General features: G+C 61.6%; 51 protein-coding genes and 1 tRNA gene (2 of these 52 cut by a window edge). 18 read left to right on the forward strand and 34 right to left on the reverse strand.

What is annotated here, in order from left to right; all coding sequences use genetic code 11:
* From JMV54_RS04290 to JMV54_RS04325, 8 genes are all read right to left on the reverse strand, one after another.
* On the reverse strand, positions 1-1,602 hold the 5' portion of the coding sequence (locus JMV54_RS04290) for a DNA internalization-related competence protein ComEC/Rec2 (protein ID WP_201517710.1). The gene continues 768 nt to the left of window position 1, outside the view; 1,602 of the gene's 2,370 nt are visible here — the first part of the coding sequence; its start codon is at positions 1,600-1,602; its stop codon lies beyond the left edge, outside the window.
* A complete protein-coding gene (locus tag JMV54_RS04295) occupies positions 1,599-2,432 on the reverse strand; it encodes a ComEA family DNA-binding protein (protein ID WP_230972620.1) in 834 nt (277 codons plus the stop codon). Before JMV54_RS04295 ends, JMV54_RS04290 begins: the two co-directional genes overlap by 4 nt.
* Before the next feature lie 232 nt (positions 2,433-2,664).
* Entirely contained in the window at positions 2,665-5,199 is a 2,535-nt protein-coding gene (leuS, locus tag JMV54_RS04300; RefSeq protein WP_201517792.1) for a leucine--tRNA ligase, read from the reverse strand.
* 87 nt (positions 5,200-5,286) lie between these two features.
* Positions 5,287-6,975 carry a thiol reductant ABC exporter subunit CydC gene (cydC, locus tag JMV54_RS04305; protein ID WP_201517711.1) on the reverse strand — a complete coding sequence of 563 codons (1,689 nt, stop codon included), beginning with the start codon at positions 6,973-6,975 and terminating at the stop codon, positions 5,287-5,289.
* On the reverse strand, positions 6,972-8,618 hold the full coding sequence (gene cydD, locus JMV54_RS04310; RefSeq protein ID WP_201517712.1) for a thiol reductant ABC exporter subunit CydD: 1,647 nt from the start codon (positions 8,616-8,618) through the stop codon (positions 6,972-6,974). The genes cydC and cydD overlap by 4 nt, the downstream gene beginning before the upstream one ends.
* Before the next feature lie 138 nt (positions 8,619-8,756).
* Positions 8,757-9,854 carry a cytochrome d ubiquinol oxidase subunit II gene (cydB, locus tag JMV54_RS04315; RefSeq protein WP_201517713.1) on the reverse strand — a complete coding sequence of 366 codons (1,098 nt, stop codon included), beginning with the start codon at positions 9,852-9,854 and terminating at the stop codon, positions 8,757-8,759.
* Positions 9,854-11,275 carry a cytochrome ubiquinol oxidase subunit I gene (locus JMV54_RS04320; protein ID WP_201517714.1) on the reverse strand — a complete coding sequence of 474 codons (1,422 nt, stop codon included), beginning with the start codon at positions 11,273-11,275 and terminating at the stop codon, positions 9,854-9,856. The genes cydB and JMV54_RS04320 overlap by 1 nt, the downstream gene beginning before the upstream one ends.
* 309 nt (positions 11,276-11,584) lie before the next feature.
* Positions 11,585-12,220: a DedA family protein gene (locus tag JMV54_RS04325; protein WP_201517715.1), complete on the reverse strand. Its 636-nt coding sequence runs from the start codon at positions 12,218-12,220 to the stop codon at positions 11,585-11,587.
* A 49-nt stretch (positions 12,221-12,269) separates the two neighbouring features.
* Here JMV54_RS04325 and JMV54_RS04330 point away from each other — a divergent pair, with 49 nt between their 5' ends.
* From JMV54_RS04330 to JMV54_RS04345, 4 genes are all read left to right on the forward strand, one after another.
* Complete coding sequence (locus tag JMV54_RS04330) at positions 12,270-12,974, forward strand: SOS response-associated peptidase (RefSeq protein WP_201517716.1); 705 nt, start codon at positions 12,270-12,272, stop codon at positions 12,972-12,974.
* 61 nt (positions 12,975-13,035) lie between these two features.
* Complete coding sequence (locus tag JMV54_RS04335; RefSeq protein WP_230972813.1) at positions 13,036-14,247, forward strand: App1 family protein; 1,212 nt, start codon at positions 13,036-13,038, stop codon at positions 14,245-14,247.
* A 144-nt stretch (positions 14,248-14,391) separates the two neighbouring features.
* Positions 14,392-14,706, forward strand: coding sequence for a DUF6504 family protein (locus JMV54_RS04340; protein ID WP_201517717.1), 315 nt, complete (start codon positions 14,392-14,394; stop codon positions 14,704-14,706).
* A 1-nt stretch (position 14,707) separates the two neighbouring features.
* Complete coding sequence (locus JMV54_RS04345; RefSeq protein WP_201517718.1) at positions 14,708-18,184, forward strand: DNA polymerase III subunit alpha; 3,477 nt, start codon at positions 14,708-14,710, stop codon at positions 18,182-18,184.
* Here JMV54_RS04345 and JMV54_RS04350 read toward each other — a convergent pair.
* Both JMV54_RS04350 and JMV54_RS04355 read right to left on the reverse strand, forming a co-directional pair.
* A complete protein-coding gene (locus JMV54_RS04350) occupies positions 18,129-18,866 on the reverse strand; it encodes an esterase/lipase family protein (protein ID WP_201517719.1) in 738 nt (245 codons plus the stop codon). The two genes, JMV54_RS04345 and JMV54_RS04350, sit on opposite strands and share 56 nt — an antisense overlap.
* Positions 18,867-18,888: 22 nt before the next feature.
* Positions 18,889-19,386 (reverse strand): beta-class carbonic anhydrase, encoded by a 498-nt coding sequence (locus tag JMV54_RS04355; protein WP_201517720.1) that lies wholly within the window; start codon positions 19,384-19,386, stop codon positions 18,889-18,891.
* Between the two features lie 100 nt (positions 19,387-19,486).
* Here JMV54_RS04355 and JMV54_RS04360 point away from each other — a divergent pair, with 100 nt between their 5' ends.
* A complete protein-coding gene (locus JMV54_RS04360) occupies positions 19,487-21,364 on the forward strand; it encodes a heavy metal translocating P-type ATPase (protein WP_201517721.1) in 1,878 nt (625 codons plus the stop codon).
* Here the strand turns inward: JMV54_RS04360 and JMV54_RS04365 are convergent.
* Positions 21,336-22,040, reverse strand: coding sequence for a response regulator (locus JMV54_RS04365; protein ID WP_201517722.1), 705 nt, complete (start codon positions 22,038-22,040; stop codon positions 21,336-21,338). The two genes, JMV54_RS04360 and JMV54_RS04365, sit on opposite strands and share 29 nt — an antisense overlap.
* 63 nt (positions 22,041-22,103) lie before the next feature.
* The gene (locus tag JMV54_RS04370) at positions 22,104-23,330 is read right to left on the reverse strand and encodes a sensor histidine kinase (RefSeq protein ID WP_201517723.1); all 1,227 of its coding nucleotides are present in this window, start codon (positions 23,328-23,330) and stop codon (positions 22,104-22,106) included.
* Between the two features lie 96 nt (positions 23,331-23,426).
* Between JMV54_RS04370 and JMV54_RS04375 the strand changes: the two genes are divergently transcribed.
* Both JMV54_RS04375 and JMV54_RS04380 read left to right on the forward strand, forming a co-directional pair.
* Positions 23,427-24,320 carry an ABC transporter ATP-binding protein gene (locus JMV54_RS04375; RefSeq protein WP_230972814.1) on the forward strand — a complete coding sequence of 298 codons (894 nt, stop codon included), beginning with the start codon at positions 23,427-23,429 and terminating at the stop codon, positions 24,318-24,320.
* Positions 24,317-26,773 carry an ABC transporter permease gene (locus JMV54_RS04380; protein WP_201517724.1) on the forward strand — a complete coding sequence of 819 codons (2,457 nt, stop codon included), beginning with the start codon at positions 24,317-24,319 and terminating at the stop codon, positions 26,771-26,773. Before JMV54_RS04375 ends, JMV54_RS04380 begins: the two co-directional genes overlap by 4 nt.
* A gap of 52 nt (positions 26,774-26,825) precedes the next feature.
* Here the strand turns inward: JMV54_RS04380 and JMV54_RS04385 are convergent, their stop codons facing one another.
* Positions 26,826-27,806 carry an AraC-like ligand-binding domain-containing protein gene (locus tag JMV54_RS04385; protein WP_201517725.1) on the reverse strand — a complete coding sequence of 327 codons (981 nt, stop codon included), beginning with the start codon at positions 27,804-27,806 and terminating at the stop codon, positions 26,826-26,828.
* Positions 27,807-28,061: 255 nt separating this feature from the next.
* Here JMV54_RS04385 and JMV54_RS04390 point away from each other — a divergent pair, with 255 nt between their 5' ends.
* A complete protein-coding gene (locus JMV54_RS04390; RefSeq protein ID WP_201517726.1) occupies positions 28,062-28,418 on the forward strand; it encodes a histone-like nucleoid-structuring protein Lsr2 in 357 nt (118 codons plus the stop codon).
* A 149-nt stretch (positions 28,419-28,567) separates the two neighbouring features.
* Here JMV54_RS04390 and JMV54_RS04395 read toward each other — a convergent pair whose 3' ends face one another.
* On the reverse strand, positions 28,568-29,290 hold the full coding sequence (locus tag JMV54_RS04395) for a DsbA family protein (RefSeq protein ID WP_201517727.1): 723 nt from the start codon (positions 29,288-29,290) through the stop codon (positions 28,568-28,570).
* Positions 29,291-29,455: 165 nt separating this feature from the next.
* On the opposite strand from JMV54_RS04395, the gene JMV54_RS04400 reads away from it, so the two are divergent.
* On the forward strand, positions 29,456-30,286 hold the full coding sequence (locus tag JMV54_RS04400) for an NADPH-dependent oxidoreductase (protein WP_201517728.1): 831 nt from the start codon (positions 29,456-29,458) through the stop codon (positions 30,284-30,286).
* A gap of 72 nt (positions 30,287-30,358) precedes the next feature.
* The gene (locus JMV54_RS04405) at positions 30,359-30,856 is read left to right on the forward strand and encodes a DUF2087 domain-containing protein (protein WP_201517729.1); all 498 of its coding nucleotides are present in this window, start codon (positions 30,359-30,361) and stop codon (positions 30,854-30,856) included.
* A 27-nt stretch (positions 30,857-30,883) separates the two neighbouring features.
* Here JMV54_RS04405 and JMV54_RS04410 read toward each other — a convergent pair whose 3' ends face one another.
* Positions 30,884-31,405 carry an O-acetyl-ADP-ribose deacetylase gene (locus JMV54_RS04410; RefSeq protein WP_201517730.1) on the reverse strand — a complete coding sequence of 174 codons (522 nt, stop codon included), beginning with the start codon at positions 31,403-31,405 and terminating at the stop codon, positions 30,884-30,886.
* A gap of 188 nt (positions 31,406-31,593) precedes the next feature.
* Here JMV54_RS04410 and JMV54_RS04415 point away from each other — a divergent pair, with 188 nt between their 5' ends.
* From JMV54_RS04415 to JMV54_RS04425, 3 genes are all read left to right on the forward strand, one after another.
* Entirely contained in the window at positions 31,594-32,118 is a 525-nt protein-coding gene (locus JMV54_RS04415; RefSeq protein WP_201517731.1) for a lipoprotein LpqH, read from the forward strand.
* A gap of 141 nt (positions 32,119-32,259) precedes the next feature.
* Positions 32,260-32,733: a hypothetical protein gene (locus JMV54_RS04420; RefSeq protein WP_201517732.1), complete on the forward strand. Its 474-nt coding sequence runs from the start codon at positions 32,260-32,262 to the stop codon at positions 32,731-32,733.
* A gap of 19 nt (positions 32,734-32,752) precedes the next feature.
* On the forward strand, positions 32,753-33,184 hold the full coding sequence (locus JMV54_RS04425; RefSeq protein ID WP_201517733.1) for a hypothetical protein: 432 nt from the start codon (positions 32,753-32,755) through the stop codon (positions 33,182-33,184).
* 389 nt (positions 33,185-33,573) lie between these two features.
* Here the strand turns inward: JMV54_RS04425 and JMV54_RS04430 are convergent.
* The 19 genes from JMV54_RS04430 to ileS form a co-directional block, all read right to left on the reverse strand.
* Positions 33,574-33,649, reverse strand: a tRNA-Ala gene (locus JMV54_RS04430).
* Positions 33,650-33,706: 57 nt separating this feature from the next.
* Complete coding sequence (locus JMV54_RS04435) at positions 33,707-34,495, reverse strand: sulfite exporter TauE/SafE family protein (protein ID WP_230972815.1); 789 nt, start codon at positions 34,493-34,495, stop codon at positions 33,707-33,709.
* 63 nt (positions 34,496-34,558) lie between these two features.
* Complete coding sequence (gene rsfS / locus JMV54_RS04440) at positions 34,559-34,990, reverse strand: ribosome silencing factor (protein ID WP_201517734.1); 432 nt, start codon at positions 34,988-34,990, stop codon at positions 34,559-34,561.
* Positions 34,987-35,646 carry a nicotinate-nucleotide adenylyltransferase gene (nadD, locus tag JMV54_RS04445; protein WP_269144447.1) on the reverse strand — a complete coding sequence of 220 codons (660 nt, stop codon included), beginning with the start codon at positions 35,644-35,646 and terminating at the stop codon, positions 34,987-34,989. Before nadD ends, rsfS begins: the two co-directional genes overlap by 4 nt.
* A 10-nt stretch (positions 35,647-35,656) precedes the next feature.
* A complete protein-coding gene (locus tag JMV54_RS04450) occupies positions 35,657-35,893 on the reverse strand; it encodes a hypothetical protein (RefSeq protein ID WP_201517736.1) in 237 nt (78 codons plus the stop codon).
* 36 nt (positions 35,894-35,929) lie between these two features.
* A complete protein-coding gene (gene obgE / locus JMV54_RS04455; RefSeq protein WP_201517737.1) occupies positions 35,930-37,435 on the reverse strand; it encodes a GTPase ObgE in 1,506 nt (501 codons plus the stop codon).
* A 105-nt stretch (positions 37,436-37,540) separates the two neighbouring features.
* Positions 37,541-37,798 (reverse strand): 50S ribosomal protein L27, encoded by a 258-nt coding sequence (rpmA, locus tag JMV54_RS04460; protein ID WP_201517738.1) that lies wholly within the window; start codon positions 37,796-37,798, stop codon positions 37,541-37,543.
* A gap of 21 nt (positions 37,799-37,819) precedes the next feature.
* Complete coding sequence (gene rplU, locus JMV54_RS04465) at positions 37,820-38,128, reverse strand: 50S ribosomal protein L21 (protein ID WP_201517739.1); 309 nt, start codon at positions 38,126-38,128, stop codon at positions 37,820-37,822.
* Positions 38,129-38,329: 201 nt separating this feature from the next.
* Complete coding sequence (locus tag JMV54_RS04470) at positions 38,330-41,095, reverse strand: Rne/Rng family ribonuclease (protein ID WP_201517740.1); 2,766 nt, start codon at positions 41,093-41,095, stop codon at positions 38,330-38,332.
* A 268-nt stretch (positions 41,096-41,363) separates the two neighbouring features.
* Positions 41,364-41,996: a hypothetical protein gene (locus JMV54_RS04475; RefSeq protein WP_201517741.1), complete on the reverse strand. Its 633-nt coding sequence runs from the start codon at positions 41,994-41,996 to the stop codon at positions 41,364-41,366.
* Positions 41,997-42,010: 14 nt separating this feature from the next.
* A complete protein-coding gene (locus tag JMV54_RS04480) occupies positions 42,011-42,535 on the reverse strand; it encodes a hypothetical protein (RefSeq protein ID WP_201517742.1) in 525 nt (174 codons plus the stop codon).
* 148 nt (positions 42,536-42,683) lie between these two features.
* Entirely contained in the window at positions 42,684-43,247 is a 564-nt protein-coding gene (locus JMV54_RS04485) for a DUF4853 domain-containing protein (protein WP_201517743.1), read from the reverse strand.
* A 58-nt stretch (positions 43,248-43,305) separates the two neighbouring features.
* The gene (locus tag JMV54_RS04490) at positions 43,306-43,932 is read right to left on the reverse strand and encodes a hypothetical protein (protein ID WP_201517744.1); all 627 of its coding nucleotides are present in this window, start codon (positions 43,930-43,932) and stop codon (positions 43,306-43,308) included.
* Complete coding sequence (locus JMV54_RS04495; protein WP_201517745.1) at positions 43,932-45,518, reverse strand: alpha/beta hydrolase; 1,587 nt, start codon at positions 45,516-45,518, stop codon at positions 43,932-43,934. Before JMV54_RS04495 ends, JMV54_RS04490 begins: the two co-directional genes overlap by 1 nt.
* 133 nt (positions 45,519-45,651) lie before the next feature.
* Positions 45,652-46,017, reverse strand: a complete 366-nt coding sequence (locus JMV54_RS04500) for a hypothetical protein (protein ID WP_201517746.1) — start codon at positions 46,015-46,017, stop codon at positions 45,652-45,654.
* A gap of 114 nt (positions 46,018-46,131) precedes the next feature.
* The gene (ndk, locus tag JMV54_RS04505; RefSeq protein ID WP_201517747.1) at positions 46,132-46,563 is read right to left on the reverse strand and encodes a nucleoside-diphosphate kinase; all 432 of its coding nucleotides are present in this window, start codon (positions 46,561-46,563) and stop codon (positions 46,132-46,134) included.
* A 67-nt stretch (positions 46,564-46,630) separates the two neighbouring features.
* Complete coding sequence (locus tag JMV54_RS04510) at positions 46,631-47,002, reverse strand: DUF4233 domain-containing protein (protein ID WP_201517748.1); 372 nt, start codon at positions 47,000-47,002, stop codon at positions 46,631-46,633.
* Positions 46,999-48,435: a bifunctional folylpolyglutamate synthase/dihydrofolate synthase gene (locus tag JMV54_RS04515; protein ID WP_201517795.1), complete on the reverse strand. Its 1,437-nt coding sequence runs from the start codon at positions 48,433-48,435 to the stop codon at positions 46,999-47,001. The genes JMV54_RS04510 and JMV54_RS04515 overlap by 4 nt, the downstream gene beginning before the upstream one ends.
* A 269-nt stretch (positions 48,436-48,704) precedes the next feature.
* A complete protein-coding gene (ileS, locus tag JMV54_RS04520) occupies positions 48,705-51,935 on the reverse strand; it encodes an isoleucine--tRNA ligase (RefSeq protein ID WP_230972818.1) in 3,231 nt (1,076 codons plus the stop codon).
* A 457-nt stretch (positions 51,936-52,392) separates the two neighbouring features.
* Here ileS and JMV54_RS04525 point away from each other — a divergent pair, with 457 nt between their 5' ends.
* The 5 genes from JMV54_RS04525 to adhP all read left to right on the forward strand — a co-directional run.
* On the forward strand, positions 52,393-54,237 hold the full coding sequence (locus JMV54_RS04525) for a phosphoenolpyruvate carboxykinase (GTP) (RefSeq protein WP_201517750.1): 1,845 nt from the start codon (positions 52,393-52,395) through the stop codon (positions 54,235-54,237).
* A gap of 237 nt (positions 54,238-54,474) precedes the next feature.
* Positions 54,475-54,813: a hypothetical protein gene (locus JMV54_RS04530; protein ID WP_201517751.1), complete on the forward strand. Its 339-nt coding sequence runs from the start codon at positions 54,475-54,477 to the stop codon at positions 54,811-54,813.
* On the forward strand, positions 54,810-56,255 hold the full coding sequence (locus JMV54_RS04535) for a DNA/RNA non-specific endonuclease (RefSeq protein ID WP_201517752.1): 1,446 nt from the start codon (positions 54,810-54,812) through the stop codon (positions 56,253-56,255). The genes JMV54_RS04530 and JMV54_RS04535 overlap by 4 nt, the downstream gene beginning before the upstream one ends.
* 127 nt (positions 56,256-56,382) lie before the next feature.
* On the forward strand, positions 56,383-56,823 hold the full coding sequence (locus JMV54_RS04540) for a hypothetical protein (protein WP_201517753.1): 441 nt from the start codon (positions 56,383-56,385) through the stop codon (positions 56,821-56,823).
* A gap of 111 nt (positions 56,824-56,934) precedes the next feature.
* Positions 56,935-57,671: the 5' portion of an alcohol dehydrogenase AdhP gene (adhP, locus tag JMV54_RS04545; protein ID WP_201517754.1), read on the forward strand. 280 nt of this gene lie beyond the right edge of the window; the window shows 737 of its 1,017 coding nt (coding positions 1-737); the start codon lies at positions 56,935-56,937; its stop codon lies beyond the right edge, outside the window.

A 57,671-nucleotide genomic window follows, 5' to 3' on the forward strand; every position in this document is an offset into this window, starting at 1 on the left:
CGCAACCCGCCAATTTTGCGGTAGATCGCGCCGCAGCACCGCAACACCAAATGCCACGCTGGCGGCGGCGATCACAACGGCCGCGCTCAACCCGAATGCGACGAGCTGCCGCAACAGCCGTGCGCGTTTGCCTCCCGGTGGTTTGCACACGACGATCGCCACCGCCGCTATCAGCAGCACGAACAGCAGTGCCCCGGCCGCTCCCGGCAACCACGGCACAGTTGCCAGCGGAAACCGGGCCACCGCCTGTGCTACGAGCCCGATCCACTGCGCCGGTAGCCACGCCACCCAAAGCAGCGCCATCCCCAGTGGCGGCACGATCACGCCGATCAGACAGCCGAATAGTCCGGCAACGGTGGCAAGCGGCGCGGCAGGGGCTGCGAGCAGGTTCGCCAGCACCCCGTAGGTTTGCACCTGGGGATCGAGCAGCAACAGGATGGGCTGGCAGGCTAATTGCGCCACGAGCGGCACCGCTATCAACAGGGCAATCGACGGCGGTAACCAACGCTCCAGCAGACGCTGGGCGGGTCGGGTGCCGAGCAGCAGCCCGGCGGTGGCTGCGCTCGACAGCGCAAACCCGTAGTCGCGTGCCAGCCACGGATCGGCGGCCAGCAGCACGACGATCGCGAGCGCGAGCACCGGCACGCCGCTCACCGGTCGTGACGCGGCGTCAACCGCGAGCACGATGAGTCCCATCGCGGCAGCGCGAATAACCGAACCCTGCGGGGTGACGAGCAGCACAAACAGCGCCAGTGCCAGCGCGGCCACGCCGATGCGAACCGCTCGTGGCCACGCAGCCAACCGACCGAGCGCGAGCATCCCGGCCACAATGAGTGCAATATTTGAGCCGCTTACCGCGGTGAGATGGCTGAGGGATGCCACCCGCATATGGTCATCGAGCGCATCGTTCACGAGCCGTTCATCCCCCACCGCGAGCCCCGGCACGAGCATATTGCCGGGTCCCGGTAGCGGCTGTGCGGCCGCCAAAAATTGACCGCGCAGCAGATCACCTGCCTCCAGCAGCGGATGCGGGTGAGCGACTACTGCGGCCGGTTCGCGCGCGAACACCAGGGCGACAACGCGGTCGCCGGGGTCAACAAGCTGCAAATTGCCGCGAAGCGATATGAGCGCACCAATCGGCGGTGGTTCGTCATCGCCGGTGGGCACAAAAAGCAGCACGGGCGCATCCACCGCCTCGTCATTGAGTGTCACCAATTGCACTCGAAGCCGAACGGATGCACCGCTGGCTCGCGGCAGCGCGGTGACCGTGGCCGTGATCTGCGCCGGTTTTCCCAATGTCGCCGCCTCCTGTACCGCGTCAGGGAGCCGTTCCGCCCCGCGCACGGCTGCGGAGGTCGACACGAGTGCCGCGGCACTGAGCGCGAGCACGAGCATCGCGCCCGCTGCCCGCCATTGCGGCCGCCTCGCCGCAGCGCCGATCGCAACGGCGGCAAGTAGCGCGCTGCCAAGGCCCAGCGCGGCCGCCAGCTGCGGGTCGGTGACCGCCACCGCTGCGGCGATCCAGGCGATCACGGCAGCGGGAAGCAGCCGCAGATCGGGTCCGCCCGGCGCCGCGGCGGCAGATTCCGGGTGGCCGCTCATACCGTGACCAGCTCGCGCAGCCCCTCGAGCGTGGCCTCGCCAATACCGGGAACATCGGTGAGCTCATCAACCGAAGTGAAAGGCCCGTTGGCGGTGCGATAGTCGAGGATGCGTTGCGCCATTGCCGGCCCGATGCGCGGGAGCGTCTCAAGTTCGGCCGCCGTTGCGGTGTTGAGATTGACCAGACCGCCGCCGGAGCCACCGCTCGCCCCGCTACCGGCACCGGGACCACCGCCAACCGGCGCATCCGCGACAGGCGGGCGGGTCTCGCCCAACGCGGTCACGTACACCTGTTCGCCGTCGGTGAGTTTGCGGGCGAGATTCATGCTGCCGGTATCCGCCCGCTCGGTGAACCCACCGGCTGCCGAAACCGCATCCACCACGCGAGATTCGGCGGCGAGTTCGTACACGCCGGGCTGTTGCACCTCGCCGAGCACATGGACAAGCAGCCGCGGCGCCTCGGCGCCGGCGAAATCGCGATTCGGGGCGTCACCCGGTGCCGGGTCGGCGGTGGTTTCAAGCGTCGGCAGTCCCTCGGCGGCACGCGGCTGCAGCGCAACCATCAGCACCACGACCGCGGCCACCACCAGCGCGATCACAACGGTGCCGCCGAACGACACCCGCAATCGGGGCCGCTCGGGCGCTCCGAACAGCGCATCCAGGTCGACTGCGGCCACCGGGCTGGGGCGTTCGGCCCCTTCGTTATCGACGGTACTGCCGGTCTCAGCAGTGCCGCCACTCTCGACAGCGCTGCCACTCTCAGTAGGGCCACCGCTCTCAGTATTGCCGCTGTGGGTGCTGCGCGCTTTGGATGCATCGCCGGTGTTCATGGCCGTGAACCTAGCGTTTTCACCCCGCCGGCGATTGCCAATTGGAGGTCGCTGTGGATAAGCCCCCGCTCACAGCATCGCCGGGCGGGCGGCGGCCACGACACCGGTGCCGCCAGAACAGTGCCGCCACAAAAGCACTTCCGAAAAGCTCCTCAGCAAAGAGCCTCCGGAAAGCCGCCGAAAACGAGCGTGGGGCACAGCATCCGCTGCACCCCACACCCGCCGATCAGGTTTAGACGACGATGTTCACAAACTTCGGCGCCTTCACGATCACCTTGCGAATCTCCTGGTCACCAACCACCCGCTTAGCGCCGGCAGATTCGAGCGCGAGTTCTTGCAGCTCGGCGTCGCTGATCGATGGCGATACTTCGAGCCGGTCACGCAGTTTGCCGTTCACCTGCACCACCGCGGTCACCGACTCCTGCACGAGCAGTTCGGGGTCGGCTTCGGGCCAGATCGCCTTGGCAACCGACGGCTCGTGGCCGAGCGCCTCCCACATATCTTCTGCCGTGTAGGGCGCGAACATGTCGAGCACCATGGCGATTGCCTCGGCCGCTTCGCGCACGGCGGGATCGGCGGCACCGGGGCCCGAGTCGATCGCCTTGCGGGCCGTGTTGGTGAGCTCCATGATGCGGGCAATCACCACGTTGAATTTAAACGTCTCGGCAAGCTTCGGCACTTCGTCCCAAAAGCGTGCCACCGCGCGACGCAGCTCGCGGTCACCGGATGCAAAATCGCAGCCGGGTTCGCTGGCCACGTCCTGTGCCACCCGCCAGGCGCGTGCGAGGAACTTACCCGAACCGGCAACCGAAACGTCCTTCCAGTCGACGTCCTCTTCGGGAGGCGAGGCAAACAGCATCGTGGTGCGCACCGCATCCACACCGTGTGCCGCCAGCTCATCGCTCAACAGCACCGTGTTGCCCTTCGACTTCGACATTTTCGAGCCGTCGTAGATGACCATGCCCTGGTTCATCAGCGCCGAGAACGGTTCGTCAAAGTCGACATAGCCCAGATCGAACAGCACCTTGGTGATGAACCGGGCATACAGCAGGTGCAAAATTGCGTGCTCAATACCGCCGATGTACTGGTCGATCGGAGCCCAGCGTTTGGCGACTGCGGGATCGAACGCCTGCGTGTTGTCGTTCGGCGAGAGGAAGCGCAGGAAGTACCACGACGAGTCAACGAAGGTGTCCATCGTGTCGGTGTCGCGCACGGCCGGCTTACCGTCCGGGGTCTGCGTGGTCTTCCACTCGGTTGCGGCGCCCAGGGGCGAGGTGCCCTTGGGTTTCAGGTCGAGTCCTTCGCCATCGGGCAGCAGCACCGGCAGCTGGTCTTCAGGAACGAGCAGCTCGTTGCCGTCTTCGTCATACATCACCGGGATGGGCGTGCCCCAGTAGCGCTGACGCGAAATCAGCCAGTCGCGCAGGCGGAAATTTTTGGCGGCACGGCCGGTGCCCCGTTCGCCGAGCACCTCGATTGCCTTGGCGATCGCCTCGGTCTTGTGCAGACCGTTCAGCGGGCCCGAGTTGACGAGCACACCGTCGCCGGTGGTGGCGACACCGGTTACTGCCGGATCAACCTCGGCAAACGAAAGTGCGTTGCCGTCTGCATCCTTCGGTGCATCCTCGCCCTGGGTGATGTCGACGACCACCCGCACCGGCAGATCAAAAGCACGCGCGAACTCAAAGTCGCGGTCATCGTGCGCCGGCACCGCCATGATCGCACCGTGACCGTAGTCGGCGAGCACATAGTCGCTGGTCCAAATGGGCAGACGTTCGCCATTCAGCGGGTTAATGCCATAACGCTCGAGAAAAAGACCGGTCTTGGGTCGCTCGGTGCTCTGCCGGTCGATTGCGCCGAGCTTCTGGGTTTCGTCGAGGTAGGCCTCGAACTGTGCCTGCACCTCGGGCGAGGCACCGGCGGCGAGCTCGGCAGCCAGTTCGCTATCGGGGGCGACCACCATGAAGGTGGCACCGTAGAGCGTGTCGGGCCGGGTGGTGAACACGGTCACGGGTTCGTCGCGGCCCTCGATCACGAAGTCGACGTCAGCACCGTGCGAGCGACCGATCCAGTTGCGCTGCATGGTGAGCACTTTGGCGGGCCAGTGACCCTCGAGCTTGTCGAGGTCGTCGAGCAGCCGGTCGGCGTAGTCGGTGATGCGCAGGAACCACTGGGTGAGTTTTTTCTTCACCACGATTGCGCCCGAGCGCTCCGAGGTACCGTCGGCAAGCACCTGCTCATTCGCGAGCACAGTCTGGTCAACCGGGTCCCAGTTCACGAGCGATTCTTTTCGGTAGGCCAGGCCCTTGCGATACATCTGTTGGAACAACCACTGGTTCCAGCGGTAATACTCGGGGTCGGAGGTGTGGATCACCCGGTTCCAGTCGAAGCTGGCCGCGTAGCGGCGCATCGAGTCGCGCTGCTGGGCGATGTTGCCGTAGGTCCAATCGCGAGGTTCACCGCCGCGTTTGATGGCCGCGTTTTCGGCCGGCAGACCGAATGAGTCCCAGCCGATGGGGTGCAGCACGTTGCAGTCACGGTGGCGCCAGTAGCGTGCCACCGCATCGCCGAGCGCGTACTGTTCGGCGTGCCCCATGTGCAGATCGCCCGATGGGTAGGGGAACATGTCGAGCACGTATTTGCGCGGCCGGTCATCGTCCTCGTCATTCGCGGCGAACGGCTGCAGTTCGTCCCACACCGGAAGCCACTTGGCTTCGAGGTGCCGGAAGTCGTAGCTGTTGCGGTCGTCGTCACGCTCAGCGGTCACTGCACTCACTTCTTTCGTGATGGGGATGTTTGCCAACCTCCCTATCGTAGCGGCGCAGCGCGCGTGCGGGATGCGGATGCGGGCTCCCTACCCCAACCGGAGGCGCTGGGTGATGAGTGTCTCGTCGATCGGGGTGTGGCTGATGATGATCAGGGTCTGGTCTTCGCCGGCTGCTGCAACGAGGTCGGCCATGAGCTGATCGGCCCGGCCCGGATCAACATTGGCGGTGGGTTCATCAAGCACGAGCACCCGGAAATCGGCCAGCAGCCCGCGCGCAAGCGCGATGCGCTGCGCCTGACCGCCAGACACCAGCGAGCCACGCTCCCCAACCGCAGCATCGAGCCCGCCACGCGCGCGCATCCACTCGCCCAGCCCCACGCGCTCAAGCACCGCCTCGAGCTCGGCATCGGTGGCATCGTCACGTGCAAACAGCAGGTTTTGGCGGATCGACTCGTTAAAAATATGCGCCTGCTGTTCGATAAGCCCGACCCCTCGGCGCAGCTCGTCGACATCAATTTCGCGGGCTTCTACCCCGGCGATGCGGTAGCTGCCGGTGTAATCAATAAATCGCACGAGCAGGTTGGCGAGCGTGGTTTTACCGGCACCCGAATCACCCGACACGAGCATCCTCGCCCCGGCAGGAATCTCAACATCGAGGGCGGCAAAAGCCGAATCCGCCGCACCCGGCCAGCGACCCGCGACCCCGCGCAGCGAAATCGGTAGCGACCCCGCCGGCAGGGATGCACCGCCACTTCCCGGCTGCGGAATTTCGGCGGGGATCGTGTCCGGCGCCACCTCGGCGATGCGCTGCGCCGCCACGCGCACCTTGCGCCAGGCAGCAACCGCCTGCGGCACCTGCGCAAAGACCTCAAATAGCGCCATCGGTACCAGCGCGATCAGTGTCAAAAGTTCGGGGATGAGCGTTCCCTCGACCACCGGATTGACGCCCCAAAAAAGCGCCCCCACAACGGCCACGCCCGAAAACAGGGTCATGGCACCGGCAACGAGGCCCGACCCTGCGGCCGAGCGCTGCAGGGCCCGGCGCAGGTGTTCATCGGCCGCGCGCATCCGCGCCAGCTGCGGTTCGAGTGCGCCGTAGGCGCGCAGCACCTCGTGGTTGGCGATGGTGTCGTGCACCAGATCACCCAGGCGGGCGCGAAGCGGCGCAATTTCACGGTCTTGGCGGCCCGAGATGGCGAGCTGTGCCGATGTGGCCACCACAAATGACACCACCAGGCACACCAGCAGCGTCAGTCCAGCCGGCAGCGACACGAGCGATACCCCGATCACCGCCAATACCGAAACCAGCACCGAGGTGACGATGGGCTCGGCCACCCGCATCGGCAAAAACTGCAGCTCGTCAACATCGTCAACCAGCCGCGTGAGCAGATCGCCGCGGCGGGTTCGCCCGAGCCCCGCCGGAGCCAGCGGCAAAAGCCGCTCGTAGAGCCCAACCCGAATCGCCGCGAGCTGCCGCAGCGAAGCATCGTGTCCAAACAGCTGCTTCAGATAGCGAAAAACGGCGCGGCCGATCGCGAACATGCGCACCGCCACAATTGCGATGCCGAGCCACAAAATATGAATGATGAGCGAGGCGCGCGTAATCAGGTAGGCGCTCGTTGCCAGCAGCGCGACAACCGAAATCGCCCACAGCAGGCCCCAGGTGAGCGTGGGCCAAAACCGCCGCAGCGGTGGCATTGCGAGCCCGAGGACGCGCCGCTCATCCGGTTCAAGTTCGAGGATGCGGTCAAAAAGTGCCGACTGTTTGTTGCTCATGCGCGCTCCTCCACCGCGAGGGTCTGCAGCGTCAGCACCCGGTCGGCGGCATTGATTACGGCGCGGCGATGACTAATAACCGCCACGATCCGCCCCTCGCCAGCCAGGGCGCGCAGGGCCCGGATGACGGTCTGTTCGCGCTCGGTGTCGAGTGCGCTGGTGGGTTCGTCGCACAGCACCACCGCACAGTTTCGAGCGCGAGCACGGGCGATGGTGCGCGCGAGCGAGAGCCGCTGCGCCTGGCCGCCGGAAAGCCCGCTACCACCCACTCCGAGCTCTTGTTCGAGCGAGAGCCAGTCGAGGTCTGCCAGCCGCAGCGCTTCCCGCAGCTCGTCATCGCTCGCTACCGTTTCGCCAAGGGCGAGGTTTTCGCGCACTGTCCCCTGCAGCAGTCCGGCACGCTGTCCCATCCAGGCGATCTTGCTCGCCGCATCCCTGGCCGCGAGTGGCTGCCCATCAAGCAGGCGCTCGCCCTCGCCGTCGATCTGCCCCATGATGTAGCCAAACAGGGTCGATTTACCGGCACCCGATTCGCCGCTGAGCGCGGTTATTTCACCGCGGTTGAAGCTCGCGCTAAAGTCGCGCAACACCGTGTGCTCGCGGTAGGCAAAGTGCACATTGCGCAGCTGCAGCCCTGACGCATCCCCCGCGCCTGCTGCCGCAGCGACAGCGCGCGTATCGATTTGGTCTTGGGCTCCCGCTTCGAGCAGCGCAAACACCTGCTGGGCGGCTGCCACCCCCTCGGATGCATTGTGAAATTGCGCGCCCACCTGGCGTAGCGGCGCAAACACTTCGGGGGCGAGGATGAGCGCGAACAGTCCCACCAGCAGCGGCATTTCGTCGTCGATGAGCCGAATACCGATCTGCACCGCGACCAGCGCCACCGATAGTGAGGCAAAAAGTTCGAGCGCAAATCCCGACAAAAACGACACTCGCAGCACTTTGAGGGTGTCTTGGCGGTAATCGTCGGTGATGTGTTGCAGCCGCTCGCGCTGCCGATTGGCTCGACCAAAGATTTTGAGCGTCGAAAGCCCCTCAATCAGTTCGAGAAAAGCGTTCGCGAGTCCCGTGAGCGAGTCGAGCTGGCGGCGCTGCACGCGGGTGGTAACGAGCCCAATCAGGATCATGAACACGGGGATCACCGGCAGTGTCAGCACCTCGGTGATCGCCGAAACCGGGTCGTGAAACCAGGTCACGACAATCAATAGCGGGGTGGCGATCATGGTGAGCAGCAGCTGCGGCAAAAATTTCCCGAAATATGGGTCGAGCGCGTCAAGGCCGTGCGTGGTGAGCGTGGTGATTTCTGCACTCGAGCGCCCGCTGAGGATGCGCGGATGCTGCGTGATTGCGCTCATCACCTGGCCGCGCAGCTGCGTTTTGGCAGCGGCTGCGGCTCGAGCACCGGCGAGCTCAGTTCCCCACTGGGCGAGCGCTCGCACCGCAACACAGCCGATCCCTACCGCCAGCACCGAAAGCAGCTCGGGCATCCGATACCCGGCGATCGCCCGAGTTACCACCACCGCAATGCACCAGGCAAATCCGATCATGGCGGCGGTCTGCACGAGCCCGAGTACGGCCCCAATAACGAGGAACGAACGCGAAGCACTCGCGTAGCGCAGCAGTCGAGGATCAAGAGGTTTCACGATGCTCCCAGCCTATCTTCCGCGAGCTGTAGCCGCACGGCTCACAGCCGTCGCTCGAACCACTGGCAATAACCGCGCCGCAAAAGCGAACCGCCCGCGCATCCATTTGGACACGCGGGCGGTTTGCACTGTGGCAGATTAGGCCGTAGCCGGTTCGTGTTCGACCTCGGCAGCGTCCACCTTGCGTTCGAAATCGACGCGGCGCAGACGCTTGCTGAACACCCAGAACGACCAGGCCTGGTAGGCCAATACGAAGGGCATGATGACCAAGAACGCCCAGCTCATAATGCCGAGTGTCTTGTCGCTTGCCGCACCGTTGTAGATGGTCATGTCGAGGCCACCCTCGGTCAGGTTCTTCATGAGCAGGTGCTCACCATCGTGCGAGAAGAACAGGGTCGAGTACAGGGCGGCGACGGCACCGATCACGGTGACGACCGCGAGCCCGAATGCCCAGCCGTCCATCCCCTTCAGGTTGACAAGCCACGAGCCAACGAAAGCCACCACTGCCAGCAGGGCAAAGATGAGTGTCGGCACGCTGTAGTAGGCAACTACCGTCCAGCCCAGGAAGGCGATAGCCAGCACGGCAACCGCAAGGCCCACGTAGGTGGCGGCCTGCTTGGCACGGTCGCGCAGTTCGCCGTCGGTCTTGCGGGTGATGAACACCAGACCGTGGTAGAAGAACAGCGCCAGCGTGGTCAAACCACCCAGCAGGGCGTAGGGGTTGAGCAGGTCGAAGAACGTGCCCGTGTAGTTGAAGTTGAACAGCAGTTCGCCGGTGGTGTCGATACCGCCCGCAGTCATCTGCTCCATGGGCATACCGCGAACGATATTGGCGAAGGCGGCACCCCACAGCAGGGCCGGGATCGCCGAACCCCAGAAAATCATCCAGTCGAACCAGCGCGTCCACTGTTCGCCCTTGCCCTGGTGTCGGTATTCAAACGAGACACCGCGGACGATCAGTGCGAGCAGGATGACAAATAGGGCGAGGTAGGCGCCGGCGAAGATCGTGCCGTACCACTCGGGGTAGGCAGCGAACAGGCAGGCACCGGCGACGATGACCCAGGTTTCGTTGAGGTCCCAGATGGGGCCGATGGTGTTAATCAGGATGCGTCGGTCGGTGTCATCTTTACCGATGAACGGCAGCGCGATTCCCACACCGAAGTCGAATCCGTCGAGAACGAAGTATCCGATGAAGAGGAAACCGACAATCCAGAACCAGAGGATATTCAGATCCATTAGTAGACGCTCGCTTTCACCTTGACGTTTTCAACCGACTCAACGGTGCCGTCTGTGTGTTTTTCCACCTGCATGGGGTCAGACTTGGCGGCCTTGAGCAGCAGCTTCACTTCGACCACGGCGAGGATGCCGTACACGAGCGTGAAGCCGATCAGTGACAGCAGCACGGTGAGGCCGGTCACATTGGGCGAGACACCGTCTTCGGTCTTCATGAGACCGAACACGATCCACGGCTGGCGACCCATCTCGGTGAAAATCCAACCGATGATGATGCCCCACAGCGGCATGGTGGCGTTCGCAATCGCGACGTTCCACATCCACGGCTTGGTTTCGTAGCCCTTGCGGGTCACGATCAGGCCGATGAGGGCGACGAACATGGCCAGGAAGCCGAAGAACATCATCCAGCGGAACGACCAGTAGGTAATCCACACGGTCGGGTAGTAGGCGCCGGGGCCGAACATTTCGACGTACTGAGCCTGCAGGTCGTTAATACCTTCAACCGTGCCCGAGAAGGTGTTGGTGGCGAGGAAGCCGGCCAGGTACGGGATGCGCAGTGACCAGACTTCTTCGGAACCGTCGGGGGTACCGATTGAGAAGAGCGAGAAGGATGCGTCAGCGCCAGTCTTGCTGTCCCAGATCGCTTCGGCAGCGGCCATCTTCATGGGCTGGGTTTCGGTCATCGCGATACCGAGACCGTGGCCCGAGAGCATGATGCCAACGCCCGAGATGAGCACGGCCCACAGCCCGAACTTGAGCGCGGGACGGAAGGTCTCAATGTGCTGGCCGCGCTTGAGGTGCCAGGCGGCGGTGGCCACGATAATGGTGGCCGCCAGCATGACCGAGGCGGTCAGCGTGTGCGGCAGCTGCCAGAGCGCAACCGGGTTGAGCAGCACGGCACCGAAGTCAACGAGCTCGGCGCGGCCGTTGGCCGGGTTGAACTCGTAGCCAACGGGGTTTTGCATGAAGGCGTTTGCAACGAGGATGAAGTAGGCCGAAATCCAGGTACCGGCAACGGTCAGCCAGATGGTGGCGAGGTGCACGCGCGGCTTCAGCCGGTCCCAACCGAAGATCCACAGCCCGATGAAGGTGGCCTCCATAAAGAAGGCGAGCAGCCCCTCAAAGGCGAGCGGTGCGCCGAAGATGTCACCCACGAAGCGCGAGTAGTTTGACCAGTTCATCCCGAACTGGAACTCCTGCACGATACCGGTGACGATACCCATCGCGAAGTTGATGAGGAACATCTTGCCGAAGAAGCGGGTCAGCTGCAGATACACAACCTTCCCGGTGCGGGTCCACGCCGTCTGCCAGATCGCAACCGCGAGCACCATACCCAGCGTGATCGGCACAAACAGGAAGTGGTAGATAGTGGTGAGCCCGAATTGCCATCGAGACAATACAAGCGGGTCGAGTAGTGATTCCACAGAGACCTCCAGACTGCAAGTCGTACTGCCGCAGTGTTTTTCGCGCAAGTGGGTTACTCACAGCGAACTACAACAAATATTAGCCCAAATTCACAGCTTGCAAAGACAACCACTTGGCAATGAGGTTCATTTATCTGACCTGGGATTTATCGCAAAACAAGACACCAATCATCTCGATATCAAGATGAATCTGCACAAAAAATTTGGCACTTCACTCGATGTCAAGTGAAATGCCAAAAATTCACTAAGTAGAAATGCTGCGGTCAAAGTTAGCCCGGCGCCGGCCGGAGTTGCTGCGCACCAGCCGATTCACGTCTCCGACTCCACCGTGCGCTGCAATTTCCGCCGCACCAACCCAGAGACCAGTACGAACAACAAAATGACCCCGACAAACACCACGCCGGCCCATTTGAGCTGACTACCAATCGCCTCATAGCTCGCCGCCGCAACCGATCCGACCGACACATACACCAGTGCCCACAGCACACAGGCAGGAATCGTGGCCGTCATGAAGCGTCGGTACGGCATCCCCGCCATCCCCGCCGCGGCCGGCACCACCGAGTGCAGCACCGGCAAAAAACGCGAGACAAAAACCGCGAGCGCACCACGACGCTGCAGATAGCGTTCGGCCAGCTCCCAATTGCGTTCTCCAATCAGCCGCCCGGCTCGCGAGTTGCGCAGCGGCCCGCCGATCCAGCGGCCGAGCGCAAACCCGAGTGACTCACCCAAGAGTGCCCCGCAGATCGCGGCCGCCACCAGCGCACCCCAGCTCCCCCATCCAGTCACCCCGGTTGCAGCCAGCAACAGCACGCTATCGCCGGGAACGAGCAGCCCCACAAACAGGCTCGTCTCGAGCAAAATCGCCAGCCCAGCGATCGCAATGAGCCACCCCTGATCGATGGCCTGCACCGAGGTGATCAGCCAGTCAATGAGGTCGTTGAGCATCCAACCAGTTTCACACAGTTCGCTGCGAGCAGCTGCGTAGGCTGGCAATATGTGTGGTCGATTTGTAGTGGCACGAGCCAGCGCCGAGCTCGCAGCCGAACTGGATGCCGATATTGTCACCGAACATCCGGCACCGGTCTCATACAACATTGCACCCACCACCCAGATCCCGGTGGCGATCGACACAATGGCTGACGATGGCACGCGCCACCGGCGATTGGAATCGGCAAAGTGGGGACTCGTGCCCAGCTGGGCGAAGGACGAAACGGTCGCCGTGCGAGCTTTCAATGCCCGCAGCGAATCGGCAGCGGCAAAACCCACTTTCCGCGACTCGGTGCGCAAGCGCCGCGCAGTAATCCCGGCCGACGGTTACTACGAGTGGCGCACCGCCGCCGACGGCAGCAAACAGCCGCACTATATTCATCCCGCCGACGGGTCGCTGCTGCTATTTGCCGGGCTCTATGCCTGGTGGCAACGCCCCGACAATTCCTGGCTGCTCAGCGCCATAATTCTCACCCGCCAGTCACCAGCGGGCCCGCTCGCTGAACTACACGATCGCATCCCGGTGTTCCTCAATCACGATGACCTCACCCAGTGGCTCAACCCCGCGCATCCCGGTGACAGTGAACTCGTCGCAGAATTCGCCCACCGCGCACAAACGCGCGCCGCACAGCTGCAAATCGACCGCGTAGACCGCCGGGTGGGCAATGTCCGCGAAAATGATGCCCAGCTCATCGCCCCTATCTCCCAGTGATAGATCGCCGGTTTGACCGGCACAAAACCCACCGTTATTTACTGCATGCGAGGATGTTTGGGTGTTTTTTAAACCCCGCCGCTCAATCTCGCTGCGTGAACGATTGGCAGACCTGCCAGTGAGTCGCCTGCTGGTGAACAACGCCTTCAAAATCGAGGATGCAATTAAACGTGCCCGGATGGGCCACGCTCGTCGACGCGGACACGTTGCAGCAGTAGAGGCTTATCTCGGCTACGGCTCAACCGATTGGGTGCGAGTGCTTGGCCGCGTGCAAATGGTACCGGTCGCTGTGCGACGGGCTGGGCGCCGACGGTTCCCCTCACTGCGCTTTGGTAAGCGACGCAAAGAAAAGTCGGTGCGCGGCTGGCGGAGTTTTGTGAGGGTCGCCGTGCCCTATGGCGAGGTTCGCATCCGCATCAACGGTGTGGAACATCTAGTGGAGGCCGATCGCGGCGGCATTATTGACTGCAAGCTGCCCGCTCAGCTTGCACCGGGCTGGCAGGAGGTTGAACTCGTCAGCGCCGATGAAGAGGTCACCACCGCGCAGGTGTTCATCATTTCTCCGCAGCAGCGATACGGGCTGATCTCGGATGTGGATGACACGGTGATGGTCACGTCGTTGCCGCGACCGCTGCTGGCGGCCTGGAATACTTTTGTACTCGATGAGCACGCCCGCGCTGCGGTGCCAGGGATGAATGTGCTCTACCAGCGACTGATCGAAACTTTTGGCGGCGACTCGACCCCGATTATGTATCTGTCGACCGGGTCATGGAATGTGGCACCGACGCTCTCGCGCTTTCTTGCGCGGAATCTCTACCCGTTCGGACCGCTACTGCTCACCGATTGGGGGCCCACCACCAAGCGACTTTTTCGCTCGGGCACCGAACACAAGCGCACCAGTTTGCGCCGGTTGGCCGAGGAGTTCCCCCACATTCAGTGGCTGCTGATTGGCGATGATGGGCAGCACGATGAGGCGATCTATGGCGAGTTTGCCACTCAGTATCCTGAATCGGTGCTCGCGGTGGCGATTCGACAGCTGTCAAACACCGAATCGGTGCTCGCCGGTAGCACTGCTTCATCTTCGGCGCGTTGGCGGTCACGGCTGCCGATACCGTGGATCACCGGCCCGAACGGGGCCGATCTTACCTGGCAGCTCGCCCAGGCTGGACTGATCGACGACGACCAGGATGCGGCCGATCTGGCAGCACTCTCACGGACGCTCGGCGACCGACGGATCGCGCGCCCCAAATCACCCGAGATAACCGGCGAATAATCGTCGCGCACATAAGCCCCCCTGACGGGGCCGTTTTGCGCGCCCGCTGCGCGAGCATCGATTTCGCTCTAGCACCACCGCGAACAATGTCGTAGGCTCACCCTACGATTTTTTCGAACATATTTTCGAAAGATGGGGTGGGTCATGATCATCGAAGAACCGGTCAGCGTCGAGCTTTCACCGCGGGGAGCCCCGGTGCGGTTTATTTGGCGCGGGGTGAGCTACGGGGTGGTGACCGCGCCCGAACTGTGGTTTGACCGCGAGCGCTGGTGGCTCGAGGTGCGGCGCGCACCGCGCGGCCGGATGCGGTCGCTCGATCGTGAAACGTGGCGGGTGGATGCGGTGCCGATTGGTAGCGATCGGCAGCTTGACGGCACTTTTGACCTGGCGCACACCGCTGATGGTTGGCGACTGATGCAGGCATGGGATGACGAGCTCGAGCGAAGGTTGTTTGCCTGAGATGTCTGCGTTCACCCATCTTCATGTGGCGTCCGCGTTCTCGGCCCAATACGGCACCGCCGCACCCGAGCAATTTGTGCGGGCTGCCGCCGAAGCGGGAGCCGGAGCTGCCGCCATCACCGACCGTGACGGTCTATACGGGGCCGCGCGCCACATTCGCGCCTGTATCGAAGCGAACCTGGCTCCGATCGTGGGTGTTGACCTTCGGCTCAGCGCCGCCAAAGACGACACATCGGCGTCACGGCGTAATAGCGTTCGAGCCACCGTGCTCGCACACGGGCAGTTCGCGGGGCAGAGCTGGGCGGGAATGTGCCGGCTCATTTCAGCCGCGCACACTCCCCCGCGTGGCGCTGCCATCACCGCTCGACGCAATTGGCTACCGCAGCTGCCGGTGGGGAGGTTTGCCCCGTTTTTGCGCGACAGTGCCGGAGAACCGCTTGGCACCGTGCTGCTCGGCCCCGATTCTGATGTTGGGGTCGCGCTCGCTGCCGGCGACACCGACACCGCGGTCGAGCGGCTCAAAAACTGGCAGCGGCAGCTGCCGGGCGGCGTGGTCGTTGAAATCGTGTGTCACCTCACCCAGCCGGGCACACGAGCCTCGCTCGCGCACGCGGCCACCATGCTCGAGTTCGCGCATCGGCACCGGATTCCGGCCGTGCTCACCAACCAGGTGCGCTATCTCGTACCCGACGACGCGCTCACCGGTGATGTGCTCGACTCGGCTGTTGAGCTTCAACCGCTCGGGGCATTTGTGCCACAACCCAACGCCCAGGCCTGGTTCAAGCCACCCGCTCGAATGCGGGCGCTTGCCGAGCTGATCGTGGCCCGCACCGAACTGCGCACCGCAGCAGCCGACCGGTTGCTCGCCACCACCGAGCAGCTTGCCGAACGCTGCCAGCTTGATCCCGAAACCGATCTGCGCTGGCAGCAACCCAAGGTGCCCGAGCCCGAGGTGCTCGGCATCCGCGGTGACCCGGCACTGGTGCTCGAACAGCGCACCCGGGCCGCTATCACCGAGCGGTTTCCCGATGCGAGCAGCCACGAACGGCGCCTGATTGAGCACCGCCTGAGCGAAGAACTGGCCACTATCCGCCAGTTCGGTTTTGACACCTATTTTCTCGCCGTTGCCGATGTCACCGATGCCATCCATGAAATGGGCGTGCGCAACCAGGCGCGAGGTTCGGGAGCATCGAGTCTGGTCAACTATTTGCTGCGCATCTCGAATGTCAACCCGCTCGAACACCGACTGCTTTTTGAACGCTTTCTGGGGCGCCGCCGCTCAACTCTGCCCGATATTGATATCGACGTTGAATCGGCCCGCCGCCACGATGTGTATCGCATGATTTTTCAGCGCTACGGCCGCGAGCGCACCGCACTGCTTTCGATGCACTCCACCTATCGTGCGCGCGGCGCTGCTCGCGACGCCGGGCTTGCGCTCGGGATCGCACCCGAGCGCATCGACACGATTGCCAAATCGCTATGGCGTTTCGATGCGGGTGCCTTCCGGCAGGCGCTCCAAGAAAAACCCGAGCTGGCGAACCTCGCGATCCAGGCACAGCAAGACCGCGATATCGACCTGCTGATCGATCTGGCCGCGCGACTTGACCGTCTCCCCCGGCATCTGTCGATGCATCCGTGCGGGGTGCTGATTGGCAACGATTCACTACTGTCGACCACCCCGGTGCAGCCCAGTGGCGCCGAGTTTTCGGCCACCGCCACCTTCCCGATGAGCCAGTTCGATAAGGACGATATTGACGATATGGGGCTGCTCAAGCTCGATGTGCTGGGGGTGCGGATGCAGTCGGCAATCGCGTACGCGCTCAATGAGGTTGAGCGCATCCATGGTGCGCAGGCCGCGGTGCGGGGCGGTTTGCCGCCCGATGCGCGCTATGTGACCACCGGCGGTCGGCTGCTGATCGATGAAATTCCAAAAACTGACGAGGCCACTTTTGAGCAAATCCGTTCAACCAATACGCTCGGCATGTTTCAAATTGAGTCTCCCGGTCAGCGAGAGCTCATCGGCAAGATGCAGCCCGATCGATATGACGATCTCATCGCCGATATTTCGCTATTTCGCCCCGGACCCATGAAGGGCAATATGGTGGGCCCGTTTCTCGATGTGAAGCACGGGTTTGCGCAGCCCGAATGGTTGCACCCCAGTTTTCGGCCGTTCCTTGCCGAAACCTACGGGGTGGTGGTCTATCACGAGCAGGTGCTGCATATTTTGCACGAGTGCATGGGAATTGATCTTGCCGAGGCCGATGAGCTGCGCCGGTTGATGGAGAAGCGCGGAGCATCGATTGAGCAGCGCTTTCGCCGTGAGACGGCGGCGAATCGTGATGTTCACGGGCGTCAAAAATTCACTGATCGGCAAATTGACCGCATCTGGGAGGTGTTGCAGGGGTTCGGTTCGTTCGGGTTTTGTAAGGCGCATGCCGCCGCGTTTGCGCTGCCCACCTGGCAATCAGCGTGGCTCAAAACCCACTACCCCGCCGAGTTTTTTGCGGGGCTGCTCACTCACGATCCCGGGATGTATCCCAAGCGGCTCATCCTCGCGGATGCGCGCCGGATGGGTGTTCCGATTTTGCCGCTCGATGTGTCTCGCTCTACCGATCGGGTGGTGGTGGAGCGGGTACACGACACCCCGCCCGGGGCTGCGACCCGTTCGGGGGATCTAGGTCTGCGGCTATCGCTCAGTGATGTTCGCGGTATCACCCGGGCCGAGCTGGCGCGCATTCTCACCGAGCAGCCGTTCACTTCGCTCGGAGATTTTTTTGAGCGGGCCAGCCCCTCGCGGTCGCTTGCCGAAAATTTGGCGGTGGTGGGTGCGCTCGATTCGCTCGAACCGTCACGACCAACGCGGGGCGAGCTCATCACCGAGATTCGCACGCGCCGCCGGCGGCCACAGCGCAAGCGGCGCCCCGATGAGCTCGAGCTGCCGCTGCAATTCGCGGCCGAGCAGCCACCGGTTGTGGCCAGTGCTGGCGTGCCTGAGATGAGCAAGCGGGAGCGAGTTCGCGCCGAACTTGAGGTTTTGGCGCTTGATCTCAGCGAGCATGTGATCGATGGCTATCGTCCGCTACTTGACGAGCTCGGGGTTACTGCGGCGAGCGAGCTCGGGCAGCTGCGCGGCGGCACCGAAGTCACCGTTGCCGGGGTACGGGTTGCCACTCAAACACCGCCGATGCGCACCGGCAAGCGGGTGGTGTTTATCAGCGTCGATGACGGTAGCGGATGCGCCGACACCACGTTTTTTGAGGATGCCCAGCGGCGCTCTGGCGAGGTGCTGTTCGGAACGTCGCTGCTGCTGATTCGCGGTCGGGTTCGGCGCACTGGCGAGCGCGGAGTTTCGATCAACGCCGAGCAAGCCCTCGACCTCAAACAGCTCTGGGAGGCGTGGACCGCACTGCGCGCGAATGCCGTTAGTGACCCGACGACCCGGGGGCGTTCGCGCCTGCCGACCGATCCGGCCGCATGAGCCGGCGCGCCTCGCGAACCACCAGCTGCTGCACTCGCGACATCGCCAGCAGCCGATTGTGGCCAATCACGCTCACCGCAATATTGCGCGCCCCGGGCAGCGGGCCACGCTTCCCCACGATCTCGTCAATCAGCGGCGAAACCGTCACGATCCGCGAATTCGCTTCTGACCGCCCCGCCAATTCAAGCGTCGACGGGGTGCCAGGACGCAGCATCACCACATTCCGCAGCGAACGAAACTCGCCCCGCACCAGCTTCGCCGCCACCGCGCCCTGGAACGGCGCCGATAGCGTGATCGCGCCCGCCACCAGCTCACATTCGGAATCGCGCAGCAGCACGCGCTTGGCCACAAGCCCGCCCTTTGAATGGGTCACGAGCACTACCGGACGCTCCCGCCCACTCGCACGCAGCGCTCGCGTCACCTCAGTAGCAAGATCCGACACATCCGCGGTCATTCGACCCAGCTGTGGCAACACCTCCACCCTAAAACCGGCGTGCGCCAACACATCACCCAGCTGCCACATAAACCGCCAGTTTGTTGCCAGCCCAGGAATCAGCATCACGGTGTTATCACCGGTGCGCCACCGCTTTGGCACCGGCAACGGCAACAGCGACCGCAGCTGCCACAGCGCCCACAACGCGGAATCGACCACCACGCCGCGCGCAATGCGAACATGTGACACCAGCGAATCGCGCCGGGCGGGCTCACTCCGCAGGAAGAACCTCACGCAGCTGCCCCGTCTCAACATCCGCCACGAACCCGCGCACCGAATCCTTGTGCAGGATGAACGGCGACTGCAAAATCCGGCGGATCGACTCGCGCACCGACACATCAACATCACGGAACGACTCGGCCTTCCAGTGCGCTCGCGCACCGGTGCTCGCCATCAATTGCTCATCGAATTCGTCTTCAGTGAAGGTCGACAAACCACAATTGGTGTGGTGGATGAGCATGATCTCGCGGGTGCCGAGCATCCGCTGCGAAATAGTGAGCGAACGAATCATGTCATCAGTAATCACGCCACCGGCATTACGAATAATGTGCGCCTCACCCAGATCCAACCCGAGCATGGGGAAAATCTGCAGCCGCGAGTCCATACACGCCACCACCGCCACACGCTTCTGCGGCTCCAGCGGTTTCGGGCCCGGATAGGTGCGGGCGTAGTCAAGGTTGTGTGCGACAAAATCATCAATGACGGTCATAGCTCCAGCGTACGCCGCACCCAGACCGCAACCATTCACACCGGGTTAGGTTTGCCTTTCCTCGCTGGAAACTTGGCAATATACCCGAAATAATTGGCATATGCAAAAGATGGGGAATTTTTTTAAGCGGTACCCAATCGTCGCGGCAACGATCGTGGCGTTTGTTGTGGTGCTGTCCTGTCAGTTTGCGGGCGCAGCACAGGCCGCCAAATGGATCGCCACCGGCTATGTTGCGATCATCATCCTGATCACCGCGATCGATATGGTGCGCGATATTTTGCGTGGCCACTTCGGGCTCGACATCCTGGCACTCGTCGCGATGATCGCCGCCATCTCTGTGGGTGAATATCTCGCGGCGATGATCATCGTGCTCATGCTCTCGGGTGGTGAAGCCCTCGAAGACTACGCCGCACAGCGAGCCCAAAAAGACCTCAACGCGCTGCTTGATCGGGCACCGCACACGGCGCACCGGCTGCGCAGCGATGCATCCGACGCGGCCGTTGACGATATCGATATCAACGAGGTAGCGGCCGGCGATCTGCTGCTCATCAAGCCCGCCGAAGTGGTGCCGGTCGACTGTGAGCTGCTCAGCGACGAGGCCGAATTCGACGAATCTTCACTCACCGGCGAAAGCCTGCCCGTAACCCGCACTCGTGGCGACGCGGTGTACTCGGGATCGGTCAACGGCGAGCGAGTCATTCGCGTGCGCGCCACAGCAGACGCCGCATCATCGCAATACCAGCAGATCATCGCGCTGGTAAAAGCGGCCGACGAATCCAAAGCCCCCACAGTGCGGGTGGCCGACCGCTTCGCGGTGCCGTTCACCCTCGTCTCTCTGGCAATTGCTGGGTTTGCCTGGTGGCTATCGGGCGACCCGGTGCGATTTGCCGAAGTGCTCGTGCTGGCAACACCGTGTCCGCTGCTGATCGCCGCACCGGTTGCCTTCATGGGCGGCATGAGCGCCAGCGCCCGCAATGGTGTGATTGTGAAAGGTGGCGCCACAATCGAGGCGCTCTCACGCGCCAAATCAGCCGCGTTTGACAAGACCGGCACGCTTTCGCACGGTGAGCCCGAACTAGTTGAGGTGATTCCCGAACCCGGTTTCGAAGCTGATGAACTGCTGCAGCTGGCCGCATCGGCCGAACAGTATTCATCGCATGTGCTCGCCACCGGCGTGATCGATGCCGCAACACAGCGCGGTCTCACCCTCACCACCAGTGACGACGCCCATGAAATCGCCACCAACGGCGTCACCGCGGTAATCGATGGCCGCACCGTCGTGGTCGGCAAGCTCAGTTTTGTGCAAGAGTCGGCACCCGAAGCGCGTTCGCATCCCCTCACCGCGGGACAAACCTCGGTGGCCGTTGCGGTCGACCGCAAGTTTGCCGGCACGCTGCTTCTTGCCGACGCACTGCGCGATAACGCCGCGCAGACGGTCGCTGAACTGCGCGACCTCGGTATCACCGAAATTGCCATGCTCACCGGCGACAACCCCGATACTGCCAATGCGCTCGCCAGCCAGGCCGGCATCACCTCGGTGCATGCGGCGCTGCTGCCCGACGACAAGGTCAAACTGGTGGCGGAGATGCCCAATAAGCCAGTGATCATGGTCGGTGACGGGGTGAACGACGCACCGGTACTTGCCGCCGCCGACGTGGGTATCGCGATGGGAGCCCGCGGCTCAACCGCAGCCAGTGAATCGGCAGATGCGGTGATCATGACCGACGATATCGGTCGCGTTTCGCAGGCGGTGCGTACCAGCAAACACACCTACCGGGTCGCGCTCGAAGCCATCTGGATCGGCATCCTGCTGTCGCTCGGGTTGATGACTATCGCGGCGTTCGGGTACATCCCCGCCGTGTGGGGCGCGCTCACACAAGAGCTCGTCGACCTGGCAGCCATCCTGTACGCCCTGCGCGCGCTCACCGGCGCCAAACCCAGCAAACCACTTAAGAACGCCCCGCAGCTGGTGAAATAAATCCGGTTTCGTAGGCCCAAATCACCACGTGGATGCGGTCGGGCACGTCGAGTTTGTCGAGGATGCGGCCAACATGAGCCTTCACCGTCACCTCGGCCAAAAACAGGCTGGCAGCAATCGACGCGTTCGACTCGCCCTCCACGAGCAGCTCGAGCACCTCGCGCTCGCGGGCGGTGAGCTGCGCGAGCTGCGCGTCACGCTGCGACACCAGCGCTTCGGGAACGCTGGTGTCGGCGTCGGCGTGCGCTCGCGCTACGAGGGCACGGGTGATCTGCGGCTCCATAATGGCACTGCCGCCGGCCACGGTGCGGATGGCGTGCAGCAGCTGCTCGCCCGGCGCATCCTTCAATAAAAATCCCGAAGCCCCCGCCTCAAGCATCCGCAGCGCAAAATCTTCTGAATCGTAGGTGGTGAGCGCCAGCACCCGAATTTCATCCGCCTCCCCGGCATGAACCAGCAGCTTTTCGGTGGCTTCAATGCCGTCCATATTTGGCATCCGCACGTCCATTAACACCACATCCGGGCGCAGTCGCAGTGCCGATTCCACAGCATCCAGACCGTCAACCGCGTGGCCCACCACCTCAATATCGGGCGCCGACCCAGCGATTAACGCCAAGCCCTCCCGAACCAGCGCCTGATCGTCGGCAATAAGGACCCGTATCGTTGCGTCACTCATGACGGTGTCTTTCTCTCGTGGGTTTCGGATGCACATGCTGTCTGGCTGCTGATGCCGGTTTGGTTACGTGGCGGCTTCCGGTAGCGGCCACTCGGCGCGCACGGTAAAAAGCTTGCCCACCACTGCCGATTCGAAAGTACCGCCAAAGAGTTCGACCCGCTCACGCATCCCCTGTAATCCCCGACCGGATGGCGCCGCACCATTGAGTAATGAGCTGCCGGTGAGCTCGTTATCGCAGTGAAAAATCAGCTGCTCGTCGCGCCAATCGCAACGCAGCAGTGTGGCAGCTCCCTGCGCGTGTTTGAGCACATTGGTGAGCGATTCTTGCGCCACGCGATAAATCGCGAGCCCCAGCCCCGCTGGCACCGCGCGCGGTTCGCCGATAACCTCCAGCGAAATGGGTTGCCCGGCGAGCCTGGCCCGTTCGACCAGCTCGGCAATATCGGCCGGGCCGTGTGCCGGGGTCTGCTGCTGCGGCTCATCGACTGCCCGCAGCAGCCGCTTCACATCGGTGAGCGCATCCCGGCCGGTGGCGGCAACCTTGTCGAACAGTTCGGCGCTGAGTTCGGCATTGCCGCGCGCCGCGAACCGCCCACCCTCAGCAAGCGTCACGATCGAGGCGAGCGAGTGCGCGATGATGTCATGCATTTCGCGTGAAATCCGGGCGCGCTCATCGGCCACCGCAAGTTCAGTCAGTCGCATCGCATCCTGCTCAAGCATCCGCTGCCGCTCGCGTTCACGAGCTGCCACCTCGAGCCGGCCGCGCCTGGCGAGCCCCAGCCCAAACGCTGCGAGATACGCGACCAGCACCAGCCCCATAACCGGCAGCATTTCCCACAGTCCGGCCCGGGTTTCCTGGCCCGGCTGGCCCGGCAAAGCACCCCCGAACCACACGATGTGCCAAATCATCCAGAGCGCAAATGGCGCCGATGTGAAGCCCAAAAACCGCAGCTTGTGCGGAGCAAAAGCAGCCACCGAATAAACCCCGGCAAGCGCCACCAGGTCGCTGACGATGTCAAAGTATTGCCCCGCCGATTGCGACGCCCCGGCCACGACCGCGGCCAGATACGCGAACATCACCGGATGCGTCCGCCGGATCGTCAGCAGTAGTGGCACCAGCATCTCGAAGCACAGCAGCGCCAGCTTGTTTTCATAAGCCGGCGAGAACGAGGAGGCACCGCTCAGCAAAAACAGGATGCCGGCACACAGCGCTGCAATACCGGCGATAATCGCGTCGGCTCGCAACACACTCATCGGCTGCGGTTCAACCGCAATAAACCCGTCTTTCATGCCCCTCCTCACAGTAACCCTACGGCCCGAGCTGCTCGGGCGCTGCTACCGATAGCACTTGCCCACCCCATACCTGGGTATGGGATTCACCGGGTCGTGAAGGATGCCCCCGCGTGGCAACACTATGCCCGGGCAGGATGCGACCGCACCCCGCAGCGCAATTCAATGAACGTGACCAAAAAATCGCGGCGCTCAACCCTCGCGATCCAAGTCTCGGAAAAGAAAGCGGGCATCATGAACGAGTCTCCTGCATCTGCCTATCCGCAACCGGCCGCGGTGCAATGCCGCGGCCTCACCAAAGTTTTTGGCAATCCCCCGAACACGGTGACCGCAGTGAACCGGGTGTCTGCCGGTTTCAATATTGGCGAGTTCACCGCCATCATGGGCCCCTCCGGGTCGGGTAAGTCGACGCTCATGCACCTGCTCGCGGGCCTCGACTCGCCAACCGACGGGGAGGTTTGGGTTGCCGGTCAATCGATCAACCAGTTGGGCGACCGCGAACTCACCAAGCTTCGTCGCGATCAGCTGGGTTTTATTTTTCAATCGTTCAACCTGGTCCCCACCCTCACTGCCCGCGAAAATATTGTGCTGCCGCTGCAATTGGCGAACCGCAAGGTTGATCCAACAGAGCTGCAGGCCCTCACCACAAGCCTCGGCATTGCTGATCGCCTCGACCACCTGCCGCACGAGCTGTCGGGCGGTCAACAGCAGCGGGTGGCTGTTGCTCGCGCGCTCATCACCCGGCCCGCCGTGGTTTTTGCCGACGAACCAACCGGTGCGCTCGATCTGCGCACCGGCCGTGAACTTCTCGCATCGCTGCGCGACGCCGCGGCCACCCGCAACCAAACCATCATCATGGTGACGCACGATCCCGCAGCTGCCGCCTACGCGCACCGCGTGCTCGTGCTCGTTGATGGTGCGGTCGCCCATGAACTGCGTCGCCCCTCGTACGAGCAGATTGTGGCAACGATGGCAGGTGTTGGTGCATGAGCTCGTCATTTTTTCTTGCCACACGACAGGTTCGTCGCGCGCCCGGCCGAGTATTGGCGGTTTTTGTTGCCGCACTGTTGGCGGCGATGGCCGTCATGGCCACGGGCACTTTTGTCGACACGATGATGCAGGCCACCCGGCTCAGCATCGCGGCGCCGCTGTCAAAAGCAGACATCGTCGTCGAAACTCACACGGATGAGGTTGGCAGCGCCGAAATTGCCACGGTGCCGGGTGTGGAGTCGGCCGAGTCGATGATGCAGTCGATGGCCCAGTTCACGATCGACGGCGACGAACAAATGTTCCCGCTCGCATCCGCCTATAGCGACCCGCAATTGCAGTGGTTTTCGCTCAGCGAGGGGCATCTGCCAGAGTCAGCAACCGAGTTCGCACTCTCGGCCGAGACCGCTTCGCAGCTGCACCTGCAGCTTGGTGATTCGTTGCAGATGCGAAGCTGGGATGACACCGTCACCGAACTCGAGCTGGTTGGTTTATTGCAGCTGCCAGATGGCACCGAGCCGCAACCGCAGGTGTTTGTGCATCCAGCGTCGTACGAGACCAATGAGTTCGCATTTGCGGTAAAAACCGCTCCGGGTGCGGCAACCGACGATGTGGTAGCCGCAATCAACGCCGAATTTGCTGATGCAACGGCGTCGGACGCCAGCAACTATGTCAATGAGCTCGTCGATCAGGTGACCGGTAGCACCAACGTGCTCGCCACAATATTTGCCACCTTTGCCGCCATTGCCGTTATTGCCGCCGCAATGGTGATCCGCAACACTTTCCAGGTGCTACTCGCGCAGCGACTGCGTGAAATCGGGCTGCTTCGACTGGTGGGAGCCAGTGGCAAGCAGGTGCAGCGCACCGTGCTGTTCGAAGCGCTACTCACCGGTGCGGCCGGGGCTCTGGTTGGTATTGCGGCCGGTAGCGGCGTCGGTTATTTGGTGGCGACACTGGTGGGGATGAGCGGTGCCGGTCTGTCGGTTCCGGCAACCTGGGCTATCGCCGCGTTCACCGTCACCACTGTGATGACATTGGTTGCCGCGTGGGCGCCGGCGGTGAGCGTGCGGAAGCTGCCGCCGATTGCGGCGCTCAGCGCGTCAGCAACCACCGAGCGCGGCTCCGTACGGAGCAATCGTGCCGGTTGGATTGTCGGCACGATACTCACCGGCATCGGTGCTGCGGGGCTCACCGCGGCGGCGCTGCTGCACGATCTGCTCATTGCGCTCGTAGCCGGAGTCGTCGCGGCAATCGGACTCATTATTTTGGTGCCGCTGCTGGTGCGCGTGATCTCACCGCTGGTCGCGCGCATCCTGGCGCCGATGGGCACGACAGCCAAGCTCGCTGGTGACAACCTCGTGCGCACCGCGCGTCGATCGGGCACCGTAGTGCTCTCGATCGCGCTGGGTGGCAGCCTGGTTATTGCCATGCTGACCGCCATCAGCTCGAGCGCACAAACCTCGATTGCCGAGCTCGACAGCAAATACCCGGTGGATGCAGTGGTTACGACCGTCGATGGTTCACCACTCAGCGAGGCGCAAATCGAACGGGTGCGGGGCCTGCAGCACGCCACCGGTGTTACGCCGGTGTCGGGAGTGCGGCTGGATGCAGAGCAAAACTCGCAATCGCAGGTCGACTATCTGGTGGCGCTGCCAGACTCGATGGCCGACCGCACTGTCGAGCACCTCAATGAAGATGTCATGCTGCTGTCACCGAGCCGGTTTGAAGACACGCTCGATCTGCGCGAAGGCGAGAGCGTAGAAGTGGTCCGTCCCGATGGCAGTGCGCTCACGCTGCGGGCATACCCCGACCCGATCGCTGAGGGCGCATCGGTGCAAACCGATAGCGGGGCGAGTACCGCGGTGGTTTCGAGCAGTGCGCTGAACCGGTTTGATCAGGCTGCGAAGCCAGTGCAGCTGTGGCTTGATATGGAGGGCAATAATGCCACCCGGTTGGCCGAAGAACTGCATGAGCTCGTCAAAACCGACCCCTCGCTCACTTTTGGCGGCACGGTACAGACGCGTGCGCTCTACGAACAGGTGACCACGTTTATGACGGCGTTTGTGCTGGCGATGATGGCGCTCACCGTTGTGATCTCGGCGGTTGGTTTGGCGAGTGTGATTGCGCTTTCGGTTACCGAACGCAGCCGCGAAATCGCGCTCCTGCGCGCCCTGGGTGTGCAGCGTCGCGGCGTGCAGGGCATGGTGGTCATTGAGGCGGTCGCCCTGGCACTCATCGGCGCGATGCTGTCGATCGTGATTGGTATTCCGCTGGGTATTGCGGCAGTCTTTTCAGCCGTTGCGAGCGATTCGATTTCGGTCATCATCGCCATCCCTTGGACCGGAATCGCGATCCTGGTTCTGGCTGCGCTGCTGATTGGCGTGATCGCGGCAACTGGCCCGGCACTGCGGGCTGCCCGTACCGCGCCAGCTCAAGCGTTGGCACGAGTCGAATAGTGCTGCACCCCAAACCGCGGTTGTCAGATGCTCGTAGGCGCCGGCTTACCAGCTACCTGACAATCGCGGTTTGGGTGTCCTCCGGGGCGCAGGCCCGCTGCGCCACCTGACGGCACTGCCGCGGTGAAATCCCGTATGCCGACTTGAATGCGTTTGAAAAATGGGTTGCTTCTATAAAACCCCACCGCTGCCCGATCTCACGAATTGGTTCAGTGTTGTGCACATCCATAAGGTCGCGCCGTGCCATTTCAAGTCGCCGCTCACGGATCCAGGTGCACACCGTGGTGCCCTGGTCTTTGAACAAGTGATGTAGTGATCGCACCGAAATGTAGTGTGCCTCGGCGATCCGCTGCGGCCCGAGATCCGGGTCACCCAAATTCGACATGATGTATTCACGCACCTGCATCATCGTGACGAGTTTGTTTTGCGCACGACGGGACGGTCCGATTTCGAGCGTATCAGCAATGCAGGCCGCGACGAGGTCAATCGCAGTCTGCAAAATAGCTCTGCCAGCACGCCCTTCGAGGGCCGCCATATTCTCTGCCACTCCGCCCAGCAGTTTTGCACAGATCGCTCCCGCTCCCGCCGCCGCGTTGATGGATAGCGCGCTCATCCTTTGGAATGCGCGCGGCGGTAACGATATGAGTTGTTGTGGAACGAGAATCACCAGTGTGGTGCCGGCATGAAACTCTCGGTCATATGGCGAAGTGGCGTCATACACCGTAAATTCACCGGGATGCAGCACTGTCGATTCGCCGTGCTGTGCCACTAGCGATGTGCCCCGCAATTGGTATACCACCGCAAAAAAGGGGTCGTTCCCGAATCCGATCAGTCGTTCATCCCGAGTTGAGTAGTGCGCGCTACCGGTGACGAGATAAGCCCGGATTCCATCTATCACGATGGCGGCGATCTCAACACTCAGTTCTTCTCCCGCACATTCAGCCACGGTGAGCGGCAGGAGCACCCTGTTGGCATACTGCTGCCACTGCGCAACACCCTGCACCTGAACCGTGGTGAGCGTTTGACCCTTCATCGAACTGTCTCTCTCGTTACGGGCGGGTAGTAGTGAGCGCCTCCAACAAGTAGAAGCCTTTAGATCTCAACAGATCATTCCCTAACTACGGCCCGCGCCGCAAATCGACAGCTCCGCCAACCAGGCAGATCCCGAACCAAGCTGAGAGTTTGCCAAGTTGAGGGATTGCAAGTTGCCAAAAAATTGAAACCAGCTCAATAATTGAATGACTTTCGTATCATTCACATGGATGCTCACCCGTAATGAAAGGCAATAATGGCCCGCAAGGTTATTTATCAGATCGTCGACGACCTCGACGGAACCGTACTCGCAAACGGCGAAGGCGAGACCCTAAAGTTCGGACTCGACGGTGTCGATTACGAAATTGATCTCGGCCCGGATAACGCAGCCGCACTGCGAGAAAAACTCCAGAGCTATGTTGCAGTTGCTCGCCGCACTGGTGGCCGCCAGGTTCGCGGCACGCGCACACAGCTGCCTTCAACCGGGCCAAAGCGTGACCTTGCTGCCGTGCGCAAATGGGCTCGCGCCAACGGTTACGAGGTAGCCGACCGTGGTCGCGTACCCACCGAAATCGTCGAGGCATTCGACGCCTCGCAGGGCAACGCCGAGTAGTTGCCACCCAGCTAAAAGGGTTCGCCCCGCCACTTATGTGCGGGGCGAACCCTTTTTGTTTATTACCGGCGGGGAACCTTCGCCAGCGGCGACCCCTTTAATTGCGCTGTGTCTTTACCAAGCGGCATCGCCGGCAAGAGTTCGGAACACTAACCGCGGGTAAGTTGACGAATTTCGCTGAGGGTCGGCTGATCGACAAGCTTGCCATTCACAAAGACATACGGAGTTCCCTGCACACCCATGTCCTTACCCTGCTGCTCGTCCTCGGCGACACCGCGGCTGAGCGCAACATTGTTGATATCGCTCTGGAACTTCTGCAGATCAGGAACACCAGCCTGCTTCGCCAACTCAACCATTGCATCCGCATCCAAAGTATCGGCTGAAAGGTGGTCGTGCAGCGACTGCTGTTCTTGCATCAGCACATCGTGCATCTCATCAAATTTTCCCTGCTCACCCGCGGCGCGGGCTGCAACTGCAGTGAGCATTGAGCCAGAGTCGTCAATCACCCGAAAATCGTGCAGCACCACCTTGATATTGCTGCCACTAAGCGCATCCGACTTAAGTTCGGGAAGTACGTCGGCCGCGAACTGAGCGCAGTGCGGGCAGAGATAGTCGGAATAAATATCGATGGTGGTCTTGGCATTCGGATCGCCAGAAACCATGTAGCTCGGCGTGGCCTCTACCTCGATTGCCGAGGGTGTTTGGCCGGGCTGCGCGCTCGTCTCGCTGGGGCCCGTCTGCGTCATGGGCGCCGGCTCTTCTTGCCGTTTGTCCGAGGCATTATCGGCGTCGGAACCAGAGGCACAGCCGCTCAGCGCAAGAGCGCCGGCGATACTCACGATTACGGCAATTCGACGATTGTGAACCTTCATTGCGACTCCCTGGGTTCAGACAAGAATTCCTGCCGTCATTGTATTGGGGTAGCTCCCCCGACCGCGCCCTCCTCCAGGCTGAGTCACCAAAATCGCCATGCAGCTTCTCATTGCCGGCCCGTTAGGCTGCTAGCACCGTGCCGCTTCCCAAGAAAGGACGTCCCGTTGACCACCGCTGCCGATGTCGCCAAGCTCATTGCCACCCGATACTCGGACGATTCGCTGGCGTCATTGCCAGCTGCCGCATCCGAAACCATCGCGTTGCAATTGCGACACCGTTCGGTGCGCAAATTTACCGATCAACCAATCTCTGAGGCCGAGCTCACGTCGATCTTGGCTGCGGGGCTGTCGGCCTCGGTGTCATCCAATCTGCAGCTTTTTAGCGTGGTGACGATTCGTGATCGCGAACGGATGCAGCGAATCTCGGCAGCCATTGGCGGGCATCCCTATGTGGAATCGGCCGAGGTGTTTTTGGTTTGGGTGGTCGACCTGCACCGAGCCGTGGCCATGGCTGAGGCGGCCGAGGCGCAGGTTGAGTCGCTCCCCTATCTTGAAAACACGCTCGTTGGTTTTGTCGACTGCGGTATTGCGGCGCAAAACACCCTGCTGGCGGCCGAGTCGCTCGGCATGGGTGGCGTTTTTGTGGGCTCCGTGCGAAATAACCCGGTGGCCGTGGCTGAAGAACTCAATCTGCCGCCCCATGTTTTCCCGGCGTTTGGTATGTCGCTGGGCTGGCCCGATCCCAGCGAACAGGCGGGCATCAAACCCCGCGTTCCGATGGAGGCGGTCGTGCACCACGAAAACTACGGTGCTGAAGCGTGGCGTGAACCGGTTGCCGAATATGAATCTCGGCTTGCCGGATACTACGCGAACTATGGCAAACCCGACTACAGCTGGCAGCGCACAATTCTCGGTCGCATTGGGGCCATCAAGGGACTGCATGGACGCGAACAAATGCGGGAGTGGTTGACGCAGCTCGGTCTTGAGTCACGATAACGCTGGCCGCAAATCGGTGCGATAGATCGTTCTCGGGCAATAATTTTGCGTTGACGCGAATATGCTGGCCCAATGACTCACGAGACTGATCAGGTTCATGAGGCGGTGCGACGAGCACGAATGCTGTTTTCGCTGCTCGCCACACCCAAACTGCGGCTGGCACTTGCGGCTCGGCTCAGTGGCAATCAGACCGATGCTACGGGTGCGTCTTTGCCGCCGCTCGATTGGCTGGATGAATCTGGTCAGGTCGATGCTGCGCTGGCGCGTGACACCGCATCCGCGCTCATGTCGACGATTTCGGATCGCGCCATTCTCGATGCCGCGCAGGTGTCGGAAATGCCGGCGGATACTGGTGAACGTATGGAGCTGTCGCAGCGGATCGTGTCGATCGTATTCGACCGCTTTGCTCGTTCGCAGACGCTTTCAGAGCCCGAGCTCAACGCTGGCATCGCCATGTTTTGCCGCGATTTTGCGCTGATTCGTCGCGATGCCGTCGACAGTGGTTTTCTAGAGCGTTCAGCCGATGGCGCACACTATGCGCTGCGAAAATCACCGCGAAACGACACGTAGTCCGCTGCGTTTTGCGCAGAGAGCAAGTCATTTATCGACTTCGCTATCGCACTTTGCCAGAACAGTTTCGACGAGATCAAATATCTCTGCCGCGAACGCTACGACCCGAATATCTGCGACTTTGGTTTCAGTCTTCAGCAGCGTCGTGACCGCGATTTCAACGGCGTCGCGTAGCGGCCAGCGGTATACACCGGCACTGATGAGCGGGAACGCGATGCTGCGCGCCCCGAGTTCGTCAGCAACCTCAAGCGAACGGCGATAACAGGACGCGAGCAGATCGGGGGCGCGATTGCCGGCTCCGTAGTTTGGACCAACGGTGTGAATTACCCATTTGGCGTTCAGCGCTCCTGCTGTCGTATATCCGGCATCGCCAGTCGCGAGACCAGTCGGGAACCGTTCAATGCAGTCGGCCAACACTGCCGGGCCACCTGCTCGGTGAATGGCCCCGTCGACACCACCGCCGCCACGCATCCGTGTGTTAGCGGCATTAACAATTGCGTCTACTTCTTGTTTGGTGATGTCGCCCAAAATGGCGCTGATTCGACCCATAGCAAAAATATAGCGGGACGTTCGTCGGCGTCGAACACGAGAACTACAAACAGCGCCCGGTCTTCGGAGACGGTTGATTCCTCATCTCATCCCAAAGTCGAAACCGGCTCGACCAGTTGCATGATGCTTCCACACCGCTAGCGGCAGTAAGTTTCTTAGCACGCCCCAGCGAGTAGGAGAGTTGACTGATGAAACGAGCTTTGGGAACGATCACCGCCGCACTGGCCGCTTCGGCACTCCTCGCCGGCTGTGCTGAGCAGAGCGAAGACGCGGCCACCGCTACCACCGATGCTGCCGGCGAACAGACTGTCCACGAGACAGAGCTCTCAACAACAGAGGGTGACGCAACTCAAGATGTGGGGAACGGTGGTGCGAACACGGCATCCCTCACCGTAGCTGGACAAGACATGTCAATGGCAAATGGCCGCGTCAGCTGCGAAGAGGCAAACGGCACGACGACCATACGAGTTGTCGACAACGCGCGCCCCGAAGAAGGGATCGGTGTGCTGCTCAACCAGGGCGAGCTGTCGACCTTCAGCGCCACACTCGACGGAACCAGCCTCACTGTTTTCCCGGGCAACACCGGCGAAGCAACCCTCAAGGTTGATGGCAAGAGCTATGAGATTTCGGGGATCGCAATCGCGGCAGACATCGCGAACCCCGCTGCCGAGCCCGAGTCACTGGAGTTTTCGTTTAGCGTCACCTGCCCGTAGCGGCATCTCATCGAAACCGGTTGAGCCAGCACGGCCGCTCTCAGCGAGCGGTTCTCGGGAGAAGCCGGTGTTTAATCAGCCAAAACGAGGCAGAAATCGATAGTGTCTGCGCGCACATCTGATAACCCCTGAGGAAACAAAATGACTGCACCCGATATCGAGCTTGACCTCGATTCCGCCGATTCGATCCTCGAATTCATGGGCCGATGCCTGCGATTGGACCAGGAGCTCAACAAGGAAAAACCGTGGGATGGTTTTGTGATGGTGACCGGTTTTGAAGAGGCACATGCGGCAAGCCAGGCCTGGCGATTTGTCGGCGAGGAGACGCTTCCTACAGGGGTGTACATTGCCAACCCGGCATTGAACCCAGACCTGATGGATCGACTGCACGAAATCACCGCCGACCCGCAGCGCGGTAGATGGCGGACCTGGGTCGCCCTGTACGACCTCGCCACCGACAGCTTCGACCACACATTCCTGTGGCCCGGAGAAGACGACGGCTACAACGTAATTGGCTACGACACCCCAATGTCAGCGATCGAAGCATTAAATCCGGCACATCCGGCCGAACCACCTCAGTGGCTGACTTCGGCCAGGGATACGCCGTCCGTCTGACAAAGCTGAAAGGAACACAATGACTGCACCCGATATCGAAGTTGACTACGACTCCGTCGATTCGATCCTTGAGGTCATCGGCCGATGCTTGCTGGTGGACAGAAAACTCAACCAGCGCAAACCGTGGGACGGCTTTGTGGTCGTGTCCGGCTACGAACAGGGACATTCGGCGCACCAGGCATGGCGGTTCGTCGGCGAGGAGACCCGGATCACTACGGTGTCCGGACTCAATCCGGCGTTCAACGATGCGCTGATTGCGCGGCTGCGCGAGCTCACCGCCGACCCGCAGCGCGGCAACTGGCAGACTTGGATCGCCCGATACGACCTCGCCACCGACCGGTTCGACCACACATTCCTTTGGCCCGGCGAGGACGACGGCTACAACGTGCTTGCCTATGACACCCCGATGTCGGCGATCGAAGCGCTGAATCCGGCGCATCGAGCCGACTAGCGTCAAACACTAATTGAGAGCCGTAGCAGGCGCGCGGGGCCCCTTAACCAAAGAAAAGCGGCCCCCTCACGGGGACCGCTTTTATTTGGTGGACCTGAGGGGACTCGACTCCCCAACGGCTCCCCCACGCGCAACAGCGCGCGGGGCCCCTCGCCGCCGGGGCCCCACCAAGGGGTTCTCGTGCCCAGCCAAACTCACCAAATAAAAACGGCCCCCTCACGGGGACCGCTTTTATTTGGTGGACCTGAGGGGACTCGACTCCCCATCACCATCTCCACGCGTCGCAAACGACGCGCGGAGCCTCCGGCGACGGGGCCCCACCAAGGGGTTCTCGTGCCCTACCAAACTCACCAAATAAAAACGGCCCCCTCACGGGGACCGTTTTTATTTGGTGGACCTGAGGGGACTCGAACCCCTGACCCCCTGCATGCCATGCAGGTGCGCTACCAGCTGCGCCACAGGCCCGTGCCGAAGCAACCTCACAAATATATCCCGGCCGCTGCAACTATGCAAATCCTCACATCAGGCCGGATTTTTTCGCGGCCACACATCGAAGCCCATTCGAATAATCACCAGCACCAGGAACATGGCAAACGCCACGTTCGCGGCAAACGGACTCAGTGTCGAAGCGATCAGCGACCCCACCGGTGTCAGCAGCCCAGCCGCCACACCGATATACGCGGCCGCCCGCAAATCAACATTTTTTTGCCGCACATTCGCGATCGTGCCCGACAGCCCCGTGGCAATAATCATCAACAGCGATGAACCCTTCGCCATCAGATCACTCGCCCCAAACACGAGCACAAGCAGCGGCACCACCACAACACCACCGCCAATGCCGAACAAGCCCGAGGCAACACCCGCCACGAAACCAAGCACCACCAACAGCGCCCCCAGTGCCACATCGAGGTAGATTTCCGACTCGCGATTCGGCAACACCAAAAACAGCGACACGATGATCACGACCAAAAACGCCATAAAACTCAATTGCAGGGCGCGTTTCGGCAACCGCTGCAGCAACCACGCCCCCACCGGCGCACCCACCACCGAGCCAATCGCCATCAGCGCTGCCAACAAAATATTGACGTTGCCGTGCATCCCATAAGCAATCACCCCGGCCAGCGCGGTCGGCACAATCGCCAAAAGTGAGGTGCCGGATGCGATCCGCTGATCGATGTGAAACAGATACACCAGCACCGGCACGATGATGATGCCGCCGCCGACACCAAACATTCCCGAGGCGAGTCCGACCGCAGCACCGAGCAGCAGCAAACCCCACCAGGGGCTGCGCGTGGATTGGACCTCGTTCACCACTCCCCCGCCCGTATTCACCACCAGAGAAAACTACCCCCTTGGGTATATTCCCGAGGAAGTCTATGCGGTCGCGTCACCCTCCGCCTGGCCGGCTGAACCCGATGCATCCTGTGCGACAGCTTGCTCATTCGCAACGAGCTGCAGGTCAATCACCGGCGCGTCACGCCAGATGCGTTCAAGCCCGTAAAACAGGCGGTCTTCTTCGTGGAACACGTGCACCACGATGTCACCAAAATCAAGCAGTACCCAGCGCCCCAGCTGCAGCCCTTCTCGACGCAGCGCCTTTTGGCCGTGCTCGACGCGCAGCCGCTCCTCAACCTCGTCGGCAATCGAAAGCACCATGCGCTCATTGCGGCCCGAAACCAGCAAAAACGCATCGGTCAGCGGCATGTTCTCGCTCACGTCGAGACCAACAAGGTCGAATCCGCTGCGCTCATCTGCCGCAGCTGCGGCGGTGCGGATGAGTTCGAGTGCGCGGTCAGTGGCCGTCATACGGTTGTGATCTCCTCAGGTTCGTTGTTTGCGGCGGGCGGGGCCGCGTCGGCAGCGTCACCCACATAGAGCGAATTTTTAGTGATGTATTGCACCACGCCATCCGGCACCAGGTACCAGACCTGTTTGCCGCTGGCTACGCGTGCGCGGCAGTCGGTGGATGAGATCGCCAGCGCCGGGATCTCGAGCATCGACACCCGCTCGGGTGGCAGATTGAGTTCGGGCAGGTCGTGACCGGGACGTGAAACCGCCACAAAATGGGCGATCTCAAACATCTCCTCGGCATCTTTCCATTCGAGGATCTGTGCCACCGCGTCGGCCCCGGTAATGAAGTAAAACTCGGCGTCGGGCATCAGTTTGCGCAGGTCGCGCAGCGTATCAATCGTGTAGGTCGGCCCGGGACGGTCGATGTCGACGCGACTGACCTTGAAACGCGGGTTTGATGCGGTGGCAATGACCGTCATCAAATAGCGGTGTTCGGATGCCGAAACCCCGGTTTTCATATAGGGATTACCGGTGGGTACGAAATACACCCCGTCGAGGCCGAAGTGCTGGGCCACTTCGCTGGCCGCGACGAGGTGTCCGTGGTGGATCGGGTCGAATGTACCGCCCATGATCCCGATACGGGGTCGGGCGGTTGGCTTCGCGGCGCTCACCGCAGGTGCGCTAGTGCTGATCGCCCGACTCGATGATCGGCTGGCCGGGGTGACCGACCGGCTCGTGACGAATCACACGCGAGCGTTCGGGGTGTGCCTTCGACATGTTGCGGAACGAGAACGTAACGGCCATCAGCGCCATCATGATTGCGAAGGCCGAGATACCGAAAACAATCGGCGGGAAAACCATGTGGCCGGGAACGACAACCATCGTGTCTGCAGCCTGAAAAAGAACCTGTTCGAACATAGCAACCATCCTAACCAATTCTTCGGGCCGCGATGACTACTCGTCGTCGCCGGCCCACAGCCCGGCTTTGCGCTCCGCCTCGAGTTCGGCGCGCGCGGCTGCCTTCGCATCCATGCGGTCGTAGTATTCCTCGCGCTTTTCGGCTCGGGTTGGGCGACTGCGCTCTTCAAGACGCGGGTCGGTGCCGTGTGCCGTCATCACTTCGGCGGCGGATGCGAGTGTCGGCTCCCAATCGAACACGATGCCGTCGCCCGGGCCAATCACGACGGTTGACCCGGCCTGCGCACCCGCCTTGACGAGTGCATCCTCAATACCGATCTTCGAAAGCCGATCGGCGAGATAGCCAACCGCCTCATCGTTTTGGAAGTCGGTTTGCGCCACCCAGCGTTCCGGTTTGCGGCCGAGGATGCGGTAAACAGTGCCGTAGCTTCCACCTTCAACTTGCAACTGGAACGGGGCGCTGTCGACCGCACGCGGGCGCACCACGATGCGCGGCCGGACGGTTTCGGCTTCAGCGCGCTGCGCCCGGTCGGCATCAACGATCTCGGCGAGCGCGAATGAGAGTTCGCGCAGCCCCTTATGTGACACTGCCGAAACTTCAAACACCCGGTAGCCGCGGGCCTCAAGATCGCCCCGCACAAATTCGGCAAGTTCGGCAGCCTCTGGCACATCGACCTTGTTGAGCGCGATGAGGGCTGGCCGCTCAAGCAGCGGCACCTGCCCCTCGGGCACCGGGTAGGCCGCGAGCTCGGCGAGGATCACCTCGAGGTCGCTAATCGGGTCGCGGCCGGGCTCGAGGGTGGCGCAGTCGAGCACGTGCAGCAGCACCGAGCAGCGTTCAACGTGGCGCAGGAAGTCGAGCCCGAGCCCGCGCCCTTCACTGGCACCCTCGATGAGCCCGGGCACATCCGCGATGGTGTAGCGCGAGTTACCAGCCTGCACCACGCCGAGGTTAGGGTGCAGCGTCGTGAACGGATAATCGGCAATTTTTGGTCGCGCCGCACTCATCGCTGCAATCAGCGACGACTTGCCCGCCGAGGGATAGCCCACAAGCGCCACATCGGCCACCGATTTCAACTCGAGGATGATGCGCGCTTCTTCGCCCGGGGTTCCCAACAGCGCAAAACCGGGCGCTTTGCGTTTACTGTTGGCGAGCGCGGCATTACCGAGACCGCCGACGCCGCCTTCGGCGACGACGATGCGCATGCCCGGCTCAACCAGGTCGGCCAGTTCGCTGCCGTCTTCGGCACGCACCACCGTTCCCACCGGCACCGGCAGTTCTAGATCGGCACCCTTCGTGCCGTTGCGAAAATCGCCCATCCCGAACCCGCCAGATTCGCTGCGGCGGTGAGCGCGGTGGTGGTAGCTCAACAGCGTGGTGACGTTGTTGTCGGCGACGAGCACGATGTCGCCACCGTCGCCGCCATTACCGCCGTCGGGACCGGCAAGCGGTTTGAATTTTTCGCGTCGGATCGACATGCATCCATTGCCACCGTCGCCGGCGTTGAGATAGAGCGTCACTTCGTCGACAAAGGTGACCATGGCGATCCTTTCGTTCAGTGCTATGAGAATACGAGAAGAGGGGCGGATGCTCCTCCGCCCCTCTTCAGGAATAATTACCGGCGCGTGTGCAGCCGGTTTTGGTGACTATTCGCCAACCGCTACAACGTTGACGACCTTGCGACCCTTGCGGGCGCCGAATTCGACAGCGCCGTCAGCGAGTGCAAACAGGGTGTCGTCACCGCCACGGCCGACGTTGACACCGGGGTGGATCTTGGTGCCGCGCTGGCGGACGAGGATTTCGCCCGCGTTAACGACCTGACCGGCAAAGCGCTTCACGCCGAGGCGCTTCGCGTTCGAGTCGCGACCGTTCTTGGTCGAGCTCGCGCCCTTCTTTGTTGCCATGAGTTTTCAGCTCCTCGGGATTTACTTGATGTCGGTGACCTTGACGCGGGTGAGCTCCTGGCGGTGCCCCTGGCGCTTCCGGTAACCGGTCTTGTTCTTGTACTTAATGATCTTGATCTTCGGGCCGCGGAGGTCGTCGAGAACCTCAGCAGTCACCTTCACCTTGGCCAGCTTTTCGGCGTCGGTGGTGACCTTGTCACCATCAACGAGGAGCAAAGCGGGCAGAGTGATCTGGCCCTTGTCGTCGCCAGCGACACGGTTCATCTCGATGATCGAGCCAACCTCGACCTTCTCCTGCCGGGCCCCGGCGCGCACAACTGCGAATACCACTTCAGCTACCTTTTCTTCCAGCCCACGCACTTAGGTGGGCAAATCGTCTCATTTGATGAGGAAGTACCAAGTCCGCTGCGCCGGGCATCCACGAGATCGCAATGCATCCGTTAGCGAACGTGCAACAGCGCCCTACTTTACCCCAGCGAACAGAATCGCGTCAACCGTTGACCGGGTTCGGTTTTGCGGCGCCGCGCTTGGTTAGTGACTTCCTTCGTCTGCCTCCGTTGCCGAGCTCGCCGGTGCGGCGCTGTCATCGGTCGAAATGGGACCGGTGGTGATGCGCCGACGCGGTTTCCGCGGCGTTTGCGCCGACTCGGTCTTGGCTGCTTCTTGTTTGCTGCTGGCCAAGGAGTCGAGTGCGGCGTCGAGGCTGCCGAGCGTTGCCGCAGCCGGCTCGGAAGCCGGTTCGGCGGGGGTGGCAGCAACCTCGTCGAGGGGCAGGCTAATGGATGCGATGCGCGCGGCGCGTTCCGACGGTTCGTTATTGTCGGTGGCCGGCTGCACTACCACGCGGCGACGGCGCGGCTTGTGCTTGGGTTGCGCATCGTCGGGAGATGTTGCGGGCGGCTCGCTGCTTTGTGACTGCGAATCGGCGCCGCGATCAGCGTCTGTTTCACGCGTGTCGCTGTCCCGCTTGCTGTCGCGTGAAGCGGATGCGTTGCGGCGCTTGTCATCACCCGAGTCTGAGTTTCCGTTTCGGCCACGGCGGCCGCGGCGCGAGCGACGCGATGAGCTGCGCTCGGCATCCTTAGCGCTGTCGTTTCGCTGGTTGTCATCGCTGCGTTCGCTATCGCTCACCGCGTCGGCGGCTGCAACAGCGGCTTCGAGCGACTTACCACTCACTACCGCAGCGGCGGCGATTGCCAGGCGCTCGGCCGAGGCTTCAATTGCTGCCTGGCTGGGTTCGGCGCTGTCTTGTGTTGCACCCGCGATAGTGGATGCGGCAATCTTTGTGAGCGCGTTGCGGGCGTCGTCGGTGATTTCGTGAGTCGAGCCGTTTTGTTGCGGCTTTGACTTCGACTGCTGCCCGGAGTTTTTGTTGCGTCGACCCCGGTTTTGGCGGTTGCCGCCGCCTGATTGTGCGGGCTGATGTACGGGTTCGGCGTGCACGTGCACACCGCGGCCGTCGCAGTGCTCGCACGGCTCAGAGAATGTTTCGAGCAGCCCCAGACCGATCTTCTTGCGGGTCATCTGCACCAGGCCGAGGCTTGTTACCTCAGTCACCTGGTGTTTGGTGCGGTCGCGGCCGAGACATTCGATGAGGCGACGCAGTACGAGATCGCGGTTCGATTCGAGCACCATGTCGATGAAGTCGATGACGATGATGCCGCCGATATCGCGCAGGCGCAGCTGACGCACCACTTCTTCGGCTGCTTCGAGGTTGTTTTTGGTGACGGTTTCTTCGAGGTTGCCGCCGGAGCCCACAAATTTGCCGGTGTTGACGTCGACAACGGTCATGGCTTCGGTGCGGTCGATGACCAGCGAACCGCCCGAGGGCAGCCACACTTTTCGAGCGAGGGCTCGGTCGATCATTTCGTTGACGCGGTAGTGCGAGAAGATGTCGCCGTCGCCGTCAAAGCGTTCGACTCGGTCGAGCAGATCGGGTGCGACCTGGCCGAGGTAGCTCTTGATGGTGTCGAGTTCCGACTGGCCCTGAACGATGAGCTTGTCGAAGTCTTCGTTGAATACGTCGCGGACGATTTTGATGAGCATGTCGGGTTCGGCATGCAGCGTCTGCGGCGCGCGGCCACCGTTGGCTTTGTTTTGGATCGACTCCCACTGCTTCATGAGTCGTTCGACGTCACGCGCGAGCTGTTCTTTCGTGGCGCCTTCGGCGGCGGTACGCACGATCACGCCAACGCCCTGCGGCAGCACCTCTTTGAGAATTTTTTTGAGGCGCGTGCGTTCGGTGTCGGGCAGTTTTCGGCTGATGCCGTTGAGGGTGTTGCCGGGTACGTACACAAGGTAGCGTCCGGGCAGGGAGATTTGGCTGGTGAGGCGGGCACCCTTGTGTCCTACCGGGTCTTTGGTGACCTGTACGAGCACCTTGTCGCCGGGCTTGAGCGCGTTTTCGATTTTGCGCGGGGTGTTGGCGTCGAGGTTTGATTTTGCCCAGTCAACTTCGCCCGAGTAGAGCACGGCGTTGCGGGCGCGGCCGATGTCGACGAACGCGGCTTCCATGCTCGGCAGCACGTTTTGTACGCGGCCGAGGTAGACATTGCCGATGAGCGAGGTGTCTTCATTGCGGGCGACGTAGTGTTCAACGAGCACGTTGTCTTCGAGCACACCGATTTGCACGCGGTTGTCTTTGGCGCGCACGATCATCTTGCGGTCGACCGCTTCGCGGCGGGCTTGAAATTCGGTTTCGGTGACTACCGGGCGGCGTCGGCCGCTGTCACGGTTGTCGCGGCGGCGCTGCCGTTTGGCGGCCAAGCGAGTTGAGCCGTGCAGTTTTTGCGGCTCAGTGATGTCTTCAGAGTCGTCGCGCTGCTCATACGAGCGCGAGTCTGCATCCGATTTGTGGGAGGTGTTGCTGCTTCCTTTGCCGCGACGGTTGCGGCGTGAGCGGCTGCGGCCGCGGCCGCTTCCCGATTCGTGGTCGCCGGTGTTGTCGTCGCTGCTGTCGTGGTCGCGGCGGGCGGGGCGTTCGGGACGCGGTGGCAGGTCGGGTGCCAAAAAGAACAGCGTGCGGGTGGTAATGATTTCGGGGATGCGCGGGTCGCGCTTGGGCTTATCGGCTTCGGTTTCCGGGGCCTTGCCGGTGCTTTCAGCTTCTTCAGGCTTGGATGCGGCCTGTTCAGCTTCTTCGCCGCTGGGTGCTTCGGATGCGGCGTTCGGGTCGGGTTGGTCGGTTACGGGGTCGCCGTTGGCGTTTTCGGCAGTTTCGGGTGCAGCGTTGTCGCCGTTCAGCGCCGTTTCATCTGCTGGGGTTTCGGGCTGGTTGGATGTGGAATTTTCCACCATGTTCGGTGCTCCTCGCAGCCAGTCGCGTCGCGTTCCTGGCTACCTGTCTCGTGCCGCAGTTCGGGCTGCGGGAATGCTGGCGCCGCATCTCACGGCGTTGCCGCTGGGGTGCGGCGGGCCACCCTCGAGCGACCCTGAAGTCTCGTGCGCTTATCGCGCCACTCAAGACTAACGCACCGAACCATCGCAGATGTCGAGCAGCAGAAGTTATCTGCCGACGCAGCTGCTACCTGATGCCTGTGGTCGATGCAGCACCAATGCCCCGCAATCACTCAGACGGCCTCGTCACCGTCGGCTCCCGCCACGTGCGCGTCGGGAGCTCCGTATTCGCCACCGAAGCCAACGCCCAAACGTCCTCGACCGGCAAACAACCCGTGTCCACATCGATGTAGGTTTGGTTGCCCTCAATCGTTCCAGCACTCACGATTATGCCATTCTCCGAATCAATCCACGCAAATTGATTCACCACCTTGCCGCTGCGCCAAGTTTCAGCAATCTTCTGCTTGAACTGCACATAACCACGCGACTCAAACACATCCCGCCCAGCCGCCAAAACCGATTCCACCGCAACCGGCTCAGCCACACGCTCCTCTACTCGAGTCGACACGAAACTTGCACCACGACTCCCTTCGCAGTCATACAGCGTGTACTGCTCCGGCTCCGGATCTTCCCAACCCACCGCACCAGCAGCAACCAACTGCAACTTGAACTCCCGAATCAATTCCCGAGACTCCGCCACAAACTCTTCACCAGACATCCGCTCCGCAAACGGCAACGAACCACTATTATCCGGAAACATCCGACCAGCATTCTCCGGCGGCGTGTTCACCACACAACCACTCAACAACACCACCACAAATGACAACGCCAACCAGGACCTGGCTCGATTTTTCCCATTCATACTCAAACCAACCACTAGGGATGCAACGGTGCCGGGGTATACGGAGACAACGACTCATTCGCAACCGGCCGTAACGCTTCAAAATTCTCCACTGGCAAGCACCCGGTACGCACATATAACCGCACCTGGTGCACATCATCACCGTCGACAGTGCCCACTGCAATCACAACGCCATTGTCCACATCAACCCATTCAAACCCATTGCGCACTCGACCGCTACTCGATGTTTCGTCAACTCGAATGTCTACTCGCACATAACCTCGAGACTCAAATACTTCCTTGCCCACCGCAAGAACCTTCTCCACACTTACCGATTTTGCTTTGCGACTTTCTCGCCCCGTGGAAGTGAACATTGCCCCGTTACGATTTTCACAGCGCGCCATCTCGTACCGTTCAGGCTTCGGGTTTTCCCAACCAACCGCACCCAGTTCAGCAAGCTTCTGCTTATACTCGAGAACCAGTTCCCGAGACTCAGCAACAAACTCCTCGCCCGAAATCCGCTCACCAAACGGCAACGAACCACTCTCTTCCGGAAACATCGCACCGTTCCGAGCCGGCCCACCAAAGACGCAACCACTCAGCAGCACCGCAACGGCCGCACAGACACTCGCCTGCACCCAACGCGCACCCTTCTTTCGCAGCACCGATGCCCCGCAATCACTCAGACGGCCTCGTCACCGTCGGTTCTCACCATGTGCGCGTCGGAAGCTCCGTATTCGCAACCGAAGCTAACGACCAATAATCATCCACCGGAAGACAACCCGTGTACATACGAACATAGACTTGGTCTCCCTCAATCGTCCCTGCGATCACGGTGATCCCATTCTCCGCATCGATCCACGCGAACTGATTCAACACCTTGCCGCTGCGCTGAGTTTCAGCAATCTTCTGCTTGAACTGCACATAACCACGAGACTCAAACACATCCCGCGCCGCCGCCAAAATCGGCTCCACCGCAACCGGCTCGGCCAGACGCTCTTGAACTCGCGTAGAGATGAACTCCGCACCGCGCTCACCCTCACACCGCGACAGCGTGTACTGCTCCGGCTCCGGATCTTCCCAACCCACCGCACCAGCAGCGACCAACTGCAACTTGAACTCCCGAATCAATTCCCGAGACTCCGCCACAAACTCTTCACCAGACATCCGCTCCGCAAACGGCAACGAACCACTATTATCCGGAAACATCCGACCAGCATTCTCCGGCGGCGTATTCACCACACAACCACTCAACAACACCACAACGGCCACACTGACACTCGCCTGCACCCAACGCGCACCCTTCTTTCGCAGCATCAGGGGCCCGCAATCACTCAGACGGCCTCGTCACCGTCGGCTCCCGCCACGTCCGCGTCGGAAGCTCCGTATTCGCCACCGAAGCCAACGCCCAAAAATCATCTACCGGCAAACAACCCGTGTACATACGAATGTACATTTGACTTCCCTCAATCGTCCCAGCGATCACGGTAATGCCATTCTCTGAATCAATCCACGCAAATTGATTCACCACTTTGCCGCTGCGCTGAGTTTCAGCAATCTTCTGCTTGAACTGCACATAACCACGCGACTCAAACACATCCCGCGCAGCCGCCAAAATCGGCTCCACCGCAACCGGCTTCGCAAACCGCTCTTCATCTCGCGTAGAGATGAACTGCGCACCGCGCTCACCCTCACACTTTGACAGCGTGTATTGCTCCGGCTCCGGATCTTCCCAACCCACCGCGCCGTGGGCGACCAACTGCAGCTTGAACTCCCGAATCAATTCCCGAGACTCCGCCACAAACTCTTCACCAGACATCCGCTCCGCAAACGGCAACGAACCACTATTATCCGGAAACATCCGACCAGCATTCTCCGGCGAAGTGTTCACCACACAACCACTCAACAACACCACCACAAATGACAACGCCAACCAGAACTTACCACCAGCACGCATTAGTCTTCTCCTGAGATCACACTGGCAAAATCGTCAATAATCGGATTAGAATCCGCACCATCAATCGGCGTGAAATAGTCAGCATGCTCCTTCTCTCCGATAAATTTCGAGCCGTATGGCACACCTGGCGGCTGCGAGCCCCGGTTTGCGAGCTGATTAACGTTGGCGTCATTCATTGGGTTATTTCCAAAGTTCCCGGTGGGATGTCCACCACCAATACCTCCAATACCGTCACCGGGAATCAGCGAGGCAAAGACCCGCCCCTGCTCAACATTGAGATCGCGCGCATCTTCAACCCCCATACCGGGCGACCCAAAGAAGACCACGTTGTCGACCGCTCCCACTTTCACAGTGGCGACAGCGACTCCGGTGTTTGTAGAGCCAAAGGAGTGCCCAGAGGCTGTCAAATAAAACTCAGCACCGTTGGCCTCACGCACCGAACGCAAGCCTTCGAGGAAAATACTTGCACGCTCTCCTCCCGCCATGAAGGGCCGAGTGTCGGTCGCGCCGGCAATGGTTTGTGGCACGTCATAGTCCATCCAATAGATTCCGGCAGGGCTCGTTCCCTCTTTGCCGAGAGACTGCTTCAACACGAGTATCAACTCTGTAATTCCATCATGCAACCCGTCTCTTGCGTTAGTCAAAATTCCAGGCGTGTGCACAACCACATTCTTTGCATGATCGACATCACCGACGCCAATAGCTACTTCGAGATTGTCATGCCGATAATCAAGCACGAGTAAAGAACGAGTCGGGTCTTCGAGAAGCGTATCATGCACGGCGAGCACGTCAGCATAGTAGGGATTTCTTCTTACCCACTCAGCTTTCGCAGTTTCCAGACTGGGCGGTTGCATCTCGTCACCGTAAATGTGTCGAGTGGACTCATAGATTTCGCGCTGTTCCTCGTAGATCCTCTGCAGATCTTGATCATATTGCTGCAATTTAGGGTCGGCGAGCAGTTCATCCAGCACCATCCGATTGGCCCGGTCACGATCCACAGCTGGAATACCGTCGAGGCTTCCGTAGAGTTCTGGGTCGTGTTCAATGAGCGCGCGCCACTCGGTCTCGCTGAGTGCCGCCCACCAGACCGAAACCTCAGTCGGTGACCAATCAGCGAGCGGGGCCGCGGGCAAACCCGGAGCAAAATCGCTGCCTGGCCGGGTCAACGCAACGCTGTCACGCTCGAGCGCCGACAATCTCGAACAAAACTCGGTATCCACCTCATCCGCGAGTGCGCACGCTTCGGCAATCATTTGACGCAGCTGCTCAGCGTGCGCTTCATACGCTTTAATCAGTTCTTGAATTGCATTCACCGCTACACGCGATGGCGTACTCGTAACCTCAATCTGCAATTCGTCGTATCTGGCTCCCATCTGCACGCTTCCGTCCGCACAAATCACCAGATCGTTGATTTCGGCAAACTGCCGGCATTCCAGTACCGCCGTCTCAACTTCCCACACCCCGTCGGTTGCAGCCGCACAGGCCATCATGAGTTCCGATACCGCCGCGACAAAGTCATCGAGCTTAGCCTCATGCTGGAGCAGCCGCGATTTGAAAGCCTCCGCGGTAAACCCCGTTGATTCCATCCCAGTACGGATGGCGAAACAGTCATCCGAGCACGTGTCGAGTGCGTTACGAGCCGGGATACAAGTCTCGTCTGCTTGACCCAACGCCCCGTGTGTCCAATTAACTATCGTCTCCCAGTTCATCACCCCTCCCCTACGGCATCAGCCGCCAAAGCGCTTCTCGATTGAGTTCGTCAACCGCAGCAAAATCGGCCTCACTCGCCCGCAGCGACTCTCCGTCTGCGCTCAATGCAGATTTGAACTCCTGGAGCTCTCGAGTCAACTTGTCGACCACTGACGTCAGTTTTGACGCCGACTGCGATGCCGGCATCGAGTCTTGTGCATACGCCCCAGCTTCGTTCACACGCTGTGCAGCACCTAGCTCGGCGACCACCTCATCGAGTCGACCAGCTATTGCAGAAAACTCACCCGAGATGATCGCCAGCGACTGCATCCCCCCAGTTTCCTCACCTTTAAAGACCAAGTCCTCACCTTTGAAGACCAAGCTGTTACCGGTCATCTTAACCGCCACATGCAGCCACTTCAGTCGGTCTCTGGAATGAGAAATGGCCCGCCGATTGACGGGCCATTTCTGCTGAAAAGACTGCTGAAACTCATTCAGTTTGCGCGAGCACTATTCGGCAGGAAACCACAGCCCCAACTCACGCTCAGCCGAAAGCGTCGAGTCGCTCCCGTGCACGATGTTTTCAACCACCGCACTGCCCCAGTCACGGCCGAGATCGCCGCGGATAGTTCCGGGACGCGCAGTAGTCGGGTTCGTTTCGCCAGCGAGCGAGCGGAAGCCCTCGATCACACGGTTACCCTCAACGCGAATCGCGACCACCGGGCCCGACATCATGAACTCGACCAGCGGTGCAAAGAACGGCTTATCGACGTGCTCCTCATAGTGTTCGGTGAGCAGTTCACGCGACGGGGTGAGCATCTTGAGGTCGGTGACGGTGTATCCCTTGCGCTCAATACGCCCGATCACCTCACCGATCAGGTTCCGACGCACACCGTCGGGCTTCACCAAAACAAGGGTTGCTTCGGGGGCGGTCTGAGTCATTCCAGCTCCTCAATACTCGTTATTTGTTGGTCACCACGCTACCGCGTCTCGGTAACCAAAGTTCATTTCATTCAGTCGCAGCCTGGTCCATCAACGCCCGGCGCCGTTCAGCGTCAGCGGCCGCTTTCAAACACCACAGCCAAAGCGCCGTAAAAATGCCGCCCACAACCCACATCGAGCCGTGCACAAATCCCAGCAGCATCAGCGCGATTTCGAGTCCCAGCAGAAACCACTTCCCCCAGTGGCGCCGCAGCGTAACCACGGCCACAATCATCAGCACGATGTAACCGGCAGTGCCGCCCAGCGCCACCGCCGGCGGCAGTGCCTTGAGTCCGAACAGCGCCATGCCGGCACAGAACACCGACACCACCTGGAACGCAACCAGAATTGACCCCAGCTGCTCAATCAGTGATCGCGATCGACGCGGTCGCGCGCTCATGCCTCACCTTCCTCATCAGTGGCGGTCGGCCCCACAACGAGCGGCGCTTCTCCCGCCGCGGCAGCCCGCCAGCCCTCACGCTGGGCAATTGCCACCGCATCCCCAATCAACGTAATCGAACCGGTAATCAACACCCCGCTCGATGCGTCGACGCCAAGCTCGGCGGCCAGCTGCCGGGCAGTATCAAATGCGTCAACATCACGTTCAATAACTGTCAGCTGTTTGCGGTCGGCAACCTCATCACCCAGCACCTCCCGCACCTGCTCCCCCAGCTGCCAAGCGTCGATCGCCCGCGGCGAATCCGATTGGGTCACGATGATGCGCGTAGCAACGTCGGCCAGCGGCGGCACGATCCCCGCCACATCCTTGTCGGCCAGCACGCCGAGCACCAGCACGAGCTCGTCAAACGAAAACACCTCGCGCATCGCTTCGGCGAGATGCTCGGCAGCATGCGGGTTGTGGCAGGCATCCACCACCACACTCGGCTCGGTGCCGATCAGCTCGAGCCGCCCTGGCGAGCGTGCCTCCAGCAGCCCCTCGGCAAGTGCATCCTCGTCGAGTTCACGGTCGAGCAGCTGCTCCACCGCGGCCATTGCCAGCGCCACATTGTCGGCCTGATAGCTACCGAGCAAGCGCACCGCCTGCGGTGCATACTCGGCGCGAGTGCCGCGCACCGCCACATACCGACCGCCCACCGCAGGTTTATCGCTCAACACCGCGAAATCTTCGGTGGCAAATTTCACCGGCACCTGCAGCATTTCAGCCGCCCGCCGCAGCTCGGCAGCAGCGTCCTCGGGCTGCGCCGCCGAAACCACGGTCGAACCCGGTTTGATAATTCCGGCTTTCGTGCGCGCAATCTCGGCGATAGTGTCGCCGAGGCGGCCGCGGTGGTCGAGCGAGATCGGTGCAAACACCGCCACATCCGCATCGGCGACGTTGGTTGAATCCCATTCGCCGCCCATCCCCACCTCGACGATGCCAACGTCGATCGTGGCGTCGGTAAAGCACGCATAGGCCAGCACCGTGAGCGCCTCAAAAAACGTCAACGCGGGTTTATCAGCGCGCTCAAGCTCGGCATCAACCAGCCCAATAATGGGTTCAATATCGCGCCAAACGGTCGCCAGCTGCTCATCGCTGACCGGCTCACCGTTGATGCAGATGCGCTCGTTGATGCGCACCAGGTGCGGGCTCGTCAACAATCCCGTGCGTAGGCCGTGCGCCCGTACGAGCGCCTCGGTGATACGCGCGGTGGATGATTTGCCATTGGTGCCGGTGATGTGAACCATCGCCCAACCCTCGTGCACATCACCCAGCAGCTCGCAGGCACGACGAGTGGCGTCCAACCGCGGCTCGGGCTGCGCCTCACCGGTGCGCGCCAAAAGTTCGTCGTACACCCGCTCGGCCTCAGCCGCCCAGTCGGTTTCGTCGCGCAAACGCCGCTGCGCGAGTTCCCGCTCGCTCAGCTCATCATCGGGAAGTTCGTCATCTTCTAAATCGAGATCGCGCAGTTCCGCATCCAATTCGAGATCGTCGAACGGGGTGCCGCCGAGCAGCCGAGCTAGCTCATCGGCATCGACATCTGGCTCGGCAACCGCTTCGGGCTGCGCCGCCGGGTCGCGGCGAAAACTGGCGCCGTCGTGCTTATCGCCTAGCCCACCGGGGCGGCCATATTCGCGGCCGGGCTCATTGCGCTCCGATTCGCTCACGCGCTCACCTTCTCGACTTCGACTTCAAGCGCTCCATAACTGTGCGGGATGCGGGCACGATCAGCTTCGGGTGCCAGGCCGCCACTGATTTGGATTTCGAGGGCGAGCGTTTCACCCGCGATCAGTTCGCGGCACGATTCCATTGCGGCAACCGCGGCATCGTCACTGCGCAGGGTGAGCCGGATGCGGTCGCTCACCTCAAGACCGGCAGCCTTACGCGCATCCTGCACGGCACGGATCACATCGCGCGCGATGCCCTCGGCGGCAAGTTCGGCAGTCACTTCGCTGTCGAGCACCAGAATTGAGCCGTCATCGAGCAGCCCCAGCAGCTTGCCCTCAAACTCGTCGGCAATTTCGAGCCGCAGCTCGTACTCGCCCGCCTCGAGCTCGATACCGCCCGAGGTAACCACCCCGTCGGTCACGCTCCAATCGCCCGATTTCGAGCCCTTAATCGCCTGCTGCACCTGCTTGCCCAGGCGCGGGCCAGCCGCACGGGCATTCACCTGCAGCACCTGCGAGACACCGTATTCGGCAGCGGCTTCATCGGTGCGGGTGCGGAAATCAACCGAGCGCACGTTGAGCTCATCCGCCACAATCGGGGCAAACCGCGAAAGTTCCTCGGCGCGGGTCGATAGCACTGTGAGTTGCTGCAGCGGCAGCCGCACTCGCAGCTGATGCTGTTTGCGCAGCGCCAGCCCGCCCGAAACCACGTCGCGCACCGCGTCCATCGCTGCAACCAGCTCGGTATCGGCAGTAAATTCGTCCGCATCCGGCCAATCGGTCAGATGCACCGAACGGCCACCGGTGAGGCCACGCCACACAACCTCGGTGGTAAACGGTGCCAGCGGCGCAGCGACTCGGCACAGTGTTTCGAGCACGGTGAAAAGCGTGTCGAACGCGGCAGTGTCATCGCCGGCCCCAGCCCAGAAACGGTCACGCGAGCGGCGCACATACCAATTGGTGAGCACATCCGCGAAATCACGCAGCCGCGCCGTAGCATTCGACGCATCCAGCGCCTCTAGGTCGCGCTCCACACCCGCCACGAGCTCGCGCAGCTTCGCGAGAATGTAGCGGTCGAGCACATCGGCCGAGTCGACCCGACGCTGGGCACGGTAGCCCTGCTTGTCTGGCCCAAAAGCGCTATTGGCGTAGGTGGTGAAAAAATAGTAGGTCGACCACAGCGGCAACAAGAACTGGCGCGTGGCTTCACGGATGCCCTCTTCGGTGACGCTGAGGTTACCGCCCCGCAGCACCGGGCTCGACAGCAAAAACCAGCGCATCGCATCCGAACCGTCACGGTCGAACACCTCGTTCACGTTCGGATAGTTGCGCAGCGACTTCGACATCTTCGCACCGTCAGAGCCGAGCACGATCCCGTGCGAAATCACGCGCTTGAACGCCGGGCGGTGGAAAAGCGCGGTCGACAGCACGTGCATCACATAGAACCAGCCACGGGTTTGACCGATGTATTCAACAATGAAGTCGGCCGGCGAGTGTTCCCCAAACCACTGCTCGTTTTCAAACGGATAGTGGAACTGCGCGAACGGCATCGAACCCGAATCGAACCACACATCGAGCACATCGGGGATGCGGCGCATCATCGACTTACCCGTGGGGTCGTCGGGGTTCGGGCGCACCAGCTCGTCAATCGCCGGGCGGTGCAGGTCGGTGGGGCGCACCCCGAAGTCGCGTTCGAGCTCGTCGAGCGAACCGTAGACGTCAACGCGCGGATAGTTGGGGTCGTCCGACTTCCACACCGGGATCGGCGAACCCCAGTAGCGGTTACGCGAAATTGACCAGTCGCGCGCCCCGGCCACCCACTTACCGAACTGGCCGTGTTTGACGTTATCGGGCACCCACTCGATCTGCTCGTTCAACTCGAGCATCTCGTCACGGAAATCGGTTACGCGCACGAACCAGCTCGAAACCGCCTTATAAATGAGCGGCTGCTTGCAGCGCCAGCAGTGGGGGTAGGAGTGCACATACGACTTTTGCTGCAAAAGTCGCCGCTCAGCTTTCAGCTGCTGGATGAGCGGCCGGTTGGCTTCGAACACCTGCTGCCCGGCAACCGGGGTGATGATGTCGAGGAAGCGGCCGCCCGCATCCACCGACAGGATCGTCGGGATACCCGCCGCGTCACAGGCCACCTTGTCGTCCTCACCGTAGGCCGGTGCCTGGTGTACCACACCGGTGCCGTCGGTGGTGGTGACATAGTCGGCCACCAAAATCTGGAAGGCGTTTTCGGTGCCGTATTTTTCGGTGTCGGTGAAGTAGTCCCACAGCGGCTGATAGCGCATCCCGCCCAGTTCGGCGCCGCTGACGGTGCGCACGATTGCTTCGCGCGCATCAGCTTCGCTTTCGTAGCCGAGTTCTTTTGCGTATGCGCCGATACCGGCCTCGGCAAGCAAATACTGGGCTTCACCGGCAGCGGCTCCGTCACTTGCACCGGTGGGTCCGGCTGGCAGCACGGCATAACTGACCTCGGGACCCACCGCGAGCGCCAGGTTCGTTGGCAGCGTCCACGGCGTGGTCGTCCAGGCGAGTGCCCGCACACCTTCAAGGCCGGCGGCGGATGCACTATCTCCCGTCAGCGGGAAGGTAACGGTAACGGTGTTGTCCTGCCGGTCTTGATAGACGTCATCGTCCATCCGCAGTTCGTGGTTCGACAGCGGAGTTTCGTCTTTCCAGCAGTATGGCAGCACCCGGAAGCCTTCGTAGGCCAGGCCCTGATCGTAGAGCTGTTTGAATGCCCAGATCACCGACTCCATGTAGGTGATGTCGAGTGTCTTGTAGCCGCCCTCGAAGTCGACCCAGCGGCCCTGGCGTTCGACGTAGTCTTGCCACTCTTGGGTGTAGCGCAGCACCGAGTCGCGGGCGGCGGCGTTGAATGCGCCCACGCCCATCTGCTCAATCTCGTCTTTGGTGGTGATGTCGAGTTGCTTCATCGCCTCGAGCTCGGCGGGCAGACCGTGTGTGTCCCAGCCGAACACCCGCGGCACCTGGCAGCCCCGCATCGTGAAGTAGCGCGGGAAGACGTCTTTGGCGTAGCCGGTGAGCAGGTGGCCGTAGTGTGGCAGCCCGTTCGCGAACGGCGGGCCGTCGTAGAACACCCACTCGGGCGCGCCGGCGCGCTGGTCAATGGATGCGGCGAAGGTCTGGTCTTCGCGCCAAAATTCGAGCACGCGCTCTTCGAGTTCGGGGAACCGCACCGATGGGGTTACGGGCATCGCGCCCGGACCAAATGAGTTGGCGGGATAGACGGCGCGGTTGCGCTCAGCCGAGTCGGTCATGAGTGGTGGTCTCCTGAAACAGTGGGGTGCTGGCTGGTTCAGGGACGCTTTCGCGCGGTACCACCCCGATTGCGACGCTACTGCATCACCGCTCGTTCGTTGGCTGTAACGGGCCAGACCCGTTCGGTTCTACTTGGCACACCGATTGGCACGCTGTTCTTCCGAAGACTCCCCGTTGATAGCGGATCATCGTCAATAGCACCGAGTCTACTGGATTTCGCACAGTTCGCACGCGCGAGTTGTTGTGCCCGAGCTGCAATTAAATGGCGTTCGGATGATTCGTATCAGTGGGCGTGGGATACTGAAGAGAACGCCATGCGCGTCCTGACCCAACGCGCAGGAAACGGCCCCGAACGGTCGCACCACCGTCCGACGAAGGAGAAGGCAGACCAGCATGAACTCAACGCATACTCCGGTGAATCCGAACGACATCCCCCAGCTGTCGTCGAACTCCGACGTCAACGCCTGGGTTGTGAGTATCGCTGAACTGACCAAACCGAATCAGGTTGTCTGGTGCGACGGTTCGGAAGCAGAGTTTAACCGCCTTACCGAAGAGATGGTCGAGCAGGGCTCGTTGATCCGGCTTAACGAGGAAAAACGCCCCGGCTCGTTCCTGGCACGCTCGGACGCCGGCGATGTCGCCCGCGTCGAGAGCCGCACCTTTATTTGTTCAGAACGTGAAGAGGATGCCGGCCCCACCAACAACTGGCGCGATCCGGCGCAGATGCGATCCGAGTTGAAAAACCTGTTCTCGGGCTCGATGCGCGGCCGCACCATGTATGTGGTGCCGTTCGCGATGGGTCCGCTCGGTGGCAAGATCACCCAGTACGGCGTGGAGATCACCGACTCGCCCTACGTGGTGGTTTCGATGGCGCTCATGACCCGCTCGGGCACCGCGGCACTCGAATACATCAAGCCCGACACCGATTGGGTGCCGGCCCTGCACTCGGTGGGCTACCCGCTCACCGATGACGACGGTAACGACCGCCCCGATGTGCCGTGGCCCTGCAACTACCAAAAATACATCGCGCACTTCCCCGAAACTCGCGAAATCATGTCGTATGGCTCGGGCTACGGCGGCAACGCGCTGCTCGGCAAGAAGTGCTTCGCCCTGCGTATCGCCTCGGTGATGGCTCGCGACGAAGGCTGGATGGCTGAGCACATGCTGCTCATCCAGGCCACCAACCCCGAGGGTAAGAAGTACACCATCACCGGCGCCTTCCCCTCGGCAACCGGCAAGACCAACCTGGCCATGATGCGACCCAAGGTTGACGGTTGGAAGGTCGAGACTATCGGTGACGATATCGTCTGGATGCGTCCCGGTGACGACGGCCGTCTTTACGCCATCAACCCCGAGTTCGGCTTTTTCGGCGTCGCACCCGGCACCGGATACGACACGAACCCGGTGGCGATGGAGACCATCTCGAAAAACACCATCTTCACCAACGTCGCGCTCACCGATGATGGCGATGTTTGGTGGGAAGGGATGACCGCAGAGCCGCCGGCACACCTCATCGACTGGCAGGGTAACGACTGGACCCCCGATTCAGACACCCCGGCAGCACACCCGAACTCACGTTTTACCGTGCGTGCCGACCAGTGCCCCACTATTTCACCCGATTGGGAGGCCGTTGACGGTGTGCCGGTCGACATCATCCTGTTCGGTGGCCGCCGCCGCACCAATGTGCCGCTCGTCTACCAGTCGAAGGATTGGGACCACGGCTGCTTCCTCGGCGCCACGCTCGGTTCGGAACGCACCGCTGCCGCCGAGGGCAAGATCGGCGAGCTGCGTCACGACCCGTTCGCCATGCAGCCGTTCGCCGGCTACCACATGGCCGACTACTGGGACCACTGGCTCGAAATGGGCGAACAGCTCGGCGATAAGGCACCCGCGATTTTCCAGGTGAACTGGTTCCGCCGCGGCGAAGACGGTAGCTTCCTGTGGCCCGGTTTCGGTGACAACATTCGCGCGCTCGACTGGGCGATCCGCCGAGTTGAAGGCGAGGTCGACTACGTTGAAACCCCGATCGGCAACCTGCCCCGCATCGAAGACATCAACATCGAGGGCATCGACGTGACGCAAGAACAGCTCGAGGAGCTGTTCTCGGTGCCGGTTGAGGGATGGAAGGCCGAGCTGGTCGAAACCACCAAATACTTCCAGTCGATCGGATCGCGGATCCCCGCCGAGCTGCTCATCCAGCTGGGCGAAGTGCGCGGCGGCTTCAAAGCAATCGACTAGCGAACGTTAACGCATACCAAACTGGCGGGGCGGATGATCGAAACCAAATCGATCATCCGCCCCGCTTTTTGCATCCCTCAAATCCGATTTTTACCAGGTCAGCACGATCCCTAGCGGTGCTCCCCGCAACCACCAGCAGCCGCCAGCGAGTGACGACCCGAGCACGTCACCAAAAGTTCAAACAAGCTCCATAACTTTGCGGCGCAATCGCACCACAACCGCTGTTGAAGGGTCGTTATGTCGTTGGAAATCTTGAACGGAGAGTTGGTAGAACTCTCGCGGGCGCTCGACAGTACCGCCGCGGAGGTGGCACCGGCAACTCTGTCCGGCGCGGCCGGTTCGGTTACCGCAGCAATGCCGGGCGCAGCGGCCGGCCAGGTTATGCAATCGGCAGCGACCACCTACGAGGCCAACCTGCGTCGCTTCGTCGACGCGCTCAACTCGGATGCGACCGCGGCAAGCAGCTCGGATGCCGATTTCAATAGCACCGACAGCCACGGTGAGGGCACCTTCAGCAACACCGCGTGGAACAACATCGATTCGGCAGTGAACTACGGCGGGGAGGGCACCCGATGATCAACTGGGCAAGCATCCAAACCTGGAATCCCGCGCCCCTGCAGGAAGGCAGCAGCCTGGCCCAGCACCGCGCCAACCAGCTCAGCTCGGCAGCCAGTGAACTGCAAAGCGCCGGTGGCCGCATCCAGTCGAAGGGTGAAACTGCCGAGGCTGCCCGCAAATCAGCGGGCGAGCACACCGCCACAGCAACGACACTGAGCGGCCAGCTCGACGGGCTTGATCGGGCACTCGCCCAGGGCGCCGCATCCGTAACGCAGCTGAACACACAGGTGCGGGCCTGCCACACCTTCGCCGCCACCACGGGCATGGTTATCGCACCAACCGGCATGGTCAGCATCGGTCCCACCGTCAAAGCCACTGCCGTCGCGCAGCAGGTGGCGATGCGCCTGCCCACCTACACCGCAACACCCGCCTGGATTAAAGGCATGGCTGACCAGGCCACGCTCACCGGAATGGTGCAGGCAGCGGTAGCGCAAGCGAACACCATTGACGCTCAGCTGTCAGCCGCTATCGGTAGTGCGATGAACACCCCGGTGACGACTTCGGCAAACGGCAGCGCCCCGAACATTCAACTGGCCGCGAACTCGATCGACCTCAGTGACGAGCTCGGCGGCTCGGGCGAGGGAAAGACTCGCGGCAATGTTCCGCAGCTGCCACTCAATGAGAGCGACTACTGGAACCCGCCCGAGGTCAAAAACAAGGTCGATGTGGCCGAAAAAATCGACCCCAACAAGACCTTCCCGCCAGAGGGATTCAAACTCGAACCCAACACTGCCTACACCGTGCACCAGGGCGGCAACGAGCAGATGCTGCGCGGCACCTACTACACCGACGAGAACGGCAACATCACCCACGTCGAAGCAAACGCCAGCCGCGAAAAGGGTGCGCCGCTCAACTACGATCTGCGCGAACCGGCCCCGAACACCACTTACCATGTCATGAACGCGCGGGGTGAAGGGTCAACCACCTATATCACCGACAATCTTGGTCGTACTGAAACGGTCATCATCGACGACCTCGACGATAAGAAGGGTGCTCGCCATCCGGGCATCCAGAGCACGATCGGGCAGATGGGCTCGTACGAGGGCGGCAGCAAAGATTCGGGCAACAAGGTGTACGACTACAACGGTGGTCACGCGGTTGCCGCTCAATTCGGTGGTATTCGCGAAAACATCAACCTCACCCCGCAGCTGGCCGATGTCAACCAGGCCAATAGCAATGCCGACTTCCAGAAGAACGGTCCAAACTACGGCCGGCTCGAAAACATGTGGAAGGCCGAGCTTGACAAGGGTAAAGAAGTGGATGTGGTCATCCATCACGTCTATGACAGCGACCTACAAAAACAACACAAGCTGATCGACCAGGTGCCCACGAGCTACATCGTTGATTATTCGAGCGACGGCAATATTTCGTCGACGTATGTGTTCGACAACACCCCGTAAGCGGGGCGCGGCACCGGTTGCTAAAGAAGCGGTTGATTTGAGGTCGTACCCTAGACAGCGTTCAGACGGCCGGCCACTGTACAAGCAGTAGCGAGCGCGCGAGTGCGACCAAGAAAGAAGGGGCGGAATGGCTGAAAACGAGACTCCGAGCGGCGGCTTGCTCGACCAGCGCGAGGCGCTGGTGGCTGTGGCACGCGCGATGTGGGATGTACTGCCGGATGAATATGACAGTGTCACCTGCACCGCAATGGTGATGGGTGGCTTCGGTGAGTACCAGCAGCAGGCGCACAGCACGGAAGACAGCAAGGTGATCGGCGCCAGCTATCCGCTCATCAAGGCGGTCACCGAACTGCGTCGAATCATGTACCGCCCCAAAACCGGCACCTGGTACACCGTGACCTTCCGGCTGGTTCGTCCCGGACAGCTCGAAACCCACTTCGACTACGACGGCGAGCCCGAGTGGACCATGCAGCCATCAGACGACTCCTACCGTCAAGACGCCGAGGCCTTCCCGCGCGCCCCCGAGCACACACCCGATTGGATGCGCGCAAAGCTTCAGAGTTCGTAACGAGAACGTCAGGTAACTCTGGCAGGCTGAAATTGGCTCGTGACTACTGAGCCGCAGCCAGCGGCATCCATGTGGCAGTGGTCGTAACGGGCCCGAACTAAGGAGTCCCCCATGAAGGCTGCTGTTGTCCGTAATTTTGGCGACAACCTCGATATCAGCGAAGTTGACCGCCCAAGCCCAGGCCCGAACCAGTTGCTCGTCAAGCTTGTTACCTCCGGTGTGTGCCACACCGACCTACATGCCGCACAGGGTGACTGGCCAGTTCGCCCCGAGCCACCATTCATCCCGGGACACGAAGGTGTCGGCATCGTCGAAGAGGTCGGCGAAGGCGTCGACGATGTCAAAGTTGGCGACATGGTCGGCAACGCATGGTTGTGGAGTGCGTGCGGTAAGTGCGAATTCTGCCGTAAAGGATGGGAAACCGTTTGCGACTCGGTCGTCAACGGTGGATACACGGCCAATGGCTCGTTCAGCGAATACATGGTCGTAGACGCACGCTACGCGCCCCGTATCCCAGAAGGTGTCGACCCAGTCGAGGCTGCTCCGATCCTCTGCGCCGGTGTCACCGTTTACAAAGCGATCAAGGAGACCGAGGCGAAACCAGGTCAGTGGATCGTGATCTCGGGTATCGGCGGTCTTGGCCACATTGCAGTGCAGTATGCGGTTGCCATGGGCTTGCGTGTCGTTGCTGTTGACGTCGCCGACGACAAACTCGAACTCGCAAAGAAGCACGGGGCTGAGGCGGTCGTTAACGCGGCCACTGAAGATCCGGGCGAAAAGGTCAAAGAGATCACCGGCGGCGGCGCTCACGGAATCGTCGTGACCGCGGTGCACCCGAAAGCCTTCAG

The organism is Gulosibacter hominis (assembly GCF_904842695.1).
Taxonomy (GTDB): domain Bacteria; phylum Actinomycetota; class Actinomycetes; order Actinomycetales; family Microbacteriaceae; genus Gulosibacter; species Gulosibacter hominis.

Bases quoted from the DNA above. Each gene is read 5' to 3' on its own strand.
- JMV54_RS04295 (WP_230972620.1), bottom strand. From the start codon at position 2,432: ATGAACACCGGCGATGCATCCAAAGCGCGCAGCACCCACAGCGGCAAT.
- cydC (WP_201517711.1), bottom strand. From the start codon at position 6,975: ATGAGCAACAAACAGTCGGCACTTTTTGACCGCATCCTCGAACTTGAA.
- cydB (WP_201517713.1), bottom strand. From the start codon at position 9,854: ATGGATCTGAATATCCTCTGGTTCTGGATTGTCGGTTTCCTCTTCATC.
- JMV54_RS04325 (WP_201517715.1), bottom strand. From the start codon at position 12,220: ATGCTCAACGACCTCATTGACTGGCTGATCACCTCGGTGCAGGCCATC.
- JMV54_RS04330 (WP_201517716.1), top strand. From the start codon at position 12,270: ATGTGTGGTCGATTTGTAGTGGCACGAGCCAGCGCCGAGCTCGCAGCC.
- JMV54_RS04340 (WP_201517717.1), top strand. From the start codon at position 14,392: ATGATCATCGAAGAACCGGTCAGCGTCGAGCTTTCACCGCGGGGAGCC.
- JMV54_RS04345 (WP_201517718.1), top strand. From the start codon at position 14,708: ATGTCTGCGTTCACCCATCTTCATGTGGCGTCCGCGTTCTCGGCCCAA.
- JMV54_RS04355 (WP_201517720.1), bottom strand. From the start codon at position 19,386: ATGACCGTCATTGATGATTTTGTCGCACACAACCTTGACTACGCCCGC.
- JMV54_RS04360 (WP_201517721.1), top strand. From the start codon at position 19,487: ATGCAAAAGATGGGGAATTTTTTTAAGCGGTACCCAATCGTCGCGGCA.
- JMV54_RS04365 (WP_201517722.1), bottom strand. From the start codon at position 22,040: ATGAGTGACGCAACGATACGGGTCCTTATTGCCGACGATCAGGCGCTG.
- JMV54_RS04370 (WP_201517723.1), bottom strand. From the start codon at position 23,330: ATGAAAGACGGGTTTATTGCGGTTGAACCGCAGCCGATGAGTGTGTTG.
- JMV54_RS04380 (WP_201517724.1), top strand. From the start codon at position 24,317: ATGAGCTCGTCATTTTTTCTTGCCACACGACAGGTTCGTCGCGCGCCC.
- JMV54_RS04385 (WP_201517725.1), bottom strand. From the start codon at position 27,806: ATGAAGGGTCAAACGCTCACCACGGTTCAGGTGCAGGGTGTTGCGCAG.
- JMV54_RS04390 (WP_201517726.1), top strand. From the start codon at position 28,062: ATGGCCCGCAAGGTTATTTATCAGATCGTCGACGACCTCGACGGAACC.
- JMV54_RS04395 (WP_201517727.1), bottom strand. From the start codon at position 29,290: ATGAAGGTTCACAATCGTCGAATTGCCGTAATCGTGAGTATCGCCGGC.
- JMV54_RS04405 (WP_201517729.1), top strand. From the start codon at position 30,359: ATGACTCACGAGACTGATCAGGTTCATGAGGCGGTGCGACGAGCACGA.
- JMV54_RS04410 (WP_201517730.1), bottom strand. From the start codon at position 31,405: ATGGGTCGAATCAGCGCCATTTTGGGCGACATCACCAAACAAGAAGTA.
- JMV54_RS04415 (WP_201517731.1), top strand. From the start codon at position 31,594: ATGAAACGAGCTTTGGGAACGATCACCGCCGCACTGGCCGCTTCGGCA.
- JMV54_RS04420 (WP_201517732.1), top strand. From the start codon at position 32,260: ATGACTGCACCCGATATCGAGCTTGACCTCGATTCCGCCGATTCGATC.
- JMV54_RS04425 (WP_201517733.1), top strand. From the start codon at position 32,753: ATGACTGCACCCGATATCGAAGTTGACTACGACTCCGTCGATTCGATC.
- rsfS (WP_201517734.1), bottom strand. From the start codon at position 34,990: ATGACGGCCACTGACCGCGCACTCGAACTCATCCGCACCGCCGCAGCT.
- JMV54_RS04450 (WP_201517736.1), bottom strand. From the start codon at position 35,893: ATGTTCGAACAGGTTCTTTTTCAGGCTGCAGACACGATGGTTGTCGTT.
- obgE (WP_201517737.1), bottom strand. From the start codon at position 37,435: ATGGTCACCTTTGTCGACGAAGTGACGCTCTATCTCAACGCCGGCGAC.
- rpmA (WP_201517738.1), bottom strand. From the start codon at position 37,798: ATGGCAACAAAGAAGGGCGCGAGCTCGACCAAGAACGGTCGCGACTCG.
- JMV54_RS04470 (WP_201517740.1), bottom strand. From the start codon at position 41,095: ATGGTGGAAAATTCCACATCCAACCAGCCCGAAACCCCAGCAGATGAA.
- JMV54_RS04475 (WP_201517741.1), bottom strand. From the start codon at position 41,996: ATGAATGGGAAAAATCGAGCCAGGTCCTGGTTGGCGTTGTCATTTGTG.
- JMV54_RS04480 (WP_201517742.1), bottom strand. From the start codon at position 42,535: ATGTTTCCGGAAGAGAGTGGTTCGTTGCCGTTTGGTGAGCGGATTTCG.
- JMV54_RS04490 (WP_201517744.1), bottom strand. From the start codon at position 43,932: ATGCGTGCTGGTGGTAAGTTCTGGTTGGCGTTGTCATTTGTGGTGGTG.
- JMV54_RS04495 (WP_201517745.1), bottom strand. From the start codon at position 45,518: ATGGAATCAACGGGGTTTACCGCGGAGGCTTTCAAATCGCGGCTGCTC.
- JMV54_RS04500 (WP_201517746.1), bottom strand. From the start codon at position 46,017: ATGACCGGTAACAGCTTGGTCTTCAAAGGTGAGGACTTGGTCTTTAAA.
- ndk (WP_201517747.1), bottom strand. From the start codon at position 46,563: ATGACTCAGACCGCCCCCGAAGCAACCCTTGTTTTGGTGAAGCCCGAC.
- JMV54_RS04510 (WP_201517748.1), bottom strand. From the start codon at position 47,002: ATGAGCGCGCGACCGCGTCGATCGCGATCACTGATTGAGCAGCTGGGG.
- ileS (WP_230972818.1), bottom strand. From the start codon at position 51,935: ATGCCCGTAACCCCATCGGTGCGGTTCCCCGAACTCGAAGAGCGCGTG.
- JMV54_RS04525 (WP_201517750.1), top strand. From the start codon at position 52,393: ATGAACTCAACGCATACTCCGGTGAATCCGAACGACATCCCCCAGCTG.
- JMV54_RS04530 (WP_201517751.1), top strand. From the start codon at position 54,475: ATGTCGTTGGAAATCTTGAACGGAGAGTTGGTAGAACTCTCGCGGGCG.
- JMV54_RS04535 (WP_201517752.1), top strand. From the start codon at position 54,810: ATGATCAACTGGGCAAGCATCCAAACCTGGAATCCCGCGCCCCTGCAG.
- JMV54_RS04540 (WP_201517753.1), top strand. From the start codon at position 56,383: ATGGCTGAAAACGAGACTCCGAGCGGCGGCTTGCTCGACCAGCGCGAG.